The sequence below is a fragment of the Kitasatospora sp. NPDC059599 genome, assembly GCF_042735125.1.
Classification (GTDB): domain Bacteria; phylum Actinomycetota; class Actinomycetes; order Streptomycetales; family Streptomycetaceae; genus Kitasatospora.
Genome location: NZ_JBHWCL010000001.1, coordinates 130520 through 184922, shown reverse-complemented (window position 1 = coordinate 184922; position 54403 = coordinate 130520). Strand labels below are relative to the sequence as shown.

Annotated in this window: 55 protein-coding genes (1 of these 55 only partly in view); 22 read left to right on the top strand and 33 right to left on the bottom strand. The window is 74.2% G+C overall.

Going from position 1 to position 54403, the window contains the following annotated elements; all coding sequences use genetic code 11:
• The 3 genes from ACFV04_RS00795 to ACFV04_RS00785 all read right to left on the bottom strand — a co-directional run.
• Positions 1-384 carry the 5' portion of a vitamin K epoxide reductase family protein gene (locus ACFV04_RS00795; RefSeq protein WP_380337705.1) on the bottom strand. It extends 267 nt beyond the left edge of the window, so 384 of the gene's 651 nt are visible here — the first part of the coding sequence; the start codon lies at positions 382-384; the stop codon falls past the left edge of the window.
• Between the two features lie 125 nt (positions 385-509).
• Positions 510-1325 (bottom strand): thioredoxin domain-containing protein, encoded by an 816-nt coding sequence (locus tag ACFV04_RS00790; RefSeq protein WP_380525878.1) that lies wholly within the window; start codon positions 1323-1325, stop codon positions 510-512.
• Between the two features lie 173 nt (positions 1326-1498).
• On the bottom strand, positions 1499-2173 hold the full coding sequence (locus tag ACFV04_RS00785; RefSeq protein ID WP_380337699.1) for a hypothetical protein: 675 nt from the start codon (positions 2171-2173) through the stop codon (positions 1499-1501).
• Between the two features lie 163 nt (positions 2174-2336).
• Here ACFV04_RS00785 and ACFV04_RS00780 point away from each other — a divergent pair, with 163 nt between their 5' ends.
• The gene (locus ACFV04_RS00780; protein ID WP_380525876.1) at positions 2337-3215 is read left to right on the top strand and encodes a CHAD domain-containing protein; all 879 of its coding nucleotides are present in this window, start codon (positions 2337-2339) and stop codon (positions 3213-3215) included.
• Between the two features lie 354 nt (positions 3216-3569).
• On the opposite strand, the gene ACFV04_RS00775 is transcribed toward ACFV04_RS00780, so the two are convergent.
• Positions 3570-4358, bottom strand: a complete 789-nt coding sequence (locus ACFV04_RS00775) for a uracil-DNA glycosylase (protein WP_380337691.1) — start codon at positions 4356-4358, stop codon at positions 3570-3572.
• A gap of 181 nt (positions 4359-4539) precedes the next feature.
• Between ACFV04_RS00775 and ACFV04_RS00770 the strand changes: the two genes are divergently transcribed.
• The gene (locus ACFV04_RS00770; protein WP_380337688.1) at positions 4540-5532 is read left to right on the top strand and encodes an SPFH domain-containing protein; all 993 of its coding nucleotides are present in this window, start codon (positions 4540-4542) and stop codon (positions 5530-5532) included.
• Positions 5533-5607: 75 nt separating this feature from the next.
• Positions 5608-6057 carry a CBS domain-containing protein gene (locus ACFV04_RS00765; protein ID WP_380337685.1) on the top strand — a complete coding sequence of 150 codons (450 nt, stop codon included), beginning with the start codon at positions 5608-5610 and terminating at the stop codon, positions 6055-6057.
• Positions 6058-6151: 94 nt separating this feature from the next.
• Here the strand turns inward: ACFV04_RS00765 and ACFV04_RS00760 are convergent, their stop codons facing one another.
• On the bottom strand, positions 6152-6625 hold the full coding sequence (locus ACFV04_RS00760) for a PaaI family thioesterase (RefSeq protein ID WP_380525873.1): 474 nt from the start codon (positions 6623-6625) through the stop codon (positions 6152-6154).
• 32 nt (positions 6626-6657) lie between these two features.
• Positions 6658-7284, bottom strand: coding sequence for a TetR/AcrR family transcriptional regulator (locus ACFV04_RS00755; protein WP_380337679.1), 627 nt, complete (start codon positions 7282-7284; stop codon positions 6658-6660).
• 84 nt (positions 7285-7368) lie between these two features.
• On the opposite strand from ACFV04_RS00755, the gene ACFV04_RS00750 reads away from it, so the two are divergent.
• Together ACFV04_RS00750 and ACFV04_RS00745 are read left to right on the top strand one after the other, a co-directional pair.
• The gene (locus ACFV04_RS00750) at positions 7369-7917 is read left to right on the top strand and encodes a DUF1453 domain-containing protein (RefSeq protein ID WP_380525871.1); all 549 of its coding nucleotides are present in this window, start codon (positions 7369-7371) and stop codon (positions 7915-7917) included.
• Positions 7914-8420: a hypothetical protein gene (locus ACFV04_RS00745; protein WP_380525869.1), complete on the top strand. Its 507-nt coding sequence runs from the start codon at positions 7914-7916 to the stop codon at positions 8418-8420. The genes ACFV04_RS00750 and ACFV04_RS00745 overlap by 4 nt, the downstream gene beginning before the upstream one ends.
• 121 nt (positions 8421-8541) lie before the next feature.
• Here the strand turns inward: ACFV04_RS00745 and ACFV04_RS00740 are convergent, their stop codons facing one another.
• On the bottom strand, positions 8542-11433 hold the full coding sequence (locus ACFV04_RS00740) for an FAD-binding and (Fe-S)-binding domain-containing protein (protein ID WP_380337670.1): 2892 nt from the start codon (positions 11431-11433) through the stop codon (positions 8542-8544).
• Between the two features lie 122 nt (positions 11434-11555).
• Here ACFV04_RS00740 and ACFV04_RS00735 point away from each other — a divergent pair, with 122 nt between their 5' ends.
• Positions 11556-12182: an HIT family protein gene (locus ACFV04_RS00735; RefSeq protein WP_380337668.1), complete on the top strand. Its 627-nt coding sequence runs from the start codon at positions 11556-11558 to the stop codon at positions 12180-12182.
• 94 nt (positions 12183-12276) lie between these two features.
• Here ACFV04_RS00735 and ACFV04_RS00730 read toward each other — a convergent pair whose 3' ends face one another.
• The 3 genes from ACFV04_RS00730 to ACFV04_RS00720 form a co-directional block, all read right to left on the bottom strand.
• Positions 12277-13281, bottom strand: coding sequence for a glycosyltransferase family 2 protein (locus ACFV04_RS00730; RefSeq protein WP_380337666.1), 1005 nt, complete (start codon positions 13279-13281; stop codon positions 12277-12279).
• Positions 13282-13500: 219 nt separating this feature from the next.
• Positions 13501-14202 carry a lytic transglycosylase domain-containing protein gene (locus tag ACFV04_RS00725; protein ID WP_380525866.1) on the bottom strand — a complete coding sequence of 234 codons (702 nt, stop codon included), beginning with the start codon at positions 14200-14202 and terminating at the stop codon, positions 13501-13503.
• Between the two features lie 540 nt (positions 14203-14742).
• Positions 14743-15579, bottom strand: coding sequence for an EI24 domain-containing protein (locus ACFV04_RS00720; RefSeq protein WP_380525864.1), 837 nt, complete (start codon positions 15577-15579; stop codon positions 14743-14745).
• Between the two features lie 141 nt (positions 15580-15720).
• Between ACFV04_RS00720 and ACFV04_RS00715 the strand changes: the two genes are divergently transcribed.
• On the top strand, positions 15721-16509 hold the full coding sequence (locus ACFV04_RS00715; RefSeq protein ID WP_380525862.1) for a S1 family peptidase: 789 nt from the start codon (positions 15721-15723) through the stop codon (positions 16507-16509).
• 254 nt (positions 16510-16763) lie between these two features.
• Here ACFV04_RS00715 and ACFV04_RS00710 read toward each other — a convergent pair whose 3' ends face one another.
• The 3 genes from ACFV04_RS00710 to ACFV04_RS00700 form a co-directional block, all read right to left on the bottom strand.
• Positions 16764-17969, bottom strand: coding sequence for a helix-turn-helix domain-containing protein (locus ACFV04_RS00710; RefSeq protein WP_380525860.1), 1206 nt, complete (start codon positions 17967-17969; stop codon positions 16764-16766).
• Between the two features lie 222 nt (positions 17970-18191).
• Positions 18192-19628 (bottom strand): amino acid permease, encoded by a 1437-nt coding sequence (locus ACFV04_RS00705; protein ID WP_380337651.1) that lies wholly within the window; start codon positions 19626-19628, stop codon positions 18192-18194.
• Positions 19629-19858: 230 nt separating this feature from the next.
• The gene (locus ACFV04_RS00700; RefSeq protein WP_380525858.1) at positions 19859-20125 is read right to left on the bottom strand and encodes a hypothetical protein; all 267 of its coding nucleotides are present in this window, start codon (positions 20123-20125) and stop codon (positions 19859-19861) included.
• Positions 20126-20273: 148 nt separating this feature from the next.
• Between ACFV04_RS00700 and ACFV04_RS00695 the strand changes: the two genes are divergently transcribed.
• Both ACFV04_RS00695 and ACFV04_RS00690 read left to right on the top strand, forming a co-directional pair.
• Positions 20274-21305 (top strand): Ku protein, encoded by a 1032-nt coding sequence (locus tag ACFV04_RS00695; protein WP_380525856.1) that lies wholly within the window; start codon positions 20274-20276, stop codon positions 21303-21305.
• A gap of 51 nt (positions 21306-21356) precedes the next feature.
• Complete coding sequence (locus tag ACFV04_RS00690; protein WP_360252109.1) at positions 21357-21638, top strand: hypothetical protein; 282 nt, start codon at positions 21357-21359, stop codon at positions 21636-21638.
• Between the two features lie 33 nt (positions 21639-21671).
• Here the strand turns inward: ACFV04_RS00690 and ACFV04_RS00685 are convergent, their stop codons facing one another.
• Complete coding sequence (locus tag ACFV04_RS00685; RefSeq protein ID WP_380525854.1) at positions 21672-23060, bottom strand: NADP-dependent succinic semialdehyde dehydrogenase; 1389 nt, start codon at positions 23058-23060, stop codon at positions 21672-21674.
• Between the two features lie 141 nt (positions 23061-23201).
• Positions 23202-23483, bottom strand: coding sequence for a DUF6158 family protein (locus ACFV04_RS00680; protein WP_363567510.1), 282 nt, complete (start codon positions 23481-23483; stop codon positions 23202-23204).
• 194 nt (positions 23484-23677) lie between these two features.
• Between ACFV04_RS00680 and ACFV04_RS00675 the strand changes: the two genes are divergently transcribed.
• Both ACFV04_RS00675 and ACFV04_RS00670 read left to right on the top strand, forming a co-directional pair.
• On the top strand, positions 23678-24676 hold the full coding sequence (locus ACFV04_RS00675) for an adenosine deaminase (protein ID WP_380525852.1): 999 nt from the start codon (positions 23678-23680) through the stop codon (positions 24674-24676).
• A gap of 220 nt (positions 24677-24896) precedes the next feature.
• The gene (locus tag ACFV04_RS00670) at positions 24897-25985 is read left to right on the top strand and encodes a hypothetical protein (protein ID WP_380337637.1); all 1089 of its coding nucleotides are present in this window, start codon (positions 24897-24899) and stop codon (positions 25983-25985) included.
• Here the strand turns inward: ACFV04_RS00670 and ACFV04_RS00665 are convergent.
• The 5 genes from ACFV04_RS00665 to ACFV04_RS00645 form a co-directional block, all read right to left on the bottom strand.
• Positions 25966-26553 carry a dihydrofolate reductase family protein gene (locus tag ACFV04_RS00665; RefSeq protein ID WP_380337634.1) on the bottom strand — a complete coding sequence of 196 codons (588 nt, stop codon included), beginning with the start codon at positions 26551-26553 and terminating at the stop codon, positions 25966-25968. The genes ACFV04_RS00670 and ACFV04_RS00665 overlap by 20 nt on opposite strands.
• A gap of 75 nt (positions 26554-26628) precedes the next feature.
• Positions 26629-27285, bottom strand: a complete 657-nt coding sequence (locus ACFV04_RS00660; RefSeq protein ID WP_380525849.1) for a vitamin K epoxide reductase family protein — start codon at positions 27283-27285, stop codon at positions 26629-26631.
• Positions 27282-28076: a DsbA family protein gene (locus ACFV04_RS00655; RefSeq protein ID WP_380337628.1), complete on the bottom strand. Its 795-nt coding sequence runs from the start codon at positions 28074-28076 to the stop codon at positions 27282-27284. Before ACFV04_RS00655 ends, ACFV04_RS00660 begins: the two co-directional genes overlap by 4 nt.
• Before the next feature lie 161 nt (positions 28077-28237).
• Positions 28238-28897 carry a hypothetical protein gene (locus ACFV04_RS00650; protein WP_380525847.1) on the bottom strand — a complete coding sequence of 220 codons (660 nt, stop codon included), beginning with the start codon at positions 28895-28897 and terminating at the stop codon, positions 28238-28240.
• 98 nt (positions 28898-28995) lie between these two features.
• On the bottom strand, positions 28996-29499 hold the full coding sequence (locus tag ACFV04_RS00645) for an SRPBCC family protein (protein WP_380525845.1): 504 nt from the start codon (positions 29497-29499) through the stop codon (positions 28996-28998).
• Positions 29500-29651: 152 nt separating this feature from the next.
• Here ACFV04_RS00645 and ACFV04_RS00640 point away from each other — a divergent pair, with 152 nt between their 5' ends.
• A complete protein-coding gene (locus ACFV04_RS00640) occupies positions 29652-30521 on the top strand; it encodes an Fpg/Nei family DNA glycosylase (protein WP_380525843.1) in 870 nt (289 codons plus the stop codon).
• 105 nt (positions 30522-30626) lie between these two features.
• Here ACFV04_RS00640 and ACFV04_RS00635 read toward each other — a convergent pair whose 3' ends face one another.
• Positions 30627-31484 (bottom strand): SAM-dependent methyltransferase, encoded by an 858-nt coding sequence (locus tag ACFV04_RS00635; RefSeq protein WP_380337616.1) that lies wholly within the window; start codon positions 31482-31484, stop codon positions 30627-30629.
• 545 nt (positions 31485-32029) lie between these two features.
• Between ACFV04_RS00635 and ACFV04_RS00630 the strand changes: the two genes are divergently transcribed.
• From ACFV04_RS00630 to ACFV04_RS00610, 5 genes are all read left to right on the top strand, one after another.
• On the top strand, positions 32030-32653 hold the full coding sequence (locus ACFV04_RS00630) for a polysaccharide deacetylase family protein (protein WP_380337613.1): 624 nt from the start codon (positions 32030-32032) through the stop codon (positions 32651-32653).
• Between the two features lie 155 nt (positions 32654-32808).
• Complete coding sequence (locus ACFV04_RS00625; protein ID WP_380337610.1) at positions 32809-33132, top strand: hypothetical protein; 324 nt, start codon at positions 32809-32811, stop codon at positions 33130-33132.
• A gap of 168 nt (positions 33133-33300) precedes the next feature.
• Complete coding sequence (locus ACFV04_RS00620; RefSeq protein ID WP_360252070.1) at positions 33301-34383, top strand: methyltransferase domain-containing protein; 1083 nt, start codon at positions 33301-33303, stop codon at positions 34381-34383.
• Positions 34384-34519: 136 nt separating this feature from the next.
• Positions 34520-35392 (top strand): sulfurtransferase, encoded by an 873-nt coding sequence (locus ACFV04_RS00615; RefSeq protein ID WP_380525840.1) that lies wholly within the window; start codon positions 34520-34522, stop codon positions 35390-35392.
• Positions 35393-35579: 187 nt separating this feature from the next.
• Complete coding sequence (locus tag ACFV04_RS00610; protein ID WP_380525838.1) at positions 35580-37106, top strand: M1 family metallopeptidase; 1527 nt, start codon at positions 35580-35582, stop codon at positions 37104-37106.
• An 81-nt stretch (positions 37107-37187) separates the two neighbouring features.
• On the opposite strand, the gene ACFV04_RS00605 is transcribed toward ACFV04_RS00610, so the two are convergent.
• The 4 genes from ACFV04_RS00605 to ACFV04_RS00590 all read right to left on the bottom strand — a co-directional run bounded on the left by ACFV04_RS00605 (position 37188) and on the right by ACFV04_RS00590 (position 41888).
• Positions 37188-38027 carry an aminoglycoside N(3)-acetyltransferase gene (locus ACFV04_RS00605; RefSeq protein WP_380525836.1) on the bottom strand — a complete coding sequence of 280 codons (840 nt, stop codon included), beginning with the start codon at positions 38025-38027 and terminating at the stop codon, positions 37188-37190.
• A 185-nt stretch (positions 38028-38212) separates the two neighbouring features.
• Positions 38213-39181 carry an NAD-dependent epimerase/dehydratase family protein gene (locus tag ACFV04_RS00600; protein ID WP_380525834.1) on the bottom strand — a complete coding sequence of 323 codons (969 nt, stop codon included), beginning with the start codon at positions 39179-39181 and terminating at the stop codon, positions 38213-38215.
• Between the two features lie 21 nt (positions 39182-39202).
• Positions 39203-40372: an alkene reductase gene (locus ACFV04_RS00595; RefSeq protein ID WP_380525832.1), complete on the bottom strand. Its 1170-nt coding sequence runs from the start codon at positions 40370-40372 to the stop codon at positions 39203-39205.
• Between the two features lie 34 nt (positions 40373-40406).
• The gene (locus ACFV04_RS00590; protein WP_380525830.1) at positions 40407-41888 is read right to left on the bottom strand and encodes a non-ribosomal peptide synthetase condensation domain protein; all 1482 of its coding nucleotides are present in this window, start codon (positions 41886-41888) and stop codon (positions 40407-40409) included.
• Positions 41889-42138: 250 nt separating this feature from the next.
• Here ACFV04_RS00590 and ACFV04_RS00585 point away from each other — a divergent pair, with 250 nt between their 5' ends.
• Complete coding sequence (locus ACFV04_RS00585; protein ID WP_380337591.1) at positions 42139-43458, top strand: MFS transporter; 1320 nt, start codon at positions 42139-42141, stop codon at positions 43456-43458.
• Positions 43459-43811: 353 nt separating this feature from the next.
• Here ACFV04_RS00585 and ACFV04_RS00580 read toward each other — a convergent pair whose 3' ends face one another.
• Positions 43812-44270, bottom strand: a complete 459-nt coding sequence (locus ACFV04_RS00580; RefSeq protein ID WP_360252043.1) for a MarR family transcriptional regulator — start codon at positions 44268-44270, stop codon at positions 43812-43814.
• A 127-nt stretch (positions 44271-44397) separates the two neighbouring features.
• Here ACFV04_RS00580 and ACFV04_RS00575 point away from each other — a divergent pair, with 127 nt between their 5' ends.
• A complete protein-coding gene (locus ACFV04_RS00575) occupies positions 44398-45663 on the top strand; it encodes an alpha/beta hydrolase (protein WP_380525827.1) in 1266 nt (421 codons plus the stop codon).
• A gap of 117 nt (positions 45664-45780) precedes the next feature.
• On the opposite strand, the gene ACFV04_RS00570 is transcribed toward ACFV04_RS00575, so the two are convergent.
• Entirely contained in the window at positions 45781-46656 is an 876-nt protein-coding gene (locus ACFV04_RS00570; protein WP_380525825.1) for a class I SAM-dependent methyltransferase, read from the bottom strand.
• Positions 46657-46844: 188 nt separating this feature from the next.
• Entirely contained in the window at positions 46845-47417 is a 573-nt protein-coding gene (locus ACFV04_RS00565; protein WP_380337582.1) for a carboxymuconolactone decarboxylase family protein, read from the bottom strand.
• Positions 47418-47639: 222 nt separating this feature from the next.
• Here ACFV04_RS00565 and ACFV04_RS00560 point away from each other — a divergent pair, with 222 nt between their 5' ends.
• Positions 47640-48098 (top strand): DinB family protein, encoded by a 459-nt coding sequence (locus tag ACFV04_RS00560; RefSeq protein WP_380337837.1) that lies wholly within the window; start codon positions 47640-47642, stop codon positions 48096-48098.
• A 65-nt stretch (positions 48099-48163) separates the two neighbouring features.
• On the opposite strand, the gene ACFV04_RS00555 is transcribed toward ACFV04_RS00560, so the two are convergent.
• Both ACFV04_RS00555 and ACFV04_RS00550 read right to left on the bottom strand, forming a co-directional pair.
• Entirely contained in the window at positions 48164-48658 is a 495-nt protein-coding gene (locus ACFV04_RS00555) for an ATP-binding protein (RefSeq protein WP_360252031.1), read from the bottom strand.
• A 264-nt stretch (positions 48659-48922) separates the two neighbouring features.
• Positions 48923-50578, bottom strand: coding sequence for a CehA/McbA family metallohydrolase (locus ACFV04_RS00550; RefSeq protein WP_380525823.1), 1656 nt, complete (start codon positions 50576-50578; stop codon positions 48923-48925).
• A 383-nt stretch (positions 50579-50961) separates the two neighbouring features.
• Between ACFV04_RS00550 and ACFV04_RS00545 the strand changes: the two genes are divergently transcribed.
• A complete protein-coding gene (locus ACFV04_RS00545) occupies positions 50962-51738 on the top strand; it encodes a polysaccharide deacetylase family protein (RefSeq protein WP_380337576.1) in 777 nt (258 codons plus the stop codon).
• A gap of 128 nt (positions 51739-51866) precedes the next feature.
• Here ACFV04_RS00545 and ACFV04_RS00540 read toward each other — a convergent pair whose 3' ends face one another.
• The 3 genes from ACFV04_RS00540 to ACFV04_RS00530 all read right to left on the bottom strand — a co-directional run bounded on the left by ACFV04_RS00540 (position 51867) and on the right by ACFV04_RS00530 (position 53522).
• Positions 51867-52250 (bottom strand): barstar family protein, encoded by a 384-nt coding sequence (locus ACFV04_RS00540; RefSeq protein ID WP_360252022.1) that lies wholly within the window; start codon positions 52248-52250, stop codon positions 51867-51869.
• Between the two features lie 108 nt (positions 52251-52358).
• Positions 52359-53012, bottom strand: a complete 654-nt coding sequence (locus ACFV04_RS00535) for a 4'-phosphopantetheinyl transferase (RefSeq protein ID WP_380525820.1) — start codon at positions 53010-53012, stop codon at positions 52359-52361.
• Between the two features lie 315 nt (positions 53013-53327).
• Entirely contained in the window at positions 53328-53522 is a 195-nt protein-coding gene (locus tag ACFV04_RS00530) for a hypothetical protein (protein WP_380337570.1), read from the bottom strand.
• A gap of 298 nt (positions 53523-53820) precedes the next feature.
• On the opposite strand from ACFV04_RS00530, the gene ACFV04_RS00525 reads away from it, so the two are divergent.
• Positions 53821-54306: a cysteine/serine endopeptidase inhibitor gene (locus ACFV04_RS00525; protein ID WP_380337567.1), complete on the top strand. Its 486-nt coding sequence runs from the start codon at positions 53821-53823 to the stop codon at positions 54304-54306.
• The last annotated feature ends 97 nt before the right edge of the window (positions 54307-54403 follow it).

Here is a 54403-nt window from a genome sequence, read left to right as displayed (position 1 = left end):
CACGACGCCCAGTGCGGTGCCCGCGTGCAGGCCCAGCCAGAACCAGCGCCGGTACGCGGCACCGGCGATCAGCCCCGCCCCGATCGCCGCCAGGGCGCCGAAGGCGGCCAGACCGAGCAGTGGGTTCGGGAAGCCGAACACCTCCGCCTGCTCGGTGCGCATCACCGAACCGCAGCTGATCACCGGATTGATGTTGCAGCCGGGCACGTAGGAGGGGTTCTCCAGGATGCGGAGCTTGTCGAAGGTCAGGACGGCCGAGGCGGCCAGCCCGATCAGCCCGCCGAGGAACAGCAGGACGGCGTAGGCGCGGCTCGCCCCGACCGGGGACCGGCCGGAGGCGTCGGGAGCGGGACGGGCGACGTGCACGGTGGTAGCGGCGGACATGGCAGCACACTCCGGTGGCTGGCTGGGAGGGGCCGGCCCGGCCGGGGTTCGGCCGGGCCGGTGGTGCCGTGCGGTGCGGTGCGGTGGGGGTGGGGCCCGGTCCCTAGTCCCGGGCCCCGGGCCGGCTACTGCAGGCCGGCGGCCTGCTTGACCTGGGCGGTGAACTGCTCCGGCGGGACCACGGCGTTGCCGGCGAACAGGGTCACCGGCTTGCCGTCCACCTTGACCGTCGGCGTACCGGTCACCCCGCTGTCGTTGAACGCGTCCGCGACCTTCGCGGCCCACGGCGCGTACGTCTTGTCGGTGACCGCCTTCACGAAGGCGTCCGTCTTCAGCCCGGGCACCTGGCCGGCCAGGTCCAGCAGGTGGCCGACGTCGCCGAAGCCGTCCTCGCGCTCGTCCGGCTGGTTGGCGTACAGCACGTCGTGGAACTGCTTGAACTTGTCCACGCCCTCGTTCAGCGCGGCGCCGGCGGCGGCCAGCGCGGTGCGCGAGCCCTTGCCGCCGAGGTTCTTGTCGAGGAAGGCTGCCAGGTGGAACTCCACCTTGACCTGGCCGTCCTCGGTGAGCTTCTTGACGGTCTCGCCGTTCGCCGCCTCGAAGTGCTTGCAGACCGGGCAGCGGAAGTCCTCGTAGACCTCCATGGTGTGCGGGGCGTCGGCCTTGCCGTAGGTGATCACCGTGCCGTTCGGGCCGCCGGCGTTCGCCGGGACGACCAGCGGGGCCGAGGTGGCGGCCTCGCCGGCCTTGTCGGCCTTGCCCGAGGCCGAGCCGATCGCGACGGCGACACCGCCGGCGAGGGCGAGCACGACGGCGGCGGAGACCGCCACCACGATCCGCTGACGGCGCCTGGCGGACTGCTGCTCGCGCCGCTGCGCCTCCTGGATCCGCTCACGGGCACTGATGCGCTTGGCCTGCTTCGAGCCGGGGGCCTGGGTCATGGGGAGTCAACTCCTGTACGCGGCGCGCGGGTGCGCGCGGGGAACCGCACCGGGTGCGGCGGGGTCGGGGAACGCGGGAGTCGGGCGCACTGCCTGCGGGCGTACGGGGGCCTCGGAGCGGCCGGGTACGGAGAGGGGATCGGCGTACGCGGGGTGACCCGGTACGGGGGCGATCAGCAGGCAGGCGCGAAGACCGGCGGGCCACGCCGGGGAGCCGGGCTCAGCACCACGTCCTCGCGGCGCGGCCGCGCGCGGTCCGACACCGGCAGCGGCACCCGCAGCACCGGACGCACCGGGGCCGGCACCAGCAGGACGACCAGGGCGCGCAGCGGCCGGGCCAGCGACGCGTGCAGCGCGCGCAGCGCCCGGGCCAGGCCCGACAGGGCCGAGTCGCCCAGCCGCAGCCAGGCGGCGGCGGCCAGCGCGATCACCAGGTGCACCAGCAGGAGCAGCAGTTGGGTCACGGCCGGCGCCAACTGCCCGGCGTGGCCCAGCGGGCCGGAGAGCAGTGACCCGTCCATCGAGCCGCCGCCGCACACCAGCAGGTTCACCCCGCGGGCGGGGACCTGCCCGGACAGCATCGGCCCACAGGTGGTCTGACCCAGGTTGAACGTCGTGTTGAGCAGCAGCTCGACCGGCACCATCACGGCGGCGATGTGCAGCATCCGCCGCTCCCCGCCGGCCAGCGCGGCCGCGAGCAGGAAGACGACGGCGCACGCCGAGGCCACCAGCGACAGCGGCAGCGGACGGCCCGTGATGACCACCTGGCCCAACGCGGCCATCGGCACGGCGAGCGCGGTGAACACCGCGGCCCGCAGGGCCCTGGTCGCGTGGGAGGAGGTCGTCACGCTCCGGAGTATGTCATGACGCTCACGCCCGGCACGAGGGCACATCGGCCCTTGCCTTCGCATTCCGCCTGACACCCCCTCACCGGGACGCGGGGTCGACAGCGCCCGCGGCCGGACTAGCCTGGAAGCGTTCCCGGCGGCCCCGACGAGGGGATGGACGCGCATGGCGAGACCCGAGACCACGGTGGGGCAGGTGCTGCTGGCCCGAGTCGAGGCCCAGGCGGCGGTGCTGGCCGCACTGGACGACGCCGTCCGGGCGGACGAGCCGGACGCGGTGCACAGGATGCGGGTCGCCTGCCGACGGCTGCGCAGCGCCCTGCGGACCTTCCGGCGGCTGTTCACCCCAGGGGCGACGGAGCAACTGGTCGCGGAGCTGCGCTGGCTGGCCGCCGCGCTCGGCGGCGCCCGCGACCTGGAGGTGATGGTCGAACGGTTGGCCGCGCAGGCCCGCGAGCTGCCCGCCGAGTGCGGGCCGGAGCGGGTCGCCGAGGCCCTGGAGCGGTGGGGCGGGACCGAGTACCGCCGGATCCGCCCCGAGGTGGTCGCCGCCCTCGACAGCCCCCGCCGCCGCGCCCTCGGCGACGCCCTCGCCGCCCTCCTCGCCGACCCGCCGCTGCGCCGCCGCGCCGCCCGTCCCGCGCTCCCCGAGCTGTCCCGGGTCGCCGCCCGCGAACAGCGCCGCACCGCCGATCGCGTCCGGACGGCCCTCGCCGCCGCCCCCGAGGACCGCGACCACGCGCTCCACGACGCCCGCAAGGCGGCCAAGCGCGCCCGCTACGCCGGCGAGACCGCCGCCCCGGCGGCCGGCCCGCGGGCCGAGCGCTACACGCGGCGGATGAAGGCCGTCCAGGAAGTGCTGGGCGAACACCAGGACGCGGTGGTCGCCGCGGCCAACCTCGCCGCCCGGCCGGTGGCGGCCGCCGAGCCGTTCGGCTACGGCGTCCTGTACGGTCACCAGCTCGCCGCGGAGGCGGCGGCGCGCGAGCGGCTGCCGGGGGTGTGGAAGCGGGCGGGCAAGCCGAAGCTGGCGCGCTTCGGGTAGCGGGCGCGGGTCGGGGGCGGAGCGCCGTCGGACCTCGGGCGTCCGTACCGTCCGTACCGTCCGTACCGTCCGTACCGTCCGTACCGTCCGTACCGTCCGTGACGGCGTTCCGGGCGACGGCGACGGCGAGTGACGGCGAGGGTGACGGCGACGGCGAGTGACGGCGAGGGTGACGGCGAGGGCGTGGCGGGCGGGGCCGCCCCGGCCGGGGCGGCCGGGGCGGCCGGGCCCGGACACCGAGGTGGCGCAGGCAGCGGACCGGCTGCCGAGCGACCGGGCCTCGGACCTCGCTGGCGTCACACCGCCGGTGGACGGCGCGATCAAGGCCACCCGCCGGTAAGACCGACGGACCGGTCAGTGGGTGCCGAGACCAGCCGAGTGGGCCGCGTCCCGCAGTAGGTCCCGGAGCATCGTGGTCGTCAGGCGGCCGGTGTTCGTGTTGCGCGGGCTCACGTGGTAGCAGCCGTAGAGCCGCAGGGGCGGGCCGCCGTCCCGGGCGGCGAGGTCGACCCGGGCGGCGTGGCCGAACGCGGGCCGCGGGCGGGGGACCTGCCAGCCGGCGTCCGCGACCACCGGCAGCAGGGCCTGCCAGGCGAAGCCGCCGAGGGCGACCACGGTCCGTACGGTCGGGCGCAGCAGCTGTAGTTCGCGGGTGATCCACGGGCGGCAGGTGTCACGTTCGGTGGTGCTCGGCTTGTTGTCGGGCGGGGCGCAGCGGACCGGGTCGGTGATCCGCACGCCGTACAGCTCCAGGCCGTCGCCGTGGCGGACGGACTCGGGGCGGTTGGCGAGCCCGAGGTCGTGCAGCGCCGCGTAGAGCAGGTCGCCGGAGGGGTCGCCGGTGAAGATCCGCCCGGTGCGGTTGGCGCCGTGGGCGGCGGGGGCGAGGCCGACCAGGACGAGCGGGGCGTCGGGCGGGCCGAAGCCGGGGATCGGGCGGGCCCAGTAGTCCCAGTCCAGGTAGGCGCGGCGCTTGGTGCGGGCGGTCTCCTCCCGCCACTCGACCAGGCGCGGGCAGGCCCGGCAGCCGGTGACCACGCGGTCCAGCGCGGAGAGTCCGCCGGCGCGGGCGGCGGCCTCGGCGGGGTGGCGGGGGTCGCCGGGGTCGTCGGCGGGGGACGGCGGCGTGGCCGTGGTCGGCATGGACCGATCCTAGGGCGCGCGACGTCGGGGAGACCGGGGGCTTTCCTCCGGCTTCGGGCGGGTTCATCCGGGTTCGCTCCGGCCGGGGCCGGGCACACCTAGCGTGGAAGCAGTTGCTCCGGCGGCCCCCGTCCGGGTCGGGCCGGAGGCGCCGGTGCGTGCTGGCTGCGAGGAGGCCGCGATGATCGTCGATGCGGTGCTGGGGGTCCTCGGGGGGCTGGTGGGGCTGGGGGCGATATGGGCGGGGCTGAGCCTCAGGGTGGTCCAGCAGTTCCAGAAGGGTGTGGTGTTCCGCTTCGGGAAGGTGCGGAACGAGGTGCGCGAGCCCGGGCTGGTGGCGCTGATGCCGGTCGCGGACCGGCTGCGCCGGGTGAACGTGCAGATCGTGACGATGCCGATCCCGGCGCAGGAGGGCATCACCCGGGACAACGTGACCGTGCGGGTGGACGCGGTGGTCTACTTCCGGGTGGTGGACCCGGTGAAGGTCACGGTCAACGTGCAGGACTACAACTTCGCGATCTCCCAGGTCGCGCAGACCTCGCTGCGCTCGATCATCGGCAAGAGCGAGCTGGACGACCTGCTGGCCAACCGGGAACCGATCAACCAGGGGCTGGAGTTGATGATCGACAGCCCGGCGCTGGGCTGGGGCATCGAGATCGACCGGGTGGAGATCAAGGACGTGGCGCTGCCGGAGTCGATGAAGCGCTCGATCGCCCGGCAGGCCGAGGCCGAGCGGGAACGTCGCGCGCGGATCATCACGGCGGACGGCGAGTACCAGGCCTCGGCGCGGCTGTCGGAGGCGGCGGCGGTGATGAGCGCCACCCCGACCGCGCTGCAACTGCGGCTGCTGCAGACCGTGGTGGAGGTGGCGGCGGAGAAGAACTCGACGCTGGTGCTGCCCTTCCCGGTGGAGCTGCTGCGCTTCCTGGACAGTGCGACCGAGGTCCAGCAGCGGAACCTGCTGACGGCTGCCGCGGCCGCCGCCGGGGCCAAGGTCGTGGAGGAGGCCGTGGAGAGCGGCGAGGTCTCGGAGGAGGAACTGGACCAGGAATCGCCCCGGCACGAACTCCCGCCGCTGGAGGAAGTGTTGGACCGCTCGCCGCTGGAGGGTGCGGACGAGCCGGACGGACAGGCCCGGCGCGGCTCCGGAACGCCGGCGAACCCGGAGCGCTGAGCGGCGCCCGGTGGCGTCGGCCCCCCGGCCGGACCACGATGGACAGGGGGAGGAAGCCAGGTCAGGAGGCGGACCATGACCATAGCCAGCGACATCATGCACCCGGGCGCGGAGTGCATCCGCGAGCACGAGACGCTCGCTGCCGCCGCCCGGATCATGCGGGAACGCGACGTGGGCGCCCTGCCCATCTGCGGGCCGGGCGACAAGCTGCTGGGCATCGTGACCGACCGCGACATCGTGCTGCGGTGCGTCGCCGAGGGCCGTGACCCGGCGTCGGTGACGGCGGGGGAGCTGGCGCAGGGGCGGCCGATGACGGTGGAGGCGGACGAGGACTGCGAGCAGGTGCTGCGGGTGATGGAGCAGTACCAGGTGCGCCGGCTGCCGGTGATCAACCACCCGGAGCACAAGCTGGTCGGCATGATCAGCGAGGCGGACATCGCCCGCGGCATGCCGCAGTCCCGGGTGGCCGAGTTCGTGTCGGCGGTCTGCGCGGAGGAGGCGCCCACGGCGGCCGCCGCGGGCTGAGGCCGTCGGACGTCCGGGGTGTGGCCCCCGTCCTCGGGCGGGGGCCACAGTCGTGCGGTCGCCCGGCGGGCGCACGGGCGTGCCGCCGGGCGGGTCAGCCCAGGGCGTAGACGGCGGTGGCGTGGGCGGCGGGCTCCTCGGCGCCGCGGGCGGAGCCGGTGCCCGCGGTGGGCCTGGTGTGCTCAGTGGGCTCGGCGGTCTCGGTGGGCTCGGCGGTGAGGGTGATGTCGAGGAAGGCGATCCGGCGGCCGAGTCTGGTGATCCGGGCGTGCACCAGGACGTCCCGGCCGACGACCGCGCGCTGGAAACTGGTGGACTGCTGGACCGTGGTCATCGGCCCGAAGCCGCCGCGCGCCGCCGAGACCGCGACCACGCACGCGGTGTCGGCCGCGGCCATCAGCGCCTGGCCGGACAGCCCGCCGCCCTCGCGGGCGAGCCGGTCGGACCAGGGCAGTCGCAGGACGGCGTGCCGCTCGCCGGTCTCGACGGTGGACAGGCCGAGGTCCAGCACCCAGGGGGCGAAGTGGTCGGCCAGGAGCGTGTCCGCCTCGGCGGTGGTGAGGGTCATCGCGTCATTGTGGCAAGGGACTTGGCGTGCTGTCAGGACGCCGGTGCGGCCAGGGTGTCGAGGTGGCGGTGGAGCACCGTGCGCAGCTCGTCGGGGCCGACCAGGTCCGGGTGCTGGACGGCCTGCAGGGTGAGGCCGTCCAGCAGGGCGGAGAGGCGGCGGGTCTCGACGTCGAGGTCCAGGCCCGGCGCCAGGCCGCCGGAGCGCCCGGCCTCGACCAGGACGCGCCGGACCAGCGCGTCCAGGCCGGTCTGCACCTCGACGGCGCGGGGCCGCAGTTCGGGCCGGGTGCGGGCGGCGGTGACGAAGGAGAGCCAGAGCGCGGACTCCTCCCGGCGTCCGGCGTCCAGCGGGAGGACCTCGGCGAGCAGTCGGGCGGTTTGCTCGCGCGGGTCGGTGCCGGGGACCGGGTCCGCGTCGAGCAGGGCGCGGGCGTGGGTGCGGATGCGGGCGTCGATCCGGCGGGCCAGCTCCTGCATCGCGAAGATCATCAGCTCGGAGCTGCCGGCGAAGTAGTGCCGCACCGAGCCGATCGCGAGTCCGGCCTCGTCGGCGACGTTGCGCAGCGAGGCGTGCTCCAGGCCCTCCCGGGCCGCGACGCGCAGGACGGCGTCGGCGACGGCCTGGCGGCGCTCCACGGGGTCGACGATCTTCGGCATGTTGCCGTTATAGCACGGTTGAGCTAAATTGATGATTTAGCACGGTCGAGCCAAAAAGATTCGGGGGCGGGGATGGACCGTTGGGTGTACGTGGTGCTGGTCGCTGTCGTGGTCGTCGTGGTGGTGGTCCGGAGGCTTCGCGGCGAACCGCTGAACGCCCGGGACCTCTTCGCGCCGCCGGTGGTGCTCACCGGCCTCGGTGTGTGGGCGCTGTTGCAGCGGCATGGTCTCGGTCCGGGTGACTACGCATGGGTGGCGGCGGGTGCCGTGCTCGGTGCCGCGCTCGGGGCGGTCCGCGGGGCCACGATTCGGGTCCACGAGCGCGAGGGGGTGCTGTGGCAGCGTTACACCGGTCGGACCTTCCTGGTGGCGGTGGTCTCGCTGGCGGTGATGGCCGGCTTCGCCGCGCTCGCGGCACACTGCGGCCTCGCCGCGGACGCCCGGCCGCTGCAGCTCTCGATCGGGGTCGGCTTCCTGGGGGAGGCGCTGGTGGTGGGCTACCGCGCGCTCGCGTCCGGGGCTCCGTTCGCGCCCGAGCGGCGGGGTGCCGGGGTCCGGGGGGGGGGTCGGGTCGATCCGGTCGGTAACTTTGGTTGTCGAAAAGCGGAATGGCAACTAGAGTTGTCATCATGACGACCGTGGAGATCACCCCCGAGGAGAAGGCCGAGCTGGTCCGGGCCCTGCTCGACGCGCTCAACCCGCTCGCCGCCGCCGTGCGCTCCCGCGCGACCGGACTGCCCGAGGCGCGGATGTGGGACGCGGAGCCGGTCGAGGTCGCGCTCTCCGTCCTGTCCGCCTGGAAGCTGGTGGATGCCGAGGTCCGGCAGCTCACCGCGGTCGCGGCCGCCACCGCCGGTTCCTACGGGGCCGGTTACGAGCAGCTCGGTGGCGCCTGGGGTATCACCCGGCAGGGTGCCCGGAAGAAGTGGCCGGAGGCCGTCAGCCGTCCGCCCGCCCGCCAGGGCGTGCTCGAACTGTTCGGGGGGAAAGCCGAGTTGGCCTCGGACGCGACCCGGGGCGGTTGGCGCTGGACGGGCACCGGCGCGGACGGGACGACCGGCGCGGCCGACGTCGGTTACCCGACCCGCGAGGAGGCCGCGGCGCACGCCGGGGCCTTCCTCGCCGCGCACGCGTAGCCCGCGCACGCGTAGCCCGCGCACGCGTAGCCCGCGCATGCGTGGCCCGGGTGCGTAGCCCGGACGCGCGTGGCCCGGGTGTGCGGGCAGTGCCGGCGCAGGCGGCCCCGGGCGCGCAGCGTCACTCCGTGTGGCGCAGCTCCCGGGCGATCAGCTCCGCCAGGTGCAACGCCTGCCGTCCGTGGGCGAGTTGGGAAATCTGCGTGCGGCAGCTGAAGCCGTCCGCCAGCACCACCGTGTCCGGCCCGGCCGCCCGGACCTCGGGCAGCAGGACCCGCTCGGCGATCGCCGCGGACACCTCGAAGTGGCCCTTCTCGAAGCCGAAGTTGCCCGCCAGCCCGCAGCAGCCGGAGTCCAGCACCCGGTTGTGCAGGCCCAGTCGGGACTCGACCCGGCGGTCGGCGGCGCTGCCGAGCACGGAGTGCTGGTGGCAGTGGGTCTGGGTGACGGCCTCCAGCGGGACGCGGGGGAGCGGTGCGTCCGGGGCGTACGCGTCGATGAACTCGGCGAAGGTGCGGGTGCGTTCGGCGAGCGGGCGGCCGTCCGGACCGAGCAGTCGGGGCAGGTCCTCGCGCAGGGTGGCGGTGCAGCTGGGCTCCAGGCCGACCACGGGGGTGTCGGCCGGGAGCCCGGCCGCCGCCAGCGTGCGCAGGCTGCGCCGCAACACCCTCCGGGCGGTGTCGAGTTGGCCGGTGGAGTACCAGGTGAGGCCGCAGCAGACCGGGCCCGGGGGCAGTCGGACGTCGAAGCCCAGGTGCTCCAGTACCTCGACGGCCGCGCGCGGCACGTTCGGCTGCAGGTGCTCGGAGAAGGTGTCCGGCCACAGCAGTACCGGGCGGGCGCCCGCCGGTGCCGGGTGCGCGGCGCGGTGCCGCCGGTACCAGGCGGTGAAGGTCTCCGGCGGGAAGACCGGCAGCACCCGGCGCGGGTCGATCCCGCCGAGCCGCTTGAGCAGCCCGCCGAGCGGCGAGCGGACCAGGGCGTTGGCGGCCCCGGGGGCGAGCGCCACCGCGCGCAGCCAGAGCGGCAGTCCGCCCATCGCGTAGTGCGCGCGCGGGCGCGGCCGGTGCCGGTAGTGCTGGTGCAGGAACTCGGTCTTGTAGGTCGCCATGTCGACGTGGACCGGGCAGTCGCTCGCGCAGCCCTTGCAGCTCAGGCAGAGGTCCAGCGCCTCCCGGACCTCCTCGGACCGCCAGCCGTCGGGGATCGCGTCCCCCCGCAGCATCTCGGCGAGCAGCCGCGCCCGTCCCCGGGTGGAGTGCCGCTCCTCGCCGGTGGCCATGTAGCTCGGGCACATCACCCCGGTGGTCGGGTCCACGCACTTGGCGACGCCGACGCAGCGGTGCACCGCCTTGGCCAGGCTGCCGCCGTCCTGCTCGTACGGAAGGGCCAGTGGCAGCGGGCGGCGCGGGGAGGTGACGAAGCGGAGGTCGGCGTCGAGCGGGCGGGGGTCGACCAGGGCGCCCGGGTTGAGCAGGTTCTCCGGGTCCCAGATCCGCTTGAACCCGCCGAACAGGTCGATGATCCCGGCCGGGTACATGCGCGGCAGCAGTTCGGCGCGGGCCTGCCCGTCGCCGTGCTCGCCGGAGAGCGAACCGCCGTGGGAGACCACCAGGTCGGCGGCCTGCTCCAGGAAGTCCCGGAACACCAGCACCCCGTGGGGCTGGTCCAGCGGGAAGTCGATCCGCAGGTGCACGCAGCCCTCGCCGAAGTGCCCGTAGGGGACGCCGCGCAGGCTGTGCCGGCGCAGCAGGGCGCGCAGGTCCCGCAGGTAGTCGCCGAGCCGCTCGGGCGGGACGGCGGAGTCCTCCCAGCCGGGCCAGGCCTCCCCGCCCCCGGGCAGCCGGGTGACGATCCCGGCACCGGCCTCCCGGACCGCCCACAGCTGGCGCTGCTCGGCGGGGTCGGTGACCAGCGCGACGGAGGCCGAGCGCTCGCGGCGGACCGCGTCGGCCAGCCGGCGGGCGGCCTGGTAGGCCGCCAGTGTCGTGGCGCCGCCGGTCTCCAGGAAGAGCCAGCACTCGCCGGCGGGCAGCCGGTCCAGTGCGGGCGGGCGGCGGCCGGCCGCGAGCAGCGCGGCGATCAGGTCGGCCGACATGCCCTCGGCGGTCAGCGGCCCGAACGGCAGGAGCGCGGGGACGGCGTCGGCGGCGGCGCCTTCGTCGGGGTAGCCGGCCACCACCAGGGCGCGTGCGGGCGGGTCCTCGACGAGGCGGACGGTGGCGCCGAGCAGCAGTGCGCAGGTGCCCTCGGTGCCGGTGAGCGCCCGGGCGAGGTCGTGGCCGTGCTCGGGCAGCAGGGCGTCCAGCGGGTACCCGGAGGTGCGGCGCGGCAGCCGGGGCATGCCCTGCCGGATGGCGGCGAGGTTGTGGTCGGTGAACTCCTGGAGCTGCCGATGGAGTTCGCCGACCCGCCCGGGCAGCCCGGCGAGTGCCGCGCGCTGCCCGGCGTCGAGCGGGCCGCCGACGGTCAGTTCGGTGCCGTCGGCGAGCAGCAGCTCCAGCCGCTCCACGTTGTCGGCGGTGCGGCCCCAGGCGAGTGAGTGCGAGCCGCAGGAGTCGTTGCCGATCATGCCGCCGATGGTGCAGCGGCTGTGCGTGGACGGGTCCGGGCCGAAGCGCAGCCCGTACGGCCGGGCGGCGCGCTGGAGGTCGTCCAGGACGGTGCCGGGCCGGACGCGGGCGGTGCGGGCCTGCGGATCGATCTCCAGCACCTCGCCGAGGTGGCGGCGGAAGTCCAGCACGACCGCACCCGGACCGATCGCCTGGCCGCCGATGCTGGTCCCGGCCCCGCGCGGCACGACCGGCACCCGGTACTCACGGCACAGCGCCAGCGCGGTGCGCACGTCGTCCGCATCGGCGGGCTTGACCACGCCGAGCGGCAGCTGCCGGTAGTTGGAGGCGTCGTGGCCGTAGACGGTCCGCTCGGCGGCGCCGAAACGGACCTCGCCGCGCAGCACGGCGGACAGCTCACGGGCCAGCTCGGCCCCGGGGTCGGCGGACGGACGGCTCACCAGGGACCTCCCGGGCGGTGCGGCGACACGGCTCCGCCGATGATCGCAGGCACCCGGCCGCGCGGGCACCGGGCGCGACGGGGGTACCACCGACGGGGTGTCATGTGGCACTGTCTGCATCCATGATCACCGAACCCGCGGCCGACGACCCGGCCGGTCCCGACGCCTACCTCGGCCGCCTCCCGATCGGTGAGCCGCTGCCCGTCCCGGCGGACGGTGCGCCGTCGTGGGAGATCTTCCCGTACGAGGGCGAGCTGACCGTCCGGCCGCTGCGGGCCCCGGACCTGCCGGAGCCGCCCCGCCAGGGCGAGGACGGCCCGGAGGACTGCAAGCAGTGCGCCCGCCCCGACTCCGACTTCCTCTGGACCGACGAGCACTGGCGCCTCAGCGCGACCGACGAGCCGACCGGCCTGCCCGCCGCCCTGCTGCTCCAGCCCCGTGCCCACCACGACCTGACGGACCTGCCGGCCGAGCTGTCCGGGCGGCTCGGCCCGATGCTCCAGCGGGTGGAGCGGGCCGTGCTGTCGCTCGGCGGCGTCGGCCGGGTCCATGTGAACCGCTGGGGCGACGGTGCCGCGCACCTGCACCTGTGGCTGATCGGCCGGCCGGCGGGGATGGCGCAGCTGCGCGGCTCCACGCTGCCGCTGTGGATGGACGTGCTGCCGCCGCTGCCCGCCGGGGTGGCGGCCGAGCGCGCCCGCCGGATCGCCGCCGCGATGGCGGCGGACGGGGGCACCGCGCACGCCTGAGGCGGGCCGCCCCGGGGAGGGCTGCTCCCGGGCCGCCCGGCTCCGGTCCGGGAACGGTCGGGCTCCGGTCCGGGAACGTCCGGGAACGTCCGGGCTACTTCCGCCCGGTGAGGGTGCCGCGCGCGATGTGCGAGAGCTTGGCGACCTCGAACGCCGGGTAGGCGCCCCCGGCCAGCAGGGAGAACTTGATCCCCTCGCGGCCGCCCGGCCGGCGGTGGCCCGGCGGCTGGAAACGGCGGTGGTGCTCGGCGGCGCGGTGGAAGAACTGCGGGCGCTCGGCGCGGGTGACGCAGCCGGCGAGGTCGAAGACGAACAGGTAGTGCCGGACCATCCGGACGAACAGCGCGTCGCGCACCGCGTACAGGTGGGGCAGGTCCTCCAGCAGGGCGAAGCTGCGCTCGTACTGGTCGAACAGGTCGAAGACGCTGCTGCCGGGCCCGCCGGACGGGTGGACGGTCTCGCGGCGGCGCAGCTGGACGCACTCGCGCGCAAGGACGGCGGCCTTCTGCGCGCCGAGCAGGGCCGCGTGCACGACCGGGATCTCCTCGTAGCGGCCGTCCGGGAAGGCGAGCCCGAGGTCCTCCCAGTGGCCGCGCCGGATCAGCCGGTCCCAGATCAGCGGCGGCGCGCCGAACAGCTCGGGCCGGTCGAAGGGGGCGAACGGTTCGGGGCCGACCTCGGCGAGCAGTGCCTCGGCCCCGCCGGGCCAGTCCCGGTCCTGGTGCCGGCGGGAGTGGCCGAACAGCAGCACGTCGACCGGGCCGGTCTGCTCGATCCGGTCGGCGAGCGTCCGGAGTGCGTCCCGCGGCAGCAGGTGGTCGGCGTCGAGGAACAGCAGGTACTCGCCGCTCGCCCGGGCCGCCCCGGCGTTGCGGCTCACCCCGACCCCGACCGCCGCGTTCAGGTGCAGCGTGGACACCCGCGGATGCCGCGCCGCGTACGCGTCGGCGAGCTCGCCCGCCGTCTCGGGGGAGCGGTCGGCGACCACGATCACCTCGACGTCGGCCAGGGACTGCGCGAGCAGCGAGTCCAGGCAGTCGGCGAGCTGTTCGTGCTGGTCGTAGGCGGGGAGCACGACGCTGATCAGGGGTGAGGGCATGACGCCGGAGCGTAAGAGGGCGCGCGAACTGTGGCAAAGCTCTGACGGTGTGTAATTCAGATCAATTAGCGGCAAATCGTACGACCGTGCGCCATATCTTCACGTGGCCTTCCGGACGCGTCCACGACAGACGGCGGTGCGGCGGGGTGCGGGTGAAACGCCGCGCGGCCCGCGACGCAGGTGCGTCGCGGGCCGGGTGCGCCGAGTGGAGGGGTCGGCTCAGTACCAGTGGTGCGCCTGCCAGAACGACCAGGCGCCGCACGGGCTGCCGTAGCGGGTGTTCATGTAGGTGAGGCCCCACTTGATCTGGGTGGCCGGGTTGGTGCGCCAGTCGGCGCCCGCGGAGGCCATCTTGGAGCCGGGCAGGGCCTGGACCAGGCCGTAGGCGCCGGAGGAGGCGTTGACGGCCAGCGGGTTCCAGCTGCTCTCGCGGAACACGATGTTGCTGAAGCACTGCAGCTGGCCGGCCGGGACGATCTGTGCGGCGATCTGCTGCGGGGTGCCGGAGTAGGTCGTGGCGAGGTTCTGGCGCTCCTGGGAGCGGGAGGCGGCGGCCTCGGCGTCGGCCTTGGCCTTGGCGTCCGCCTGGGCCTGGGCCTGGGCCTGCGCGTCGGCCTGTGCCTGCGCCTGTGCCTGCGCCTGCGCCTGCGCCTGCGCCTGGGCCTGGGCGGCGGCGTCCGCCGCGGCCTTGGCCTGCGCGGCCTGGGCCTCCTGGGTGGCCTGCTGGGCAGCGGCAGCGGTGTCAGCCTGGGCCTGGTCGGTGACCGGCTTGCCGTCCACCGAGACGGCGGCCACGGGGGCGGCGGCCTCGGCGGTGTTCCCGGCCTGCGGGATGGCGAGCGCGGCGGTGGCGGCGCTCGCGACCACGAGGGTGGCGACGCCGGTGATCAGGGAGTTGCGGCGGGCATGGCTGAGCTGCATGAAGCGGGCGTTCCTTCTCCGTCGGGGGCCGTGCCGGGGGTGCCGGGCACGGGGCATCGCGCGGGCTCCGGGGGAGCGGGGCCCGCGCGGCCGTCGGGGACGGCCGTGGCGCCCCGGCGGGAACGGCGGGGCGGGCGGGCTGCGCGGCGGATCGGACCGGCCGCGCCGCCGTGGCGACAGGCCATTCTTGGCAGGGCCCGTGACGGCTCGCAAAGGCGCCCACTACTACGCCGCATCGTGGTTGCGGGCGCGGCCGGGCGGGGCCGGTCGGTGCCTTTGTGGTGATTTGCCCGAATTGTGGACCGGGGGGTCATGTCACCCGTGGCATCGAAGGAACGCAAGGGTGACAGTCGCGGTGGCCTGCGTTCTTCAGGCCGGACTCCGTCGGTCCCGGACCGGGGCGGGCCCGGCGTCGATGCCCGGTCGGGGCCCGCGCGGCAGCCGTCCACTAGTGGGGATCGTAGATGCCGGACCGCCTGTGGGAGGCGTCACACGTGTGCCGACGCGGGTTCGACGCGGAGTGACCGGGTGCTCACCCCTTCACGGGGTCGTGGACGGGTTTCCCGGGCCGGGCCGGGCGGCGGGTGCGGGAACGGCCGGGGCCGAGACCCCCTCCTCTCCCTCTCCTCCTGCCTCGTCCCCGGCCGGGACGAGGTCGCGGGCCAGCAGGGTGGCACCCGCGACGGCACCCGGCATGGCGAGGACCGTCACCAGTGGCACCAGGAACGCCAGCACCAACGGCGTGCCGAACCCCAGTGCCAGCCCGAGCCGGGCCCGCAGCAGTCGGATCCGTTCCGGCTGCGGCACCCGGCGCCGCTGCAGGGCGACGGCCGTCAGCTCGACGGTCAGGAAGAAGCCGGACACCAGGAAGCCGAGCGCCGGGACCACCGTCTGGCCGACCAGCGGGATGAACCCGCAGGCGAACAGCACCACGCCGAACGCCGCCACCCGCACCAGCACGGACGCGCTGTCGCGCACGGCGACCAGCAGCTCGCGCCAGAGCGGGGTGTCCGGTGGGGTCGGGGCGCCGCCCTCGGTCTCGTCGACCTCGGCGCAGAGCGCCTCGTAGAAGGGCTGGCCGACCAGCAGGGTGACGGCGGTGAAGGTGAGCAGGGCGAACAGCAGACCGCCGCCGAAGACGGCTGCCGCGAGCGCGTCGCGCAGCAGGGCCTGCCAGGGCGAGCCCCAGTGGTCGGCGAACGGCGTGGCCCAGCCCGCGAGGTCCACGGACCGGGCGGCGAGGAAGGTGAGCGCGACCGCGTAGCCGATCAGGGCGAGCAGGGCCGGAAGCATCCCGAAGCCCCACCAGCGGCCGTGCCGGCCCACCCACTTCTGGCCCTCGATCAGGTACTTCATCCCCGCCGCAAGATCCCGCATGGGCGATCACCCTAGGGCCTCCGCACGCGGAACCCTGCATTGCCGTGTTCCTGCCAGATTCGACCGGCAATGCCGGGCCCCTCCTGCGGCGCCGCCCACCGGGCCACTCTCGGTTCTCCCCCACCTGCAAGGAGGAGACTGATGAAGCGTCAATTCAGCAGAATGGTAAGCCTGTTGGCCGGGATGGTGTTCGGCGCCGGCCTGCTCGTACTGCCCGCCGCGGCCTCGCCCGCGCCGTCGCCGACCGTGGTCGGCGGCACGCGGGCCGCGCAGGGCGAGTTCCCCTTCATGGCGCGGCTCTCGATGGGCTGCGGCGGCGCGCTCTACACCCCGCAGATCGTGCTGACCGCCGCCCACTGCGTCGACGGCACCGGCGCCGACAGCAGCATCACCGCCACCTTCGGCGCGGTCGACCTGCGCAGCGGCAGCGCGATCACGGTCCGCTCCTCGTACGTCTACCAGTCGCCCGCCTTCACCGGCGCCGAGAACGGCGACGACTGGGCGCTGATCAAGCTGGCCTCGCCGGTGAACAGCAGCCAGGTCAGCACCCTGCCGATCGCCACCTCCACCGCCTACGACAACGGCACCTTCACCATCATGGGCTGGGGCGCCGCACGCGAGGGCGGGGCCCAGCAGCGGTACCTGCTCAAGGCCACCGTGCCGTTCGTCGACGACGCGACCTGCGCCGGCGCCTACCCGGGCCTGAACACCGCCGGGTCGCTCTGCGCGGGCTACGTCGACCGGGGCGGGGTCGACACCTGCCAGGGTGACTCCGGCGGCCCGATGGTCCGCAAGGACGCGGCGGGTCGCTGGGTCCAGGTCGGCATCGTCAGCTGGGGCGAAGGCTGCGCCCGCGCGGGCTACCCGGGCATCTACACCCAGGTGAGCACCTACGCGGCCGACATCGCCGCGGCGGCGGCCGGCCTCTGAGCCGGTAGGGCCGGACGGACCGGACGGACCGGTAGAAGCGCTCGAACCGGCCCGGCGGGGTCGGCCACCACTCCCGCAGGTGGTGGCCGGCCCCGCCGTTCTCCGTGGGGCCCGCTGCCTCGTCGGAGCCCGCCGCTCCGCCGGCTCGGTGCCTCGCCGCCGGGCCCGCCGCTCGTCGCCGGGCCGGGCGGCGCCGTCCGGCCGCGGACCGGATCCTCCGCCGCTCGCGGGCGGGTGTCGGACTGCCCGGGCGGTCAGCTGTTCAGCCACTCCTCGGCCCGCCGCCGCTCACGGGCGGTGCGGCCCGTGGTGTGCGGGGGCAGCCGGGCGAGCAGGGCGCGGGCGGCGTCCGGGCGGCCGGCGAGGGCGTGGGCACCGGCGAGGCGGGCGCTGACCAGGGCGTGGTCGCGCGGGTGGGCGGCCGGGTCGAGGAGCCGTAGGGCCGCCTCCAGCCGGGCCGCCGCGGTGTGGGCGTGGGCGGTGCGGGAACGCGCGGTGCCGCCGGTGCGGACGGCGAGGTCCCGGTGGCAGGTGCCGTGCGCGACCGCCAGGACCAGGTCGGCGCGCGCCGACCAGGGCGTCGGATCGCCCGAGCGCAGTGCGGCCGCGGTCAGCCGTCGGGCGTCCGCCAGGGTCCGGCGCACCTGCGGCGTCTCGCCGGCCAGCGCGTGGGCGTGGGCCAGGGCGACGGCGACCCAGGCCCGCAGTCCGGCCAGGGGCGGGGCGGCGGTCCGGGCGGCCTCGGCGAGGGCGAGCGCGGTGGCCGGGTCGCCGCGCCACCAGTGCAGGGTGCTCTGGCGGGTGAGCAGTGCGGCCGCGGTGGCCTGGTCGCCGGTCGCGCGTGCCCATTCCAGCCCGGTGGCGTACCAGCTGAGTGCCCGGGTGCGGCGTTCGGCCTCGAAGTGGGCCCAGCCGGCGAGTTCGGCGTACTGGGCGGCGAGCGAGCGGGCGGCGGCGGGGCTCTCCTGCGGCGCGGCGTGGGGCCGGCCGGCCAGGGTGCGGGCGTGGTGCTCCAGGACGGCGGCCAGTTCCTCGCCGCCGATCCGGCCGGCGGCCGCGCGGTAGCCGGCGAGCAGGTGGGCGAGCACCTCGACGGTGGCGGCGTCCGGCGGGGCGGCGCCAGTGGCGAGTGGCGGCCGGGTGGCGGCGGCGAGGTCGCCGAGGCGTTCGCGCTCCTGCCGGACGGTCTGCCACAGGTCTGCCAACTCGCCGCAGGCGAGCAGGAGTTCGTCGGCCCGGGCGGGCATTCCCGGCGGTGGCCAGCGGCGGGCGTTCTCCACCCGGCTGATCAGCGAGTTGTGGTAGCCGAGCAGCCGGCCGAGTTCGGTCTGGCTGAGCCCGCGGGCCTCGCGCCAGTGGCGTAACCGGCGGCCGAAGCGCAGGCGCGCGGACTCGGGTTCGGCGCGCGGCGGGGGTGGCGAGGGTGTCGAGGACGGCTTGGGGGAGGGCAGGGGCGGCACGGGGTCTCCCGGAGGGGGTGGGGGAGCGCTCGTGGGGGAGCGCCATGCCGAGGTATCCCCCTTGACGTGCCTTTGTCAAACTGTCGCGTGCCGGTGCCAGTGCCGGTGCCAGTGCCGGTGCCGGTGCCAGGGCGGCGGGTCGGCGGCCCGGAGAACGGCACCGGGCCCGGGAGCCTCCGCAACGGCTCCCGGGCCCGGCGTTTCACGCGCGGCGCGGACGGGTCAGGAGCCCGCCGCCACCGCGGCCCGTCGCCGTCGGCCCACCACGGCCGAGGCCGCGAGCACGATCGCCGCGGCGACCAGCGACAGGTACATCTGCTTGCGCCCGTCGGCGTCGGTGAACATGTACGCCATGACGAACCCGATCATGCCCATCGCGGTCCAGGTCAGGTACGGGTACAGCCACATCCGGACGGTGTGCCGCTCGGGCATCTCGCGCTCGATGATCTTGCGCATCCGCAGCTGGGTGGCGCAGATCACCAGCCAGACGAAGAGCGCGACCGCGCCGGAGGAGTTGAGGAGGAACGCGAAGACGGTGTCCGGCGAGGTGTAGTTGAAGAACACCGCGACGAAGCCGAAGACCACCGAGGAGAGGATGGCCACCCGCGGCACGCCGCGATCGGTCACCTTGGCGAAGGCCTTCGGGGCGTCGCCGCGCTGGCCGAGCGAGAAGGCCATCCGGGAGGCCGTGTACATCCCGGAGTTCAGGCAGGACAGCACCGCGGTCAGCACGATCACGTCCATCACCTGGCCGGCGCCCGGGATGCCGATGTGGTCCAGCACCGCCACGTACGGGCTGGCCTTGACCTCGGCCGAGTCCCAGGGCAGCAGGGTGACCACGAGCAGGATCGAGCCCAGGTAGAAGATGCCGATGCGCCAGATCACACTGTTGGTGGCCTTGGTCACCGCCTTCTGCGGGTCCTCCGACTCGCCGGCGGCCAGGGTGACGATCTCGCTGCCCATGAAGGCGAAGACCACGGTCAGCATGCCGGTGAAGACCGCGCCCACCCCGTGCGGCAGGAAGCCGCCGTGGCCGGTCAGGTTGCTGGCGCCGACCGCGTGGGTGCCGGGCAGCAGGCCGAAGGCGGCGAGGACGCCGATCACCAGGAAGGCGGCGATCGCGACGACCTTGATCCCGGCGAACCAGAACTCGAACTCGCCGTAGGAGGCGACCGAGAACAGGTTGGTGGCGGTCAGCACCGCCATGACGATCAGTGCCCAGCCCCACTGCGGTACGCCGGGCACCCACTGGTTGAGGATCTTCGCGCCGGCCGTCGCCTCGACCGCGAGCACCACGACCCAGAAGAACCAGTACAGCCAGCCGATGGAGAAGCCGGCCCAGCGGCCCAGCGCGCGGTCCGCGTACGCCGAGAAGGAGCCGCTCTGCGGGTCGGCCGCGGCCATCTCGCCGAGCATCCGCATCACCAGCACGACCAGCGCGCCGGCCAGTGCGTAGGAGAGCAGGATGCCGGGGCCGGTGGACGCGATGCCCGCGCCGGAGCCGACGAACAGGCCGGCGCCGATCACACCGCCGATGGCGATCATCGACAGGTGGCGGTTCTTGAGCCCGGCCTTCAGGTGGCCGTCGCCGCCGTGCCCGTCCGGTCCCGCCTGGTGGGGGACCTGGGCGGCTGCCGGCTTGGTGGTGTTCGCACTCATCTAGGGGTGCCCTGTGCCTTTCCAGCGCGGCGACCCTCGGCTCGTCGCCACAGGGTGGGGGGACAGACCCGCGCATTGCGGTGCAACCTAACTTCTACGCCCGAGTATCGGAACAAGGCATTGATAACTGTTCGCTTACCGGACATAAAAGCCCAGGTCAGGCTGGGTGCGGAGGGTGTCCGGAAAGCTCAGATCTGACGCATGGTCAGGCTTTCGGGGGTCCGGCGAGGTCAGATCTCCCTCAAGTCGAGCACGACGACCTCGGGCGTCCGCTCCGGCTGTGTCCGCTCCGACGGTGGCCCCGGCCGCAGCCCCGGGCGGTCGGAGGGCCGCCCGGCGAGCCGGGCCGCGAGGATGCGCGGGATGTCGTCCTCCCGGGAGTACCCGGGCACCACGGTGACCTCGTCCCGGCGGACCTCGCCGAACACGGTGTAGGTCACCCGGTACGTCGTCCGGTCCGGTGGCGGAGCGTGGCCGGGTCGGTGTGTGGTGGTCATCCGCATCGCCCTCCTCGGCCCATTGTCCGCGCGGTGTGGCCGATCGGTCCGAACGCGGGCAGAGTGGAACTTCTCGGGGCATTCGTCGGAGCAGTCCCCGAGCGTCCTCGGCGCCCGCCGGTTCCCGGCGCCGGACAGGAGCGACCCCATGCAGACCACCTGGAAGGGGACGATCAGCTTCGGGCTGGTCAGCATCCCCGTCCACCTCTACTCCGCGACGCAGGAGCACGACGTCCCGCTGCACCAGGTGCACGCCACGGACGGCGGCCGGGTGCGGATGAAGCGGTACTGCGAGCGGGAGGAGAAGGAAGTCCCGTACGCGGAGATCGCCAAGGGCTACGAATCCCCCGACGGGCGGACCGTCACGCTCAGCGACGAGGACCTCGCCGACCTGCCGCTCCCCAGCAAGAAGATCATCGACGTGCTGGCCTTCGTCGACGAGGGCGAGATCGATCCGCTGATGTTCTCCAAGGCCTACTACGTCGGGGTGGCCGACAAGGCGGCCGCCAAACCGTACGCGCTGCTGCGCGACGCGCTCACCGAGTCCGGGCAGATCGCCGTCACCAAGATCGCGCTGCGTACCCGGGAGTCGCCCGCGGTGCTGCGGGTGCACGACAACACGCTCGTGCTGCAGACCTGCATCTGGCCCGACGAGGTCCGCCCGGCGGCCGGGATCGCGCCCGAGGAGGACGTCACCGTCCGGCCGCAGGAGCTCAAGATGGCGCGGTCGCTGATGGACACCCTCTCCGAGGACTTCGACCTGTCCCGGCTGCACGACGACTACCAGCAGGCGTTGCAGCAGGTGATCAGCGCGCGGCTGGAGGGCGTCGAGATCCCGCACGAGGAGGACGGCGGCGAGGCACCGGACAACGTGATCGACCTGATGGAGGCGCTGCGCAGCAGCCTCAAGCAGGCCAAGGGCGGACGCCGGTCGGGCGGCGGGTCGGACGTCGGGTCGGCGGAGGCGGAGGCGGAGCCCGCGCCGCGCAGACGCGCGCCGGCGAAGAAGAACGCCGAGCCCCCCGCGAGGAAGCCCGCCGCGAGGAAGCCGGCCGCGAAGGCCGCCGCAGGGAAGTCCGCCGCCGACCGGACCGCTTCGAAGGGCGACGCCGCCGGGCGTACCCCGGCGGCGAAGAAGACCGGGAGCCGGAAGTCCACGGCCCCGCGCAAGGCCTCCTGACCCCCCCCGGGCCAGGCACTTTCCTCCCGTCCCGTATCGGAGGCGATCCCGATGGACCTGCTGACCTACAAGGAAGTCGAAACCGGCCCCGAGGCCCGGAAGAACCAGGGCTTCGGGCACCGGGCCTGGAACTGGCTGCTCACCCTCAGCCCCACCGTGGTGACGCTCATGATCACGCTGTCGGTCGGCATGGGCATGGCCGCCGCCCAGATCAGCCTGCTGGCGGTGCTGGTGCCGATGGCGATCTTCTGGGGCCTCACGGTGATCGCCATGATCGGCGTGCTCGCCCGCTGGATGACACCCGGCCCGGGCCGGCACCGGGCGGCGGCCTGACCCGGCCCGGGGTGAGCGGGGGTCCGGGAGGGCTCAGCCGATCCACACCGTGGTGACGTTGCAGAACTCCCGGATCCCGTGCCCGGACAGCTCCCGCCCGAACCCGGAGCGCTTGACTCCGCCGAACGGCAGCGCCGGGTGGGAGGCCGTCATCCCGTTGAAGAACACCCCGCCGGCCTGGACGTCGCGGACGAAGCGCTCCTGCTCGGCCCCGTCCGTGGTCCAGACGTTGGAGCTCAGGCCGAACGGGGTGTCGTTGGCGAGCGCGACGGCCTCGTCCAGGTCGGCCACCCGGTAGACGGTGGCGACCGGGCCGAAGGTCTCCTCCTGGTGGATCCGCATCGCCGGGGTGATGCCGGTCAGCACCGTCGGCTCGTAGAACCAGCCGGTGTCCCAGCCCTCCGGCCGCCCGCCGCCGCACTCCACCCGGGCGCCGTGGGTGCGGGCGTCCTCGACCAGCTCCTCCAGGTCGTCCCGGCCCTGGCGGCTGGCCAGCGGGCCGACGTCGGTGGTCTCGTCCATCGGGTCGCCGACCCGCAGCGCGCGCATCGCCGCGGTGAACCCGGCGGTGAAGCGGTCGTAGACGTCGGTGTGGACGATGAACCGCTTGGCGGCGATGCAGGACTGGCCGTTGTTCTGCACCCGGGCCCGGACGGCGGTCGCCACCGCCGTGTCCACGTCGGCGCTCGGCAGGACGACGAACGGGTCGCTGCCGCCGAGTTCCAGCACCGCCTTCTTGACCTCGTCCGCCGCCGCGGACGCGACGGCCCGCCCGGCCGGCTCGCTGCCGGTGAGGGTGACCGCGGCGACCCTCGGGTCCCGGACCACGCCCTCGACCGCGCCCGAACCGATCAGCAGCGTCTGGAAGCAGCCCTCGGGGAAGCCGGCCCGCCGGAACAGCTCCTCGATCGCCAGCGCCGTGCGCGGCACGTTGGACGCGTGCTTGAGCAGGCCGACGTTGCCCGCCATCAGGGCCGGCGCGGCGAACCGGATCACCTGCCAGAACGGGAAGTTCCACGGCATCACGGCCAGCACCGGCCCGAGCGGGCGGTAGCGGACGTAGGCGCGGGAGGCGCCGGAGTCGGCGACGTCGGCCCGGGCCGGCTGCTCGTCGGCCAGCAGCGCCTCGGCGTTGTCCGCGTACCAGCGCATCGCCTTCGCGCACTTGGCGGCCTCCGCCCGCGAGGCGGCCAGCGGCTTGCCCATCTCCTCGGTCATGGTCCGGGCGACCGCCTCCCCGTCCTGGTCCAGCAGGTCGGCGGCGTGGTGCATCAGCTCCTTGCGGGCGGCGAACGGGCTGATGCGGTAGCTGTGGAAGGTGGTCTCGGCGCGGGCGAGCCGCTGTTCGATGCCGGCCGCGTCGAGCGGTTCGAAGGTCTCCAGGGTCTCGCCGGTCGCGGGGTTGACGCTGGCGATGGGCATGCGGGCTCCCGAGGGGTCTGGGCCCGGGTCCGGTGCGGGGCCGGGGCCGGTGCGTCTGCCCTCACACCCTCCCCGACGGCCCGGCTCCGGGCACGCCACGGCGCGCCCGGCGTGTCCCGCCGGGTGTCCGGCCCGTCCCCGTCACTCCGGCAGCGACTCCACCCGGGCCGCCGCTCCCCGGGCCCGGGCGCCGGCCCGCGTCCGCCCGGCGGTCACCAGCCGGTTGGGGAAGCGGTGCAGGTACTCGGCCTCCAGCTGCCCGGTGCGCAGCGTGTGCCGCTTCAGCGCCTCCTCCGAGCCGTACAGGAAGGTCTCGTGGCGCGTGCGGTGCAGCTGCTCCAGCTCGTGCAGGAGCGTGTCGTTGCCCAGAGCGTGCGGGGAGATGCCCTCGGGCCGGATGTGGGTGGCGTCGGCGTGCCGCATCTCGGTACCTCCTCGGCGGAAGTCCCCTCCTACGGGGTGCCCGGTGGCCCTCGCCGGTACACCCGTTCGATCGGGGCGGCCGGGCGCCGTTCGCGACCTGCGGAGCGGCGGAGCCGGGGCGGTGATCGCCTGGATCGTAGGATGAATTCATTCATACCTTCAGGTCCATCCCCTACCGCTCGGACAGATCGCTGATGCCCCTTCCCAAGGCCGAACTCCACCTGCACATCGAAGGCACCCTGGAGCCCGAGCTCGCCTTCGAACTCGCCGCCCGCAACGGGGTCGAGCTGCCGTACGCCGACACCGAGGAGCTGCGCACCGCGTACTCCTTCAGCGACCTGCAGTCCTTCCTGGACCTGTACTACGCGCTGATGGCCGTGCTGCGCACCGAGGACGACTTCGCCGACCTCGCCGACGCCTACCTGGCGCGGGCCGCCGAGCAGGGCGTGCGGCACGCGGAGATCTTCTTCGACCCGCAGGCGCACACCGCGCGCGGGGTGCCGCTGGGCGTGGTGGTGGACGGACTGACCCTGGCGTTGTCGCGCAGCGAGGAGCGGTACGGGATCAGCACCCGGCTGATCATGTGCTTCCTGCGGGACGAGTCCGCCGACTCCGCGCTGGAGACCTTCGAGGCGGCCCGCCCGTACTTCGACCGGATCGCGGGCATCGGCCTGGACTCGGCCGAGGTCGGCAACCCGCCGGCGAAGTTCCGCGAGGTGTACCGGCGGGCCGCCGAGGCAGGGCTGCGGCGCGTCGCCCACGCGGGCGAGGAGGGCCCGGCCTCGTACATCACCGAGGCACTGGACGTCCTCGGCGTCGAGCGGATCGACCACGGGCTGCGCTGCCTGGAGGACGGTGAACTGGTCGCCCGCCTGGTCCGCGAGCAGATCCCGCTGACCCTGTGCCCGCTGTCCAACGTCCGCCTGCGCTGCATCGACACGGTCGCCGACCACCCGCTGCGCGAGATGCTGGAGGCCGGCCTGCTGGTCACCGTGAACTCCGACGACCCGGCGTACTTCGGCGGCTACGTCGAGGACAACTTCCGCGCCGTCCACGAGGCCCTGGGCCTGGAGCGGGAGACCCTGCGCCGGCTGGCCGCCAACTCCTTCCGCGCCTCGTTCATCGACGACGACCGCCGGGCCGAACTCCTGGCCGAGGTCGAGGCGTTCGACTTCGGCGCGATCGAGGACTGACGGGCGGTTCGGGCTAGGGCTTGTCTGACAATTCGCGTCGCATCAGCGCGCGGCGTTGGGCGCCCGGCTGGGCGTGCCGCCGGAGCGTCCTCGTACTGGACGTACTTGGACGATTCGGCGGTGCGTCCAGCCGGGATGCCCGGCGTCGTGCGCGCGGCGGGAATTGTCAGACAAGCCCTAACCCGCCACCCGGACGGGCCGGCCTGGCTAGCCTGTCCGGGTGACCTCCCCGCCACCGGAGCCCCCGGCCCAGCTGGGCCTGCTCGACCTCTCGGTCGACCTCTCCGTCCCGCAGGTGTACTCGGGCACGGACTTCACGGTCTACCTGCACATCAAGAACCCCTTCTCGGTGCCGGTGTGGATCGACAAGGTGGACATGAGCCTGCCGACCCAGCTGTTCTGGCGGAGGCCCGAGCAGCCGGATCCGGCGGCGGAACCGGCCCTCCCGGAGGCCGACGTCGAACGGCTGGCGGCAGCCGTCGAGGAGCGGCAGGCCCGGATCCGGCGGCTGGAGGCGGACCTGGCCGCACTCCCGCCGGACCGTGCCGAGCAGGCGCGGGGGATCGAGGAGGAGATGGCCCGGCTGGCCCGGGCGAACTCGCGGGACCGGGCGCGCCTGGACGGCGCGGACGACCAGCTCCACCTCCACGCCTACGGAGAGTCGTCGGTGTCCCTGCACGGGCGGGCCCGGCAGACCCACGTCCACGCGTACGACGAGTCGAGCGTGACCGTCTTCGCCGACCGGCCGGCCGAGCGCGAACGCGTGCCGCTGATCGGCTCCCTGCCCCGGGGCGTCGCGCTGGAACCCGGGTCGACCGACGTCTGGACGATCCGCCTCGGCACTCCGCGGAACCCGTTCTTCGTGCCCGCGAGCTACCGCCTGCAGCTCAACGTGGTCTACGGGCTGGCGCCGGAGCAGACCGAGGGCGCGCTGCCGGGGGCCGGGGCGCCGGGAGCCGAGCGCCGCAGGGTCTTCGCCAACACCACGGCGCTGACCGTCCCGCTCAAGGCCGCGCTGTGGAACGTGATGACCGGCGGGGTGGCGGGCGGCCTGGCCGGCAGCCTCGGACGGTCGCTGCAGGAGGCGCAGAGCCTGGGTGCGCTCGCCGACCAGCCCCTGGGGACCACGCTCGGCTCGCTCGTGCTGGCGGTCATCCTGAGCGGGGCGGCGATCGTCTTCGCCGCGCGGAAGTCGGAGGCGCCGTCGTTCGTCACCGTCGAGGACTTCTGGGGCGGTGTGCTGGTCGGCTTCCTGATCGGCTACTCGGGCACGGCCGCCTTCACCGAGCTCACCGGGCTGCCGACGTAGCCCCGCGCTCCCGGGCGTAGTGGAGCAGGGTGACGCCGTTGGTGAAGCGGTGGGTGTCCTTCAGGGTGAGCGGGGCGGGGCGGTCGGTCGGGCGGAAGAACAGGGTGCCGCGGCCGAGGACGACGGGGTGGACGTAGAGCCGGAACTCGTCGATCAGGTCCTGGGCGAGGAAGGACTCGGCCAGGTTCGCGCCGCTGAGGCAGAGGTCGCCGCCGGGGCCGGCGGTGAGGGCGGCGATCGACTCCGGGGTGACCTCGCGGACGACCGTGGTGTTCCAGTCGGCGTGGTCGAGGGTGCGGGAGAAGACGACCTTCGGCATCGCACGCCAGATGCCCGCGAACTCGATCATCGGGGCGTCGGCGTCCGGGTCCTGGTCGGCGGTCGGCCAGTACGAGGCCATCAGCTCGTGCGTCACCCGGCCGGAGAGGAAAGCACCCATCCGGGCGAGTTCCCGGTTGAAGTGGGTGTGCACCTCGTCGTCGACGAGGTTCCAGGAGAGGTCGTGGTCCGGGCCCTCGAAGTAGCCGTCCACCGAGACGGAGACGAAGAGAACGATCCTGCGTCGCATGGCGCCCCCAACGAGGAGGAGTGGTCCGCCGGCCCTCCCGCTCCGGACGACGGGGCGGGAGGGCGGCGGACGGGATCAGATCAGGGTGCTCCAGTAGTACCAGAACCGGTTGAGGACCAGCAGCGCGATCACCGCGTACCACAGGGCCGGTACGACCCAGTGGTAGCGGGCCGCCTCCCGGACCACCACCCGCAGGCGGGGGCCCACCGGGATCACACCGGAACGCAGGTTGTGCAGCGTGGTGTACCAGAACAGCGGGATCACGGCGGCCCACACCACCATGCAGTACGGGCAGAGCGCGCCGATCCGGTAGAGCGCCTGGTACGTCAGCCAGGTCACGAAGCCGATCCCGAAGGCCGTCCCGGCCTGCAGCCCGAGCCAGAACCAGCGCCGGTACGTCGCACCGGCGAGCAGCCCCGCGCCGACCGCCACGACGACGCCGAAGGCCACCAGTCCGATCAGCGAGTTGGGGAAGCCGAAGGCCTCGGCCTGCGCGCTGCGCATGATCGAGCCGCAACTGATGATCGGGTTGATGTTGCAGCTGGGGACGTACGAGGGGTCCTTCAGCAGCCGGATCTTGTCCAGGGTGAGGACCGCCGAGGCGAACAGGCCGATCGCGCCGCCGATCACCAGCAGCCAGGCGAACGGGCGGCTCGCGCCGTAGGCCGTCCGTGCGGCCGGGGCGGCGGGGGCGGCCGGGGTCTCGGGGGTGGCCGGGGCGGCGGGCGTCACCCGGTCACCTGCTTGACCATGGCGGTGAACTGCTCGGGGGAGACGGCCTTGCCGTTGCTGAGGACGTCCAGCTTCTGGCCGTCCAGCTTGACGGTCGGCGTGCCGGTGACGTCGCTCTTGTTGAACTCCTCGTTGACCTTGGCGGCCCAGGGCGCGTAGGTGCCGTCCTGGACGGCCTTGACGAACGCGTCCGTCTTCAGCCCGGGCACCTGGCCGGCCAGGTCCAGGATGTGGTTGACGTCACCGAAGGCATCGCTGCGCTCGTCCGGCTGGTTGGCGTACAGCACGTCGTGGAACTGCTTGAACTTGTCCACGCCCTCGTTCAGCGCCGCGCCGGCGGCGGCCAGCGCGGTGCGCGAGCCCTTGCCGCCGAGGTTCTTGTCCAGGAACGTCGCCAGGTGGTACTCGACCTTGTAGGTGCCGGCGTCGGCGAGCTGCTGGACGGTCTTGCCGGTGGTGGTCTCCAGCTGCTCGCAGAACGGGCAGCGGAAGTCCTCGTAGACCGACAGGGTGTGCGGGGCGTCGGCCTTGCCGTAGGTGATCACCGTGCCGCCGTCGCCGGTCGCGTTCGCGGGGACGACCAGCGGGCCGTTCGCGGCGGCGTCCGAACCGGAGCCGGAGGAGCCGCCGCCGACGGCGAAGGCGACGCCCGCGGCGAGGGCGAGCACGGCGGCGGAGGCGGCGCCGACCACCACCCGGCGGCGGATACGGTCGGAGCGCTCGGCCTGGGCGCGGGCGGCGCGCATGCGGTCGGTGGCGGAGGCCTTGTCGGTCTTGCGGCTGTTGCTCATGGGGTGGCGTCCTGTGCTCTCGGGCGTGCGGGGTGCGGGCGCGGCCGGTCGGGGCCTGCGCGGGGAGAGACGGCCGGGTGAGCGGGCCGGCCGGGGCGAGCGGAGGGCTCGGCCCGGACGAAAGGGCTCAGGCGGAGCGGGGCTCGGGCCTGGCGGGGGGCTCAGACGGCCGGAGCGAACACCGGCGGACCGCGCCGGACGGCCGGACGGACGACGACGTCCTCGGCGGGGACCAGCGCGCGGCTGGCCGGGGGGAACGGCACCCGCGCCACCGGACGCGCCGGGACGGGCGCGGTGAGCAGCAGCAGCCAGCGGGCGGCGGCCGGGAGGTGCCGGTGCAGGAACTCGCCCAGCATCCGGGCGGTCCGGGCGAGGCCCGCCAGCGCGGCGTCCGCGCGACGCAGCCAGTACGCGCCGGCCAGTGCGATCACCGTGTGCACCAGCACCAGCAGCAGCACGCCGGTCCGCTCGGAGACGCCGTGGCCGAGCAGGAAGCCGCCCAGCGAACCGCCGCCGCAGAGCAGCGGCTGCAGGCCGTGCCCGGCGCCGGGCGGCAGGGACGGGCAACTCGTCTGGGCGACGTCGAACAGGGCGCTGACGCCCAGTTCCAGCGGCAGGAACACCGCGACGACCGCCGGGAAGCCCCGCTCACGGCCGGCGAGGGCGAAGGCCACCGCGAAGACGGCGACCGAGGCCAGGAGCATCGGGCCGACCGGCAGCGCGCGGCCGGTGACCAGCACCTGGCCGAGCCCGGCGAGCAGCACGACCAGCGCGGCGAAGACCGCCGCGCGGAGCGTCCTGGTGACCGGGCCGATGTCCATGGCATCCGAGTCTGCCACAGGTCGGACGCGGAACGGCCGGGCCGCCGGGGTCCTGTGAAGAGCCTCACCACCCGTGCTGAGCTGGGCTTATGCGCTTCTTACGGCGCCTGCAGCCGGTCGTCGGCGGCGCTCGTCCGGTCGTCGTCACTGCTCGTCCGGTCATCGGCGGCGCTGACCCGGGCCTCGACCAGCTCCCGGAAGTGTTCCAGGTCCTCGCGGACCGTCCGCTCGATCGCCCCGGCCTGGGCGAAGCCGCGCGGCCCGCCGAACGTCCGGTGCACGGCCTCCGGGTCGTACTCCACCCGGATCTGCATCCGGGTGTGCCGGGCGTCGAGCGGCAGCAGGGCGAACGCCCCGCTCAGCCGGAGGGGTTCCAGCGTCCGCCAGGCCATCACCCGGCCCCGGCCGCGGTCGGTGATCTCGGTGTCGACCGCGTGCTCGGCACCGCCGACCGCCACCCCGAGGTGCGCGAGGTTGCGCCCGTGCGGATGCGCGCTGCGCACGCCGTCGACGAACTGCGGGTACTCGTGCACCCGGTGCAACTGCTCCCAGGCGGCGAGGACGGGGGCGGCGATGTCGATCTGTTCCTCAAGGGTGCTCATGGTCGCGAGGCACCTCCCTCCGTTCCAGCCTGCGCTTCGGGGTGGGGGTGGGCAAAGGGGCGAAAGGGCGAAACAGCGGGGGGCGAAGGGGCGAAGGGGAGGGGCACCGGGCAGGGCGCGCGCCGGGCGGTGCGCCGGGGGAGACTGGGCGCATGCCGGAGCTGCCCGAGGTCGAGGCGCTGAGCGCCTTCCTGTCCGAGCGGCTGACCGGGCGCGTGATCGCCCGGGTGCAGCCGGTGGCGATCAGCGCACTGAAGACGTACGACCCGCCGGTGACGGCGCTGGAGGGACGGACCGTCGGCGCCGTGGGCCGGCACGGCAAGTTCCTGGACATCGAGGCCGGCGGGCTGCACCTGGTGGTGCACCTGGCCCGGGCCGGCTGGCTGCGCTGGAAGGACAGCCTGCCCGCCGAGCCGCCCCGGCCCGGCCCGAAGAACCCGCTGGCGCTGCGGCTGCGCCTGGAGGGCGAGGCCGGGGACGGGTTCGACCTCACCGAGGCCGGGACGAAGAAGGGGCTCGCGGTCTACGTGGTGAACGACCCGGCCGAGGTGCCGGGCGTCGCCAGGCTCGGCCCGGACCCGCTCGACCCGGGCTTCACCCTGGAGGACTTCGCCGCACTGCTGCGGGGCGACCGGCACCGGATCAAGGGCCTGCTGCGGGACCAGAGCGTGCTGGCGGGCGTGGGCAACGCCTACTCGGACGAGGTGCTGCACGCGGCCCGGATGTCGCCGTACAAGATCGCGGGCAGTCTGACCGAGGAGGAGACGGCGCGGCTGTACGAGGCGCTCGGCGGCACGCTGCGCGAGGCGGTGGAGCGCTCGCGCGGGCTCGCGGCGGGGAAGCTGAAGGCGGAGAAGAAGTTCGGGCTGCGGGTGCACGGCCGGGCCGGCCTGCCCTGCCCGGTGTGCGGGGACACCGTGCGGGAGGTGTCCTTCGCGGACTCCTCGCTGCAGTACTGCCCGACCTGCCAGACCGGGGGCAAGCCGCTGGCGGACCGGCGGATGTCGCGGCTGCTGAAGTGAGGCGGGGCTGCTGAGGTGAGGCGGGGGCGGGGCTGCTGGGGTGAGGCGGGCGGCTGGGGTGAGGCGGGGCGCGGACGGGCCCCGCCTCGGCCGGCAGCGGTCCGGTCAGCGCTTGATGGCGACGCCGCCCCAGTAGTACGCGGCCTTCGGGTCGGCCGGGGGCTCGCCGTCCGGGCGCCAGGCCAGGACCGGGGCGACGCCCGGCTCGATCAGCTCCCAGCCGTCGAAGAAGCGGACCACGTCGTCGTAGGAGCGCGGCACCAGGGTCATCCCGCCGGCCCGGGCGGCCTCGGCGACCTTGCCGACCGCCTCCGGGTCGAAGTCCTGGGTGGGGGTGGTGAGGGCGATGCAGCTGCCGGCGGGCAGGGCGTCGCGCAGCGCGGCGACCCGGCCCCACGGGTCGTCCTCGTCGGCGATCAGCATCAGCACGGCGATCATCAGCAGGCCGACCGGCCGGGTGAGGTCGAGGGTGGAGGTGAGCGCCGGATCGGCGAACAGCTCCTCGGGCTTGCGCAGGTCGGCGTGGATGTAGGTGGTGCGGCTGGCCGGGCTGGAGACCATCAGCGCGCGGGCGTGGGCGAGCACGATCGGGTCGTTGTCGACGTAGACCACCCGGGTGCCGGGGCTGACCGCCTCGGCGATCTCGTGGGTGTTGGGAGAGGTGGGGATGCCGGTGCCGAGGTCGAGGAACTGGCGGATGCCGTGCTCCTGGGCCAGGTAGCGGACGGCCCGGCCCTGGAAGGCGCGGTTGGCCTTGGCCATCTCCTTGACGCTCGGCACGGCCTGTTCGATGGCCTGGCCCATGGCGCGGTCCGGCGGGAAGTTGGTCTTGCCGCCCAGCCAGTAGTCGTACACGCGTGCGGAGTGCGGAGTGGTGGTGTCGACGCCGAAACGTTCCCACTGGCTCAGCTCGGCGGCGTCGTCCTGCGGGCCCTGCTGGGGGAAGTCCTGACTTGTCGTCATGGCCACGTCCTCTGATGGCAGATCATCACACTGGGGAGGCACAGCGTAGCGGCCCGGGTGAGGGGCCGGGTGGCGGGTCGGGGAAGAACGGCCGAAGGGGTCGGGGGGCGGGGCGTGCACTCCGGTGCTCCAGGGGCCCGCCCGGGGCCGCGCCGGGGTCTTCGCAGGGTCGCGCCGGAGTCTCCACGGGGTTGCGCCGGGGTCGTTCTTGGGCCGTCCGGGTGGTGATCGGGGCCGTAGGGGGCGCCTCCGGGGAGCGGCGGTGACGCCCGGGGGAAGCATTCAGAATGCTGTCAGATCGTCAGATTATTTCGCGAAGATTGCTGCTGGCCACGGCCGGGATGTCCCTCCTGGGGGCCGCTTCCGGCTGCCGGAGCCCCTGGAGCGGCGGGGAGGGCGGGACGGCGGCCGAAGTGGGCGTGGACGAGAGTGCGCTCCCGGTGGTGGTGGCCGGAGCCGGGGGGTCGCCGGGCGCTCTACCGGTCACGCCCCCGGCGGTTCCCTCGGCCGCGTCGTCCCCCTCGCCCTCGGCGGTGCCGAGCGTGATGCCCGTGCGCAAGGCGCTCACCGAGGCCGAGACCAAGCCGGTGTACGAGCTGGACGCGGCGCGGAAGGTGGTGGCGCTCACCATCGACGACGGCCCCGACCCCCGGTACACCCCCACCGTGCTGGCGCTGCTCCAGCAGTACGGGATCCGGGCGACGTTCTTCCTGATCGGCGAGAGCGCCGTCGAGCATCCGGAGCTGGTGCGGGAGATCGCGGACCGCGGCCACCACATCGCCAACCACACCTGGACCCACCCCGACCTGCGGAACCTTTCCGACGCCAAGGTGCGGGACGAGCTGCAGCGCACCTCCGACCTGCTGTACAAGACCACCGGCCGGCAGCCCACCTGGTTCCGCGCACCGGGCGGGGACTGGTCCCCGGCGTCACTGAAGGTCGCGGCCGACCTCGGGATGCGGAACATGGCCTGGTCGGTGGACCCGAGGGACTGGTCCCGGCCGGGGACCTCGGCGATCATCGACACCATCCTCAAGGACGTCCGGTCCGGGTCGATCGTGCTCAACCACGACGGCGGCGGTGACCGTTCGCAGACGGTGGCGGCACTGAAGGCGTACCTGCCGGTGCTGGTCGACTCGGGGTACTTCTTCACCGCGCCGCCCAACTGAGAGCACTGCCGGGGGTGGTGGGGTAGCGGCCTTTCCGGCGAAACCACTCGAACGGGTGGATTGGGAGAACCGTTTCTGCGCATTTTGGGCCTCTAGGGGTGATAACGCACCAATGAATCCGGTACCGCCGCGTACCGCCTGAAAGGCCATCACCCATGCGACTCCGCAACGCCGTTCTCGCTGCCGTCAGCGCCGCCGCCCTCGCCCTCGCCGTGCCGACCTCCGCCAACGCCGCCACCGGCGACTTCCTCTACAAGGTCGGACCGGGCGTCCCGACCGGCATCTTCGACCCGCAGAGCGGCGTGTGCATCGACGTCCCGGACATCGGCACGGAGCCGGCCTTCGCGCCGGAGAACCTCACCACCTCGACGGCCACGGTGTTCCTCGAGGAGCACTGCGACGGCGACGTCTTCTACGTGATGAACCCGGGCAAGAGGCTCGGCGACCGGCTGAAGTTCCGCTCCGTCGTCTTCTCCTGAGGCAGAGGACGATCACCGCGGATCCGGACGGCCCGGCGGCAGGCAGGGTGCCGCCGGACCGTCCTCCCTCCTCCACCCGGCCCCATCGGTAGCACCGGTGGGGCCGTTCGGGTGAACGGCGTAGCGTGACAGGAGAGGGGCGCCGTTCCGGCCGCGGAGGAGGAAGCCATGTCCGTACGGGAACTGGACGCGGAGAAGCAGGAGGCCTTCGCCGGACGCGTGGTCGGCGTCCTGAACGACGCCTGTCTGGGGCTGATGACCAGCCTCGGCCACCAGACCGGGCTGTTCGACCTGATGGCCGGACTGGATCCGGCGACCAGCGAGGAGATCGCGCGGGGTGCCGGGCTGAACGAGCGCTACGTGCGCGAATGGCTGGGCGGCATGGTCGTCGCCGGCTTCGTCGCGTACGACCCCGAGCGGCGCACCTACGCGCTGCCGCCCGAGCACGCGGCGTCACTGACCAGGGCGGCCGGGCCGGACAACCTGGCCGGCATGATGCCCTTCCTGGCGATGATGGGCGAGGTCGAGCAGGAACTGCTCGGCCACTTCCACACCGGCGGCGGGATGCCGTACTCGGCCTACCCGCGCTTCCAGCAGCTGCAGGCCGAGGAGAGCGCGCGGGTGTACGACCTGGCGCTGGTGGACGCGATCGTGCCGCTGGTCCCCGGACTGACCGAGCGGCTGCGGGCCGGCATCGACGTCCTGGACGTCGGCACCGGGCAGGGGCACGCCGTCACGGTGCTGGCGAAGGCCTTCCCGGCCAGCCGGGTCACCGGGATCGACATCGCCGAGAACGGCATCGCCGCGGCCCGCGCCTCGGCGGCCGAACTCGGGCTGGACAACGCCCGGTTCGAGATCGCCGACTCGGCCGGGATCGACGGATCGTACGACCTGGTCACCGCCTTCGACGTGATCCACGACCTCGCCCGGCCGACCCGGACGCTGGCCGCCGTCGCCGGGGCGCTGCGGCCCGACGGGGTCTTCCTGATGGGTGACGTCGCGGCCAGCAGCAAGTTGGAGGAGAACGTGGAGCACCCGCTGGCGCCGGCGCTGTACACCTTCTCGACCTTCTACTGCATGACCGTCTCGCTCGGCGAGGGCGGGGAGGGGCTCGGGACGGTGTGGGGCGAGCAGGCCGCGCGGCGGATGCTGGCCGAGGCCGGGTTCGGGTCGGTGGAGGTGGAACGGGTCGAGGGGGACATCCTGAACCTCTACTACGTGGCGCGGCGGGACGGGGCGGCCGCCGCCTGACCCGGCCGGGGTGGCCCGGACCGGGCGGGCGGCGTACGTTCGAAGGGTCCGGCCCGGTCGCCGGTGCCCCGCGCGCACGCCCGAGCGCACGCGCACGGCGACGCGGCACGCCCACGGCAGGCAAGGAGGGCCCGGGATGACCGGCAACGGTTACGCACACCCCGAGGCGCTGGTCGACACCGAATGGCTGGCCCACCACCTGGACGACGGGACGATCCGGGTCGTCGAGGTGGACGAGGACAGCACCGTGTACGACCGGGACCACATCCCCGGCGCGGTCGGCTGGAACTGGACCACCGACCTGCACAGCCGGGTCGGCCGCGACTACGCCGACCGCGACGGCGTCCAGCACCTGCTCCGGGCGGCCGGGGTCGAGGAGGACACCACTGTGGTGCTGTACGGCGGCAACAACAACTGGTTCGCCGCGTACGCCTACTGGCTGTTGCGGTTGCGCGGCTTCGGGCCGGTGCGGCTGCTGGACGGCGGGCGCAAGAAGTGGGAGCTGGAGGGCCGCGAACTCACCCCCGAGGTGATGGACTACCAGCACACCGGCTACCGGCTGACCGGCCCCGAGCGGCCGGAGCTGCGGGCCCTGCGGGACGAGGTGCTGGCCAAGGCCGAGGTGTTCGCCAAGCCGGGGGCGGACGCGGTGCTGGTGGACGTCCGCTCGCCGGCCGAGTTCCGGGGCGAGCTGATCGCACCGCCGCACCTGCCGCAGGAGCAGGCCCAGGTGCCCGGGCACATCCCCGGCGCGGTCAACATCCCGTGGTCGCAGGCGGCCAACGACGACGGTTCGTTCCGGTCGGCGGAGGAGCTGCGGGCGCTGTACGTGGGCAGGGGGGTGTCGACGGAGCGCGAGGTGATCGCCTACTGCAGGATCGGCGAGCGGTCGGCGCACACGTGGTTCGCGCTCACCGAGCTGCTCGGCTACCCGCACGTGAAGAACTACGACGGCTCGTGGACGGAGTACGGCTCGCTGGTGCGGGCTCCGGTGACGCTCGGGTCCTGAGTGGCGGGTGGGGCCCAGGGCTGCGGGCGGGGCCGGTGTGGTGACGTGACGCCGTCGCGGCGTTGCTGCGACGGTGTCATTTCGGCGCGTTTCTTTTCATGAACATCTCACGATTGGGGAGTGGAGCAGGGATCACCGGGACATGGATCGATCCGACCCATCGTTCCGGTGATCCCTGGAGGACCACGTGCGCAAGAGGCTGATCGTCTCCGCTGCCAGCGCCCTGAGCCTGTTCCTGGCCGTTCCCGCCTCGGCATCCGATTTCCAACCCGGCGCGGCCGGGGTCGGCGACTCCTACTACCCGACCTACGGCAACGGCGGATACAACGTCTCGCACTACGACATCCGGCTGAAGTACCAGCCCGCCACCGACGAACTCGAAGGCACCACCACGATCCTGGCCACCGCCACCCAGGACCTCTCCCGGTTCAACCTCGACTTCGCACTGAACGTCGCCGAGGTCCGGGTCAACGGGAGGCCCGCGGCCTTCACGACCAGCGGTGAGCAGGAACTGGAGGTCACCCCCGCCCGGCCGCTCGCCAAGGGCAGCCAGGCCACCGTGGTGGTCCGCTACAAGGGCGTGCCGTCCACCGTGAAGAAGTACGGCTTCACCGCCTGGCTGCGCACGCCGGACGGCGCGGTGGCGGCCGGCGAGCCCGAGTCGGCGTGGTGGTGGTTCCCGAGCAACGACCACCCGAGCGACAAGGCCACCTTCGACGTCTCGGTACTGGTGCCGGACGGCAACCAGGTGATCAGCAACGGCATCCTGACCGGAACCTCCTCCCAGGCCGGGTGGACCCGCTACAGCTGGCGGGAGAACAAGCCCCAGGCGACGTATCTGGCCACGCTCGCGGTCGGCAAGTTCGACGTCACGACCGACACCACGCCCGGCGGGCTGCCGGTCTACAACGCGTACAGCAAGGACCTCGGCGACAACGCGGACGCGGCCAGGGCGAGCGTCGAGCGCACCGGCGAACTCGTCGACTGGCTGAGCGGCTACTTCGGCGACTACCCGTTCAGCTCCGTCGGCGGCTACGTCCCCAACGTCCCGACCGGTTTCGCGCTGGAGACCCAGACCCGGGTCTTCTACAGCCCCCGGCAGTTCTCGCGCGGCGCCAACACCTCGGTGGTCGTCCACGAGCTGGCCCACCAGTGGTACGGCGACAGCGTCTCGCTCTCGCGCTGGAGCGACATCTGGCTGAACGAGGGCTTCGCCCGGTACTCGCAGTTCCTCTGGTCCGAGCACGAGAACGAGGGCACCGCGCAGGAACTGGCCGACTACGTCTACGCCTCGCACCCGGCCGACGACGCGTTCTGGACCGTCAAGCCGGGCGACCCGGGCGCCGACAACCAGTTCTCCGGCGCCGTCTACGACCGGGGCGCGGTGGCCATCCAGGCGCTGCGCAACACCGTCGGGGACGAGGCGTTCTTCCGGATCCTCAAGGGCTGGCCCACCGAGCGCCGCTACGGCAACGCCACCATCCCCGAGTTCCAGGCGTACGCGGAGAAGGTCTCCGGCAAGAAGCTCGGTGACCTCTTCACGACCTGGCTGTTCACCGCGGCGAAGCCGGCCACCGGGCCGGTGGCACCGGGAGCCGCGGCGGCCGCCTCGCTGGCGCCCGGAGCGGGCCAGACCGACGGGCAGCTGCCGGCGGAGCCGAAGTCCTGGAAGAAGATCCAGGAGACCAACTCCCTCCACGACGCGGGGCACTGACGCCCGGGCGTGAAGTGAGGTGACGGGGGTGGCCCGGTCGGCCGTCCGGGAACGGGCGGACGGCCGGGCCGCACCGTCCGGTCACGGCCCGTCGTGCCGTGCGCCGGTCGGCTGCGCCGTGGTCGGGCCGTCCGCGGCCAGCAGCTCGGTGAGGCGGCGGACGGCGAAGGGTATGAGGCCGCGCAGTGGGACCAGCCGGCAGGGCGCGGCGCCGACCGACACCTCGCGGATCCCGGCCGTCTCCTCGAACTCCCGCCCGACGACGGGGAAGTGGGTGTCGTTGTCGTCGCCCACGTCCGGCGCCTCGATCCAGACCCGCTCGCCCTGGATCGCCATCGGGAAGCGGCGGAGCTTGAGCCGGCGGTTGGGCGCGAAGGTCTCGGCGTAGTGCAGGGCGGTGTTGCGGTTGTGCCCGACGCCGATCAGCAGCACATGGCCGCCGAGGTCGTGCAGCGCGCCGAACGGCGACTCCCGGCCGACGGCGAAGCCGAGCGAGCGGCGGGCGGTGACCTCGCGGGCGTGCGCCCCGACGGCGGCGACCGACACCTGGGGGTGCGTGCTGCGCAGGCTCTCCGGCAGCGCGCGCAGGGCCTCCGCCACGGCGCCCGTGGAGGAGGGGAGTCCGGCGTGGAACAGCGGGACGGCAGAACGCAGTTCGGCGATCTCGGCGGTGGGCGGACCGGCCCGCCCGGGGGCCGGGTCGCGGACCGTGTCGGTGGTGAAGGTGGGCGCCGCGACGGTGCCGCCGGGCCCGACCGCCTCGCGCAGGGAGGCCACTACGGCCGCCGCGCCGCCCTCGACCCGGCCGAGGCCGGACAGCGAGGAGTGCACCATCAGCGCCATGCCCTCGCGGACGCCCACCCGGCGCCAGCCCTCGACGAGGTCGGCGGTGGTGAGCGTGGTGGTGCCCGGTGCGGTCATGGTGCCCTCCAGTGCGATCGTTCGGGCCCGACCATATCCGGTGGCACTGACAGTCGGTCAGGGCAGGCACGAACGGCGTCGGTTCACGGCCGGGCTCGGCGTGCTCGGGGCGTAGCGCGACGACCTGGCGCAGCGCGACGACGGGGCGGGGCGGCGGCGGGGACGGGCGCAGGTGGGGGCGAGGGTCATCGTGCGTCCGCAGCGGCGAGGGCCCGGGCCTCCTGCTCGGGCGTGAACCCGTGTCCGAGCGGCGGTGCGCCGCGCTCACGGTCCCAGGCGAGCACGTCGGCGACGGTGGCGGCGAGCGGGGTCGCGGGCAGCCCGGCGGCGCGGGCCCTGGCGGGGTCGCGCTGCTGGCCCGGCCAGAGCGACTCGGCCCGGACCAGGGGGAAGAACGCCTTCGGGGCGGTCTCCGGCGGCACCGGGACGACCTCGGCCTCGGTGCCCGCGACCTCGGCGCAGGTGGCGATCAGCCCGCCCAGGGTGGTCGGTTCGGCCGGGCCGACGGCGTGGAAGGCGCCCGGCCGGTCGTCCTGGAGCAGCCGGAGCACCAGCCGGGCGAGGTCGCGCGCGTCGACCAGCTGGACCGGTTGCTCGGGGCGGCCGGGCAGGGCGATCCGCCCGCCGCGGGCCGCCCGGCGCGCCCAGTAGGTGAGCCCGCGGTGCTCGTCGTGCGGCCCGGCCACCTTCCCCGGCCGCACGACGGTCGCCCGGGTGCCGTACCGGGCGGTGACGTGGTCCTCGCAGGCGACCTTGAGCCGGCCGTAGGTCTCCTCGGTGAGGTGCTCGGCGTCGCGCAGCGGGGCGCGGCGCGGGGCGGACTCGTCGGAGCCGGGGGCGAGGCCGTCCCGCCGGTACACCGCGTGGCTGGAGACGAAGAGGTAGCGGCCGACCCGGTCGCCGAGGACGGCCGTGGCCCGGTCGACCTGGTGCGGGCGGTAGCCGCTGACGTCCACCGCGGCGTCCCAGCGGCCCTCGCACAGGGCGGTGAGGTCGTCGGTGTCGCGGTCGCCGATCAGGCGGGCGGCGCCGGGGAAGAGGCCGGGGTTGGTCCGGCCGCGGTTGAACAGGGTGACCTCGGCGCCGCCGCGAAGGGCGTCGTCGACGATCGCGCGGCCGACGAAGGAGGTACCGCCGAGGACGAGGATCCGCATGGACCCAGGGTAGAGGCCCGGTCAGCGGGTGGGCCGGGGGACGGCGGTGGGCTCCGGGTCGTCGGCGGGCTGCGGGATACGGGCGGGCTGCGGGTCGGCGGTGACGTCGGTGAGCCTCGGGTAGTCGGTGAAGCCGGCCGCCGTCTGGCCGTAGAGGTGGGTCGGGTCGACGGCGGTGAGCGGGGCGCGGGCGGCGAACCGTTCCGGCAGGTCGGGGTTGGCGATGAAGGCGCGGCCGTAGGAGACCAGGTCGGCCAGTCCGCCGGCCAGCACCGCCTCGCCTCGCTCGCGGTCGGTGGCCTCGCGGTTCTCGCCGACGTTGCCGATCAGCGGGCCGGACCAGCGGGGGCGCAGGTCGGCCAGGGCCGGGTAGTCGTCGTTGTCGGTGAGGTGGAGGTAGGCCAGGCCGAGGCCGTCGAGTTCGGCGAGCAGGGCCCGGTAGACCGGGGCCGGATCGGTCTCGTGCATGCCGAACTGCGGGTTGCCGGGGGACAGCCGCAGGCCGAGGCGGTCGGGGCCGATCGCCCCGGCCACGGCGGTGACCAGCTCGACCGGGAATCGCAGTCGCCCGGCGAGGGTGCGGGGGCCGTACTCGTCGGTGCGCAGGTTTGTGTTGTCGGCCAGGAACTGGTGGATCAGGTAGGAGTTGGCGCCGTGCAGTTCGACGGCGTCGAAGCCGGCGGCGAGCGCGTTGCGGGCGGCGTCGACGTGGTCGGTGACCGCCTGGCGGATCTCCTCGCGGGTCATCGTGCGCGGGGTCACGGCCTCGGCCTTGCCGCCGTCCCTGACGTGCACCGGGCCGGGCGCGGGGACGGCGGAGGGGCCGGCCGGCAGGTCGCCGAGCAGCCGGTTGAGCGGGTGGCCCTGGCGGCCGCCGTGCATCAGCTGGGCGACGATCCGGCCGCCGGCGGCGTGCACGGCCCCGGTCACCGCGCGCCAGCCGGCCACGTGCGCGGGCGTCTCCAGGCCGGGCAGCCGCCAGCCGGACTGGCCGCGGCTGCTCGGCCAGATGCCCTCGGTGACGATCAGCCCGGCGCTCGCGCGCTGGGCGTAGTACTCGGCGACGACGGGCAGCGGCGTACCGTCCTCGGCGGCCCGGTAGCGCGTCATGGGGGCCATGACGACGCGGTTGGGGAGGTCGAGCGAGCCGAGGCGGTACGGGCTGAGCAGGGATTCCGTGGTGGTGGTCATGCCGGTACGGTAGAACCTGACATCAGTGTCAGGTTCAAGCGCGGGTGGCCGCCCCCGCCGTCGTGCCCGCCGCCGTCGCGGTGCTCGCCGCTGCCGCCGCCGCACCCGCCTCGGTGAGGATCAACTCCTCGATGCCGTAGAGGAATCGCTCCATCGCGGGGCGCGGGAGCACGGAGGGGTCCGCCGTCATGGCGAGGCTCAGCGCCGCGGGGGACTGCAGGGCGTCCAGTGCGTACGTCAGGCCGGGGCGCGGCTCGAACTCCACCGGCCAGGTGAGGGTGGTCCGGTCGTCGCCCGGGTCGGTGTCGGCGGGATCGGTGCCGGCGGGATCGGTGTCGGCGGGGATCAGCTCGCGGGTGTCGTTGAAGACGCAGGACCGGTCGGCGGGTTCGGTGCCCTCGGCGGCGAGCCGCTCGATGTCGGCGGCCAGCGCGAGCTTGTCGTAGTAGGCGTGCCGGTAGGTGCCGATCGCGGCGGCATGGGTGCGGCGCACCACGTCGCCGAACTCGGCCGTGGCGTCCGGGAGATGGAACAGGCCGTCGCCGGCGACCACGCTCACCGCGTTGGTCAGCTCGGGCAGGAAGCGGTTGTTGACGACGACGTTGAGCACGGCCTCGGTCCTTCCGGCCAGCTCGGCGGTCATCGCGGCCGCCGCGGCGAGCAGGACCGAGGAGGTGCTCACCCGGTGGGTGGCGGCCACCTGCTCGACCGCACGGGGGAGGGCGGGGGAGCGGAGGACCGCGTTCGGGAACGGTGCGGGGGCTCCGGCGGCCGGGCCCGCGGTGGTCGGGTCTGTGGCGGTCGGGCCCGCGGTGGTCGGATCTGTGGTGGCGGTCGGCGGGAAGAGCCGGGGTGGGCCCAGTCGCAGCTTCCGCACGAACTGCTTGCGGGCGCCCGTGTCCCGTCGGACGCCCCGCTCCGAGGTCTGGAACTCGGCTTCCTCCAGGGGCTGTTGGGCGGGCTGCCGCAGGCCGGCCAGCTCGTCGCGGGAGCGGCCGAGGCTGAGTGCGGTCAGGTCGGCGACCAGCCGGTTCATCCCGGAGCCGTCGACCGCCGTGTGGGAGAGCACCAGGCTGATGTGCCGGGCCAGCCCGTCCGCGGTCACCACGCCGACCCGGATCGGCCACTGCGCGGCGGTGTCGAAGGGGCGTGCCGCCAGTTCCCCGTGCAGCCGGGCGCCGAGCCCGGCCGGATCGTCGGCCCCGGCGGCGGACCACACCTCGACGCCCAACGTCCCTTCCGGGTCGACGATTTGGCGCAGCTCGCCGTCCTCGCCCGGGAGCAGCCGGGTGTGCAGGGAGTCGTGCAGGTGCAGCAGGTGCTCCAGTGCGCCGAGGATGACGGGCAGTGGCAGGCCCGGGTCCAGTGGTGCCGCGGTGGTGATGTTGTAGCGCGGCGCGTCGGCCGGGGCCAGCCGGCGTACGGCGTCCCAGATGGCCCGTTGGCCCCAGGTGGCCGGGCCGGACCCGGACCGGCCGGACGAGAGGACGATCTCCAGCAGTTGACGAGTGCTCACCGTGAGGCTCTCCGTTGTGCGGTGGTCAGGACGTCGTGCCGGTGCGTTGGGAGCGCGGGGTGCTGCTGGGGAGAGTGTGGCGCACCGCCCGCCGCGCGTCGAGGGCCCGGTCGGGCGGGGTGGCGGGGATGGGCGGGGCGGTCGGGATGGCGGGGGCGGGGGTTCCATGGGTGTCTTGATATGAAGTATCTTGATGTCGAGATTGATGCCGATCATGCAACGGGGGCCTGCCATGCGGGGGAACGGACTGATGGCGCAGCTGCGGAAGCCGCCGGGCGGGCGGGACGCGCGGATCATGCTGCTGGCCCAGTGCGTCGACCGGACCGGGACCGGGGTGTGGGCGGCGGCCTCGGTGCTGTACTTCACCTACGTGTGCGGGATGGACGCCCGGCGGCTCGGCCTGCTCCTCGGGGTGGGCGCGGTGGCGGGGATCGCCGGGTCGCCACTGGCCGGACGGGCGGCCGAACGGGTGCCGGTGCGATGGCTGCTGATCGGGTGCCACCTGCTGCGGGTGGGGACGATGGGCCTGCTGCTGGTGGTCGACGACTTCGCCGCCCTGCTCCCCGCGGTCGCGCTGACCTGCCTGGCCGAGCGGGCCGCCAAGACCCTGGAGATGCTCTTCGCCACCCGCGTCGCGGGCGAGCGGCGCGCCACGTACCAGGCACTGTTCCGCAGCGTGGCCAACGCCGGGTACGCGCTCGGCGCGGGCGTCTCGGCGATCGGCCTCGCGGTCGGCACCACGGCCGCGTACCGCACGCTGATCCTGGCCAACGCGGTCTCCTTCGTCGTGGCCGCCGTCCTGGTCTGGCGCACCCGGGAGCCGGCCGGCCGCGGCCTGGTCGCGACGGCCGCCGGACAGGAGCCCGCCGCCGGCGCGACCGCCGTGCCGAGCCCCTGGCGCGATCGCGGCTACCTGGCGTTCGTCCTGCTGGACATGCCGATGAACCTCGACGACTCGATCCTCAACGTCGGCCTGCCGCTCTGGCTCGTCCACCACACTGACGCGCCGCCCGCCGTCGTCCCGGTCTTCCTGGTCCTCAACACCGTGCTGGTGGTGCTGCTGCAACTGCGGGTCTCGGCGTTGGCGGAAGGTCCGCGCGGGGCGGCCGCAGCCGTGGGCTGGTACGGGGTGACGCTGTTCGCCGGCTGCCTGCTGATCGTGCTCGCCACCGGCGGCGGGCCGTGGGCGGCGTCGATCGCGCTGCTGGCCGCGGCCGTGCTGGTCACGCTGGCGGAGCTGATGCGCTCGGTGAGCTCCTGGGAGCTGGCGGTCGTCCTGGCGCCGCCGGGCGCCCAGGCGTCGTACCTGGGCGTGGCCGGGATGTCCCAGTCGGTGCAGAAGTCGGTGGGCCCGCTGCTGCTGACCGGGGTGGTGATGGCGGCCGGCCCGGTCGGCTGGCTGGGCCTCGGCGCGGCCACCGTGGGCCTCGGCGCGCTCCAGCGCCGGGCCAGCCTGCGCCGGCTGGCGGCCCTGGCGGGGCCCGGGGCTCCCGCTGGTACGGAGGCTCCCGAGACTCCCGAGGCGCCCGGGACCGATCCGGTGAACCGGGCCGACGCGGCGGTCGGTTGAGCTGGTGGCCTGGTGGCCGGTTCGTCGGTGGCAGGGCCGGCGGGCGGTGGTCGTGACGGGGCGGGTGCGGAGGGCCCCGGCGGCGGCCGGGCTGCGCAGGAGGTCGCGAGGAGGAGGGCCCCGGCGCTCACCGGTCCGACCGGCCGCCAGGGCGGCGCCCACGGTCCGGGCACTCCGAGGGCGGCCGACGCGGCGGGCATGGTGCCCGGTCGGGCGGCCATGACCCGAACGCGAGGTGCCGGCGCTGATGCCGGAGGGCCGGTCGAACGCGGCGGTCTGCCGGGTGCCGGCGGTGCCGGAGTTCCTCCGGACGTGCGGCCCGGCCCCGGGCCGCACGGGGCGGGCGGCGGGGTTCAGAGCCGGTCGTAGACGGCGGACAGCCGGTGCAGGACCTCGGCGGCGCGGTCGAGCGCCTCGGCGTCGTAGTCGGACAGGTCGGTGTGCAGGGCGTCGGTGAGCGCCTCCTGGCGCTGCCGGTGCCGTTCGCGTCCGGCGTCGGTCAGGGTGACCACGACGGAGCGCTTGTCCTCGGGCGGCCGGGTGCGGGTGACGTAGCCGGCCGCGACCAGGCCGTTGACCAGCTGGGTGGTGGCGGCGCCGGTGGTCTCGGTGCCCGCGGCGAGCCCGCTGATGGTCAGCGGTCCCTGGTCGGCCAGGGTGCGCAGGGCGCGGGCGTGGGTGAGGGAGAGGGCGCCGGGGGTGCGGGTGGCGCGGCCGCGCAGCCGGGCGTCGGCGGCGCTGAGGCGGTAGGCGGCGCGGGACAGGCGGTCCAGGGCCTGGGCGCGGTCGGGGGTGGGCGGCTGCTCGGCCATGGTCGGTCCTCCTCGGCGGGTTGACAGCAGACTAGCCTAAGTACTTAATAGCTAAGTACTTAGTTTCTAAGTGCTCAGTGATTCGCGGGGCGGCTCGACCCTGCCCCCGACCCCGGAGGAGACCACCATGACCGTCCGTTCGACCGGACAGAGCTGGGCCCTGGACATCGCCCTCGCGCAGGGCGGATTCGACGCGCTGCACCCCGAGGCCGTCGGGACGATGGAGCAGCTCGGCCACGACCACACCGACTTCGCCAAGGTCTTCGCGCTCGTCCGCAGCGGCGCCATGCTGCCCAAGGCGTGGGCGACGGTGGCCGGGCAGGCCGAGGAGCGCGCCGCCCACCACGAGCGCGGCGGCTTCGCGCAGACCGCCGCCGACCTCTACCTGCGGGCCGCGGTCATGTGGGGCCGCGCCCAGTACTCGGTGTTCGACGCGGCCGATCCGCGCAAGGCGGCCATGCGCGAGCGCGCGAACCACTGCGTGGCCCGCCTCGGCGCGCTGCGCGACGGCCGGGTGCGCAGGGTGGAGCTGGACTTCGAGGGCTCGACGATCCACGCCCTGCTGCATCTGCCGGCCGGCCGGGTTGAGAACGCGCCGGCCGTCATCCTCGGCCCCGGGATGGACATGATCAAGGAGGACTACATCTGGGCGGCCGAGCGGTACTACACCTCCCGCGGGATCGTCGCGCTGTCCATCGAGGGGCCGGGTCAGGGCGAGAGCCGCGCCGGCGGACTCACCGTCGACCTGTCCAACTACGAGCGCGCGATCGGCCGTTACCTCGACCACCTGGCCGGGCTGCCGGAGGTCGACGCGGACCGGATCGGCATGTTCGGCATCTCGATGAGCGGCTACTGGGGCTCCCGCGCGGCCGCCACCGACCGGCGCCTGGCCGCGCTGGCCGCGTTCGAGGCCGTCACCGGCGACTTCGCGACCATCTTCGAGCGCGCCCAGCCGACCTTCAAGAACAACTACATGTACATGGCCGGGTACACCGACGAGGCGGCCTTCGACCGCGACCTCGCCGACCGGATGCCGCTCGGCGACCTGGTGGCCGACATCGCCTGCCCGGTGCTGTACGGCATCGGCGAGTTCGACGAGCTGACCGACCTCGGCCAGGCGCTGGAGAGCTTCGAGCGGATCCGGGCGCCGAAGGAACTGCGGGTCTACGAGGACGAGTTCCACCCGCTCGGCGGCGTGGCGGCCGAGGCCTTCCGGTTCGGCGCCGAGTGGCTGGAGCGCGCCCTGAACGGCGAGTTCGCCGAGCCCGGCCGCGACGTGCGCCACTACGTCCACCGCGACGGCCGCACCACCGACGGCAGTGCCGATCCCACCTGGTGGCTCGGCGCGGCTCCGACCCGCCTGGTGGAGGTCCGGGAGAACGCGCGGGGCTGAGGGCGGCGCGGAACCGCGTCGGGTGCTCGTCGGGACGCCCGTCCGTCGCGTGCCCGTCCGCCGCGTGCCCGTCCGCGCGCGCCGGCGGACGGGCACCGCGTTCGCGGACCCGGCGGGTCAGGCCCGGACGGCGGTGACGACGTGGTAGTCGAGGAGGCCGTCGCGCCAGGAGGGGAGGAAGTTGCGGGTCCAGTGGCCGGGCGGGACGGCGTCGACCAGGTAGCGGTCGAGGCCGGGCCACACGTCGGCGCCGATGGACTCGGTGGTGACCTCGGCGAACCCGGCCGCGGTGAGGTCCTCGGTGAAGGGGCCGAGGGGGTGGGGGACGTCGAGGCCGTCGGCGAAGCTGGCGAGGAGGATCTTCAGGCGTTCGGCGACCTCGGGGCCCTCGGCGGTGAAGAAGGTGGTGACGGCGAGCCGGCCGCCGGGGCGCAGCACCCGGGCGGATTCCCGGGCGAAGCCGGTGAGTTCGCGGAAGTGCTGGGCGGCTTCGACGGAGTAGAGGCCGTCCAGGGAGGCGTCGGTGAAGGGGAGCCGCTCGGCGGTGCCGATGGTGTAGGCGAGGCGGTCGGGGTAGGTGGCCAGGGCCTTGGCGTTGACGGCTCGGGCGCGTTCGACCTGGTCGGGGTGGATGTCGATCCCGGTGACGGCGGCGAACCGGAATTCGCGCAGGGCCAGGGCGGCGCCGAGGCCGCGGCCGCTGCCGACCTCGGCCAGCCGCAGGTGCTCGCGTGGTTCGGGGAAGCTCCGCAGCACCCGCCGGTAGAGCTGCTCCTGGCTGTGCACGCGGTCGTCGGAGGTGGGCGCGGTCAGGTCGATGCCCTGCCAGTCACCGAAGTTGATGAAACCGCCGGCGAAGCTGGCTGCTTTCGACAGATCGCCGGCGCCGTAGGTCTGGCGTACGGTCGGGGGGATGCGGTTGTGGTCCATGGGCCGCTGGGTCTCCTGCTCGGTGGGCGCCCGGCCGTCGGGCGCGCCGAGGTACGTACCCAAACCGGTGGTGGTCCGAACACGGTACGTGATGGGCCGGTGTGCCCGGTGGGAAAGGGGCGCGGCGGTGGTCCGAGGGGGCTCGGACCACCGCCGCGCGACCGGGGGCGGCTACCGGGCGGGCCGGTCGCCGGGTCGGTTGCCGGGCGGGTGACGGCGATCGGGGAACGCGTGGTCGGCCCCGGACCGGGTCATTCCCGTGCCGCTGCCGTGGCGGGGCGGCCGGCGAGCGGGACCTCGCAGGAGTCGGAGAAGCCCTGGGAGGAGACGCCGTTGGCGATGTTGTTCCGGGCGGCCATGTTGACGAAGGCGACGTAGGCGGTGAGTTCGACCATCGCCGCCGCGCCCAGGGCGTCGAGCAGACCCCCGTACTGCTCGTCGGTGACGGTCGGCGGAGTCACGGACATGGCCTCGGCGTAGTCCATCACCTCCCGCTCCAGCGGGTCGAACACCTCGGAGGCCCGCCAGTTCGGCACCTGGGCGGCCTTGGTCAGGTCCAGGCCCTTGTTCTGCGCCTGGAAGTAGTTGATGTCCAGGCACCAGCTGCAGCCGACCAGTGAGGCCACGGCCATGTGGGCGAAGGACTTCAGGCTCTCGTCGAGCGCGTCCCACCCGGCGATCCTGCCCGCGAACTCGGTGTTCGCGGTGGCGACCCCGGGGTTGTGCCAGATCACCTCGGTGGGCTCGAAGACGGCGCCGAACGCCGTGATCATGTTCTCGCCGAGCCCGGCGGGCAGCGGGGCCTTCGGCAGGCGGAGCGCCATGGTGTCCTCCTCGTGCGGTGGTTCGGTCGGGCATGAAGACGCCGGAGGGCGGGCGGATGTGACAGCCGGGAGAAAATTCGCCGTCGGGCGGGGCGGTCCGTTCGCTACAGTCCGCGAGGATCCCGAGTCCCTGACGGGATCCGGACGACACGTGAGGAGAGCGACACCGTGAACGCCCCCGACGAACGCCCCGCACCGCCGCTGACCGGCGGCGAGCGCGAGATGCTGCGCGGCTTCCTGGACTTCCACCGGGCGACGCTCGCCATGAAGTGCGAGGGCCTGGACGACGAACAGCTGCGCCTGCGGTCCAGCCCGCCGTCCACGCTCACCCTGCTCGGGCTGGTCCGGCACATGGCGGAGGTGGAGCGCACCTGGTTCCGCCGGGTCATCAACGGCGAGGACCTCCCGCTGGTCTGGTCCGCGGACGGCGACTACCAGGTCGCGTACGACGCGACCGGCGCCACCCGCGCGGAGGCCTTCGCCGCCTGGCGGACCGAGGTCGAGCACGCCCGCCGCATCGAGCTCGCCGCCGAGACCCTCGACGTCACCGGGTACCAGGCCCGGTGGGACGCCGAGGTGTCCCTGCGGCTGGTGATGCTGCACCTGATCCACGAGTACGCCCGGCACAACGGGCACGCCGACTTCCTCCGCGAGGCGATCGACGGGGTGGTGGGGGCGTAGGCCCTGTCCGTAGGACCTGTCCGGAGGGCCCGGCCGGGCCGCGGCGGACCCGGGCGGCCGTGCTGCTACCAGCCGAGGAGGTGGGTGCGGCGGGTCAGGGCGGCGAGGACGGACTTGGCGGTGGTCTCGTGGGTGAGGTCGCGGGTGTCGAGGACGTGCCGGTCGTCGACCGGGACCGGGCCGGGGCGGAGGACGACGTAGTGGAGGGCGGTACCGGTGGTGCGGCTCTCCCGGCGGAAGGTGTCCAGCCCGGCCGGGACGTCCGGGCTCTCCACGACGACCTGGTAGCCGCGGGTGGCGTACGCGAAGGCGGCCTGTGCGGCGGCGGCCAGGGCGGTGGCGTTCTGACGCCCGGCCTCCGGCAGGTGGGGCTGGAGCCGGCCGCTGCGGATGACCCGCAGGAAGTCGTCCGTCCGCAGGTGGACGCTGGGGTGCAGCTCCCGGGCGAGCAGCTCCGCGACCGGGCTGTTCCCGGCCCCGGACGGGTCGACAAGGACGAGGACGCCCCCGGCGCCCCGGCCGCCCCCGAGCTCCGGCCCACCTACGGTCGTACGGTTCACAGCTGCGGATCCCTTCGCGGGCCGGGGACGGTCGGGTAGCCGGGGCGAGGCGGTCGGAGTGCGAAGGGGCTGGTCGGCCCCTGTCCGGACAGCCGATCGCCTCGTCCCTACGACTGATGCGTTTCGGGGATCAACCTAGTCCAAACGGGTGCCCCGAGTCGTCCCCCACCCGGTGGGCGGGTGGGGCGCCGCGGCCGGCCGGTGACCGCCCGGTGAGCGTTCGGTGACCGGCCGGTGGCCGCTCCCGCCGTTCCCGGGAGTCGCCTACCGCTCCTGGGCGCGCAGGACGACGGGGTTGGTCAGTGCCGCCATCGGGCCCCAGGGCAGGTCCGGGCCCATCGCGTTGCCCCTGCCCGGGGTGCCGTCCGGCTTCGGGTGGCGGACCTCGGCCCGGACGTACGCGGCGAGCGCGGCGGTCGTGCGCCACACCACGGTGCCCGAGCCGCCGGCGGGCAGCGACTCCTGGTGCATCTGCCCCTCGTCGGTGATCAGCCGGACTGTCCCGCCGGGCACCCCGGAGACGGTGAGTTCGACGTCCAGCGGCGCGTCGGCCGGGACGGTCAGCTCCTCGCCGATGCCCGCCCGGCGGCCGTGCCCGGTGACGGTGAACTCCAGCTGGACGGACTTGGATTCGGCGAGCCAGCTGCGCCCGTCGCGCAGCCCGTCCAGGACCGCGTCGCGGGTGAGGTCCTCGGCCAGCACCACGGTGTGCGGGGAGCCGATCACCTGGGGCTCGCTGTGCGCGTCGCTGTTGCCCAGGGCGGGCAGCCAGGAGCGGCCCTCGCGCAGGGCGACGGCGAGCCGACCGTCCCAGGTGTCCACCGCGGACTCGTCGTCGTACGTCCACGGGCCGTTCCACACCTCGACGGCGTCCGCCTGGTCGTAGCCGAACTTCCACTGGCAGGCGACGTACGGGCAGTACGGGTGGGCGGGCACCACCAGGCCGCCGGAGCGGTGGACCTGGCGGACGAAGCGCGGGAACTCCTCGTCGCGCGAGCGGTAGCGCCAGTCGACGAACTGGCCGCCCTCCAGGCCGAGGGCGAGCCAGTGGCCGTTGCGGGTGGTGATCTCCTCGCCCGGGAGGATCAGCAGGTCCGGGCCGGCCAGCGGGCCCCAGACGGCGTGCGAGGAGCTGGTGTTGTGGTCGGTGGAGACGATGAAGTCCAGGCCGGCCGTGCGGGCCCCGGCCGCGACCTCCTCGGGGAGGCGCCGTCCGTCGGAGTGGACGGTGTGCAGGTGGCAGTCGCCCCGGTACCAGGCGCGGCCGCGGCCGCGGGCCCGTTCCGCCGGGTAGTGCGGGGTGAACTGCGGTCCGGGCGCGCCGAAGCGGAGCGTGACCTGGACGCGGTAGTCCAGGCCCTGCGGGGCGACCTGGTACGGGCCCAGCACGACGTGCCAGGTGCCGGGATTGACCGGGCCGGGCAGGTAGCCGGGGGTGGCGGCGGAGCGGGAGAGGCTGAACTCGGTGCGGAAGCCGCCGGACCAGCCGCGGAAGCCGGGGCCGCCGAGGTCGGTGCCGCGCTCGTCGAAGATGCCGATGTCGCAGGAGTTGCCCGGGGTGCCGGCCGGGACCGGGGGCTTGTCGTAGCTGTAGGAGACGGCTATCTCCCGCACGCCCTCGGGGACTTCGACCGGGAGGTGGACGAAGTCGGGGGAGCCGGTGGGCAGGTGGCCGGTGAGGGTGAGGGTGCGGTCGGCGGCCGCGGTGGGGGACGCGTCGGGGGCCGCCGAGGCTTCGCCGGTGGTGGCGGCGAAGCCGAGGGCGGTGGCGGCGCCGGTGGCCAGGCCGGTGCGGAGCAGGTCACGGCGGGCGGGGTGCGGCGGCCGGTCGGTCGGGCCGGGCCGGGTGGGTTGTCCGGGCTGGGGCGTGCCGGGCTGGGCCGGTCGTCCGGGCCGGGGCGTGCTGGGTTCGGTCGGCATCGGGGCCTCCGGATCGGGGCGGGCGGTCGCTCGCGTGCCTACCCGGGCGGGTGAACCGGGGGTGAGGAGGGGCCCACGGCGGCGGGGCGGGTCGGTGAAGAGGGGCCGGGTGCGGGGCGGTGGGCGAGTTGCGAGGAGTGACGAATGGTCGGTTCATAGTCATGTAATCAGTTGATTCGAGTGCAGATGGATCGGAGGCGGGCGTGGCGGTGAGTCGGCGGGCACTGCTCGTGGTAATGGCCGGTGGCGTGCTGACGGGGTGCGGGACCCGGGCGGCGTCGACGTCGCTCGCCGGGGCGGCCTCGTCCTCGGCCCCCGCCGCGGGGACGGCGACGGGGACGGCGGCGGCCACGACGTCCGGCATATCCGGGGCGGCCGACGCCGTGCCCACGGACCCCGCGACCGCCGCACCGACGGCCGAGCCCACCCCCGCGGCCACACCCGTCCAGGCGAAGGAGCCGACCCGGGCCGAAGTGGTGGAGCGGTACGGAGCCGTCGCCCCGACGGACTGGGGGCTGGAGGTCGCCGGAGTGATCACCGAGCTGCCCGACGGCGAGCGCGCGACGGCACTCACCTTCGACGCCTGCGGCGGGCCCGGCGGCAACGGCTACGACGCCGACCTGATCGACTTCCTGCGGGCCCACGCCGTCCCGGCCACGCTCTTCCTGAACGCCCGCTGGATCGACGCCAACCCGGACGAGTTCGAGCAGCTCGCCGGCGACCCGCTGTTCGAGATCGGCAACCACGGCACCGTCCACCGCCCGCTCTCGGTCACCGGCCGCTCCGCCTACGGCATCGCCGGCACGGGTGACGTCGGCGAGGTCTACGACGAGGTGGCGGCCAACGCGCGGAAGCTCACCGGGCTGCTCGGGCACCCGCCCCGGTTCTTCCGCTCCGGCACCGCGCACTACGACGACGTCGCCACCCGGGTGGTCGCCGACCTGGGCCAGCGGGTGGCCGGCTTCACCGTGAACGGGGACGGCGGTGCGACGCTCAACGCCTCCCAGGTGCGGCAGGAGGTCGGGTCGGCCCCGTCGGGCGCGATCGTGATCGGCCACATGAACCACCCGGGCGGCGGCACCGCCCCGGGGGTGGCGGCGGCAGTGCCGGGGATGCTGGCGGCGGGGCGGCGGTTCGTCCGGCTCTCGGACGTGCTGTAGCCCGGGCTCCCGGAGGTCGTGGCACGGACCGGGCCCGGACGGCGCGACGCGGACCGGGGGCGGACGCCGCGACGCGGACCGGGGGCGGAGGTTGCGACGCGGACCGGGGGCGTGGACGTCCGGCGGTGCTACGCGAGCCGGAGGCCCCCCGGGTGTTCGTCCTCGATGATCCGGACGAGCCAGTCGAAGACCGTCGGGCCCTTCCCGGCGCGGGCGGCGGCCAGGTCGGCGGCGACGTGCTCGCGGTTGGTGGGGTGGCAGCGGCCCAGCCGCAGCTCCAGCTGGCGGACCGTCTCCGGGTAGCCGAGCCCGCGCCGGGAGGCCTGGTGGTCACGCCACTCGATGACCCAGTCCCCGTCGTCGGGCGTGCCGTAGCCACCGCGCAGGCAGTCGGCGAAGGCGTCGAGGTTGCGGCCGAAGTAGCCGTCGACGCCGATCTCCTGCCCGACGGCGTCCCAGAAGTCCTCCAGGGTGCCGATCCTGCCGCCGTCGATCACATAGGTCACCGTCACGGGGACGAGGATATGCCTCCCCCACCCGGGCGGGGGAGGCGGTGCAGGCGGCGGGTGGGCGGCCGGAGTTCACGGCCGGAGTCCGTGCCGGGGTGTCGCGGACGGGCCTCACGGCTCCACGGCGATGGCGGTCGCGAGCAGCCCGTCCCGGACGGCCCAGCGGCCGTCGAAGCCGTCGAGCCGACGCCCGCCGACCACCGGTCCGGGAACCAGCAGCCGGGCGGTGAAGGTGCCGTCGGGGGAGAGGTCCAGTTCGGCCTCGCTGAACTCCAGGAAGAGCCCGGTCAGCGGGAACCACGCCTTGTACACCGACTCCTTGGCGCTGAACAGCAGGCGGTCCCACGGGACGTCCGGGCGCGTGGCGGCCAGGTCGGCGAGCCGCTTCTGCTCGACGGGCAACGCGACGACGTCCAGGACACCCTCCGGCAGCGCCAGCGCGGGCTCGGCGTCGATGCCGACGGAGGCGAGGGCGCCGGCCCGGGCCACGGCCGCCGCGCGGAAGCCGTCGCAGTGGGTGAGGCTGCCGACCACGCCGTCCGGCCAGCTCGGCGCGCCGCGCAGGCCGGGGACGAGCGGGCGGTAGGGGACGCCGAGCCGGGTGAGGGCGGCGCGGGCGCAGTGCCGGACGGTGGTGAACTCGCGGCGCCGCTTGTCGACGGCCCGCGCGAGGACGGCCTCCTCCGCCGGCTCCAGCCGGGCCTGCGGGGGGTCGTCGTACGCCACCTCGGTCGCCACGATGTCCGGCAGCAGGTCCCCGATCACCCGTTCCCCCTTCGGTCGGTCGCGCGGAGTCGTCGCCGCGCGGGACGAGGGTAACCCGGTGGGGCGATCCCGGTGGGCGGAACGGGGACTGCGGCCACCATCCGTCGCGTGCCGCTCGGCGGCGGGCCGGCGCGGCGGACGGTCAGGACGCGAGCGCGTCGGGACAGCAGCGGTGCGGGCGACGGCGGGGGCGGGGCGGGGCGGGCGACGGCGGGGAACAGCGCGGGCGAAGACAGGGACGGGGCGGGCAACGGGGGAGTCCGGGTGCCGGCAGGGCGGCGGCCCGTGCCGGCGACGTTCGGTGACGGACCCGGGTCACTGTCCGAGGAGGCGGGCGAAGTCGAGCCCGAGGCTGCCGAGGACGGGCAGTGCGCCGAGGTCGGTCACGCCGCCGACCGGGATGCTGTAGCCCTGGTTCACCGCGCGGGGCGCGGAGCCGGCGTTCGCGGGTGCGGCGGCGGCCGGGACGAGGGCGGCGCCGAGGAGCAGGGCGGCGAGAGCGGTGCGCATGTGACGGGACCTCCGGGGCCGGGTCGGTGCGGGACAGGCAGGTGGGTGACGGCCTGTCAACACCCTCCGTGGTGGCGCGGTCACGCATCTTCGCCCCTTCGGCGGCATTCGTAAAGATCCTTGCCTTGTGTTCATGCCAACATCATGGAGGTCTGGACCATATCGAGGACGAGCGCATACGTTCCCTTCACGAGATGACCGTCGGAGTCGCCGAACCGCCGTGCGGGCGCGACGACTTGTGCCTGTCATGCCCATGCTCAGCAAGCTCCGCCAGCACTGCAACCGGAGGGAACGAACCATGCGCGCCATCGGCAAGAACCTCAGGATCCTCGCGGGCGCCCCGCTCGCCGCAGCCGCTCTCATCGCCTTCACGGCCGGCACCGCCAGCGCCGCGATCCCGATCAACAAGCCCATGACCGGCAAGGCCACCTACTACAACGACTCGGGCTTCGGTGCCTGCGGCACCCAGATCAACGCCTCGTCGCAGATGCTGGTCGCCGTCTCGCACACCTGGTGGACCACCGCCAACCCGAACAACGACCCCGTCTGCAAGGGCATTTCGGTCAAGGTCACCTACCAGGGCAAGACCATCACCGTCCCCGTCAAGGACCAGTGTCCTTCCTGCGACTCCACCCACATCGACCTCAGCCAGCCGGCCTTCGCCAAGCTCGCCCCGCTGGGCAAGGGCGTCATCACCGGCCTCACCTGGCAGTTCGTCAAGGCCGGCCTGAAGGGCGAGACCGTCGAACTCTCCGCCCCGATCGCCGGGTCCACCCTCGGCTGACACCGACGGACGTGACACGGCCGTGGCCCCCCCCCGAGCGGGACAAGGGGGGGGACCGGCGCCTACACCAGGTAAGCCGGGAGCCCGGGGGGGACGC

Coding starts and splice junctions, on each gene's coding strand:
- ACFV04_RS00790 (WP_380525878.1), bottom strand. CDS start 1,325: ATGACCCAGGCCCCCGGCTCGAAGCAGGCCAAGCGCATCAGTGCCCGT.
- ACFV04_RS00780 (WP_380525876.1), top strand. CDS start 2,337: ATGGCGAGACCCGAGACCACGGTGGGGCAGGTGCTGCTGGCCCGAGTC.
- ACFV04_RS00775 (WP_380337691.1), bottom strand. CDS start 4,358: ATGCCGACCACGGCCACGCCGCCGTCCCCCGCCGACGACCCCGGCGAC.
- ACFV04_RS00770 (WP_380337688.1), top strand. CDS start 4,540: ATGATCGTCGATGCGGTGCTGGGGGTCCTCGGGGGGCTGGTGGGGCTG.
- ACFV04_RS00765 (WP_380337685.1), top strand. CDS start 5,608: ATGACCATAGCCAGCGACATCATGCACCCGGGCGCGGAGTGCATCCGC.
- ACFV04_RS00760 (WP_380525873.1), bottom strand. CDS start 6,625: ATGACCCTCACCACCGCCGAGGCGGACACGCTCCTGGCCGACCACTTC.
- ACFV04_RS00755 (WP_380337679.1), bottom strand. CDS start 7,284: ATGCCGAAGATCGTCGACCCCGTGGAGCGCCGCCAGGCCGTCGCCGAC.
- ACFV04_RS00745 (WP_380525869.1), top strand. CDS start 7,914: ATGACGACCGTGGAGATCACCCCCGAGGAGAAGGCCGAGCTGGTCCGG.
- ACFV04_RS00735 (WP_380337668.1), top strand. CDS start 11,556: ATGATCACCGAACCCGCGGCCGACGACCCGGCCGGTCCCGACGCCTAC.
- ACFV04_RS00730 (WP_380337666.1), bottom strand. CDS start 13,281: ATGCCCTCACCCCTGATCAGCGTCGTGCTCCCCGCCTACGACCAGCAC.
- ACFV04_RS00725 (WP_380525866.1), bottom strand. CDS start 14,202: ATGCAGCTCAGCCATGCCCGCCGCAACTCCCTGATCACCGGCGTCGCC.
- ACFV04_RS00720 (WP_380525864.1), bottom strand. CDS start 15,579: ATGCGGGATCTTGCGGCGGGGATGAAGTACCTGATCGAGGGCCAGAAG.
- ACFV04_RS00715 (WP_380525862.1), top strand. CDS start 15,721: ATGAAGCGTCAATTCAGCAGAATGGTAAGCCTGTTGGCCGGGATGGTG.
- ACFV04_RS00705 (WP_380337651.1), bottom strand. CDS start 19,628: ATGAGTGCGAACACCACCAAGCCGGCAGCCGCCCAGGTCCCCCACCAG.
- ACFV04_RS00700 (WP_380525858.1), bottom strand. CDS start 20,125: ATGACCACCACACACCGACCCGGCCACGCTCCGCCACCGGACCGGACG.
- ACFV04_RS00695 (WP_380525856.1), top strand. CDS start 20,274: ATGCAGACCACCTGGAAGGGGACGATCAGCTTCGGGCTGGTCAGCATC.
- ACFV04_RS00690 (WP_360252109.1), top strand. CDS start 21,357: ATGGACCTGCTGACCTACAAGGAAGTCGAAACCGGCCCCGAGGCCCGG.
- ACFV04_RS00685 (WP_380525854.1), bottom strand. CDS start 23,060: ATGCCCATCGCCAGCGTCAACCCCGCGACCGGCGAGACCCTGGAGACC.
- ACFV04_RS00680 (WP_363567510.1), bottom strand. CDS start 23,483: ATGCGGCACGCCGACGCCACCCACATCCGGCCCGAGGGCATCTCCCCG.
- ACFV04_RS00675 (WP_380525852.1), top strand. CDS start 23,678: ATGCCCCTTCCCAAGGCCGAACTCCACCTGCACATCGAAGGCACCCTG.
- ACFV04_RS00665 (WP_380337634.1), bottom strand. CDS start 26,553: ATGCGACGCAGGATCGTTCTCTTCGTCTCCGTCTCGGTGGACGGCTAC.
- ACFV04_RS00655 (WP_380337628.1), bottom strand. CDS start 28,076: ATGAGCAACAGCCGCAAGACCGACAAGGCCTCCGCCACCGACCGCATG.
- ACFV04_RS00650 (WP_380525847.1), bottom strand. CDS start 28,897: ATGGACATCGGCCCGGTCACCAGGACGCTCCGCGCGGCGGTCTTCGCC.
- ACFV04_RS00645 (WP_380525845.1), bottom strand. CDS start 29,499: ATGAGCACCCTTGAGGAACAGATCGACATCGCCGCCCCCGTCCTCGCC.
- ACFV04_RS00640 (WP_380525843.1), top strand. CDS start 29,652: ATGCCGGAGCTGCCCGAGGTCGAGGCGCTGAGCGCCTTCCTGTCCGAG.
- ACFV04_RS00635 (WP_380337616.1), bottom strand. CDS start 31,484: ATGACGACAAGTCAGGACTTCCCCCAGCAGGGCCCGCAGGACGACGCC.
- ACFV04_RS00630 (WP_380337613.1), top strand. CDS start 32,030: ATGCCCGTGCGCAAGGCGCTCACCGAGGCCGAGACCAAGCCGGTGTAC.
- ACFV04_RS00625 (WP_380337610.1), top strand. CDS start 32,809: ATGCGACTCCGCAACGCCGTTCTCGCTGCCGTCAGCGCCGCCGCCCTC.
- ACFV04_RS00620 (WP_360252070.1), top strand. CDS start 33,301: ATGTCCGTACGGGAACTGGACGCGGAGAAGCAGGAGGCCTTCGCCGGA.
- ACFV04_RS00615 (WP_380525840.1), top strand. CDS start 34,520: ATGACCGGCAACGGTTACGCACACCCCGAGGCGCTGGTCGACACCGAA.
- ACFV04_RS00605 (WP_380525836.1), bottom strand. CDS start 38,027: ATGACCGCACCGGGCACCACCACGCTCACCACCGCCGACCTCGTCGAG.
- ACFV04_RS00600 (WP_380525834.1), bottom strand. CDS start 39,181: ATGCGGATCCTCGTCCTCGGCGGTACCTCCTTCGTCGGCCGCGCGATC.
- ACFV04_RS00595 (WP_380525832.1), bottom strand. CDS start 40,372: ATGACCACCACCACGGAATCCCTGCTCAGCCCGTACCGCCTCGGCTCG.
- ACFV04_RS00585 (WP_380337591.1), top strand. CDS start 42,139: ATGGCGCAGCTGCGGAAGCCGCCGGGCGGGCGGGACGCGCGGATCATG.
- ACFV04_RS00580 (WP_360252043.1), bottom strand. CDS start 44,270: ATGGCCGAGCAGCCGCCCACCCCCGACCGCGCCCAGGCCCTGGACCGC.
- ACFV04_RS00575 (WP_380525827.1), top strand. CDS start 44,398: ATGACCGTCCGTTCGACCGGACAGAGCTGGGCCCTGGACATCGCCCTC.
- ACFV04_RS00565 (WP_380337582.1), bottom strand. CDS start 47,417: ATGGCGCTCCGCCTGCCGAAGGCCCCGCTGCCCGCCGGGCTCGGCGAG.
- ACFV04_RS00560 (WP_380337837.1), top strand. CDS start 47,640: ATGCTGCGCGGCTTCCTGGACTTCCACCGGGCGACGCTCGCCATGAAG.
- ACFV04_RS00550 (WP_380525823.1), bottom strand. CDS start 50,578: ATGCCGACCGAACCCAGCACGCCCCGGCCCGGACGACCGGCCCAGCCC.
- ACFV04_RS00530 (WP_380337570.1), bottom strand. CDS start 53,522: ATGCGCACCGCTCTCGCCGCCCTGCTCCTCGGCGCCGCCCTCGTCCCG.
- ACFV04_RS00525 (WP_380337567.1), top strand. CDS start 53,821: ATGCGCGCCATCGGCAAGAACCTCAGGATCCTCGCGGGCGCCCCGCTC.